This window comes from Sphingobacterium sp. UBA2610, from assembly GCF_002339225.1.
GTDB lineage: Bacteria > Bacteroidota > Bacteroidia > Sphingobacteriales > Sphingobacteriaceae > Sphingobacterium > Sphingobacterium multivorum.
On sequence record NZ_DDKA01000010.1, the window covers coordinates 1 to 57,671 of the forward strand.

The window sequence follows — 57,671 nt, forward strand, 5'->3', positions numbered from 1 at the left end:
TTTGAGACAGCTTCTTTTTTATTGATCTTGATTTTCAGGCTAGTTAAGTTACCCTGGATACTTGCCAGCATCTGGCTAAATCGATATTACGAATGGACTATTATGTTAAGAATTAAACTGTAATAAAAAAGTTATAGTGTCAAAGTGTAAAGTATACACCTTATTTTATATTTTAGTCTTTAATTACAAACCTAAATATGTTAAAAAGAATCTTTATTCCTGTTTTGTTATTTGCCGGCGTGCACGCTATGGCTCAGAAAGCTTTCGAACCTTATGAACAACCTATTGAAGGGACTAATCTGACGTTCAAAATGCTGGCAATCCCTGGCGGTAGTTTTAAAATGGGAACTACAAGTGGTGGGAAAGAGGATGAAAAACCTGCACACGAGGTGAAGTTGGATCCATTTTGGATGGGCCAGTATGAAGTAACCTGGGATCTTTTTGAGCCATTTCTGTATAAAGATTATGAGATCGCAAAGAGTAAGGACGGTAAAGTATCGAAAGAGATTGATGCCGTTACGCGACCGACCAAACCTTATTTGGATATGACTTTTGGTTTTGGAAAGGAAGGGCACCCGGCCCTAGCGATGACCCATTACAATGCTATTCAATTCTGTAAGTGGCTGTATGTCCGTACCGGTGTATTTTACCGTTTACCAACAGAGGCCGAGTGGGAATATGCAGCTCGAGCAGGTTCAAAGACGACTTATTTTTTCGGTGATAAAGCCACGCCATTAGCAGATTATGCCTGGTTTAAAGATAATGCTGAACAGAAAACACATATTGTAGGACAGAAGAAACCGAATCCTTGGGGCCTTTATGATATTTATGGCAATGTTGCCGAATGGACTTATGATCAATATAAGGCCGATAGTTACAATGAAGGTAAAGGCAAGGTATTGACTAATCCTGTAGTCGTTCCGACAACCCTGTATCCACATGTTGTACGTGGTGGTGCTTTTGACAGTGGTGCCGAGGACATGCGCTCTGCAGCGCGTGGTGCCTCAGATCCCGTATGGAAACAGTTGGATCCACAAATTCCAAAAAGTAACTGGTGGTTTCCAGAAGCCCCATTCGTGGGTATGAGACTAGTCAGACCCCTCAACCCACCTAGTCACGAAGAGATTATGGCTTATTACGATAAACAGCCAATCAAAGACTTTTAATATAAAATAATCAATATAAAACTGTTATGGAAAATCTAGAAAGAAGAGATTTTATTAAAACTTCTGCTGTAGTTGCTGGAGGCGCTGTGCTGAGCTCAATGCCTTTATCAGGTGCATATGCCGCTGGTTCGGATGTTATCAAAGTTGCCTTAGTGGGCTGTGGGGGCCGCGGAACTGGAGCTACATTTGATGCGCTAAGTTCGGGCATGAACATTAAAGTGGTGGCTCTTGCAGATGCTTTTAAAGATAATTTAGAGAGTACTTATAAAACGCTGAAGGAAAAATGGCAAGATAAGATCGATGTAAGTGACAATCACAAATTTGTGGGGTTCGATGCATATAAAGATGCAATTCAATTGGCCGATGTTGTTATTTTAGCGACTCCTCCAGGATTTAGACCAATGCATTTTGAGGAAGCGATCCGTCAAGGTAAACATGTTTTCATGGAGAAACCGGTCGCTGTTGATATCCCTGGTGTACAGCAGGTCTTACGTGTGGCTGCAGAAGCTAAACGTAAAAAATTGAATGTTGTAGTCGGTTTACAACGCCGTTATCAAACGAATTACCGTGAGGCGATCAAACGTATCCACGAGGGTGCAATCGGTGATGTTACTTCGGGACAAGTTTATTGGAACTCAGGTGGCGTATGGGTGCGTCCGCGTAAGCCAGAGCAAACTGAAATGGAGTACCAAATGCGTAACTGGTATTATTTCAACTGGTTGTGTGGCGATCATATCGTAGAGCAGCACGTACACAATATTGATATCGCCAATTGGGTGAAAGGTGCTTACCCGGTATCGATCCAAGGTACAGGTAGCAGGGCACACCGCACCGGCAAAGAGTATGGTGAAATCTATGATAATTTTGCATTAGAATTGACCTATGCCGACAACAGCGTTGTTTATAGTCAATGTAGACACTTCGAAGGTATACATAACCGTGTAGACGAGCAATTCCAGGCAACAAAAGGACGTGCTTATCTTTCTGCAGGTGGACAGGCTGTATTGTACGACTGGAAGGGAAAGGAAATCTATCGCCATGATGCGAAGGGTAATCCAAACCCGTATCAGCAAGAACATAAAGAACTATTTACGGCAATTTCGAAAGGCGAATATAAATTTGATAATGCAGAATATGGTGCTTACAGTACGTTAACAGGTATTATCGGACGTATCGCTTGTTATACCGGTAAGGTAATCAAGTGGGATGAAGCCTTGAAATCGACCATCAAATTGGGACCAGATGTACTTGCTTGGGATGCTAAACCAAAATTACTTCCGGATGCAGAAGGTTTTTACCCAGTAGCGATGCCTGGTCAAAACACCAACTTATATATTTAAGCAATTGGGCCGATGGGATTAAAGTGGAATTTGTGCCTTCTATTTTTTGCTACGATTTGTTGCATTGATGCACAGGCGCAGATACCGGCAACGAAACCCCATAAAATTCGGCTGGAGGGACCCGCGCAGGGTACCCAATTCCATATCACTTACTTCGCTTCCGACAGTCTTGTTAGGCGGTCGGAAGTTGACAGTATCTTAACGGCAATCGATTTGTCGATGTCAATTTACCGCAAAGACTCGAGGATATCCAAGTTCAATACAGATACGGTAATGTCTGTTGTGATGGATAGCCACATGGCTAAGGTGATAAATGCTTCCTTTAAATACCACAAATTATCGAAAGGTCAATTCGATATCACTATTGCCCCGTTGGTCAACCTATGGGGCTTTGGTGCTAATAAGAGCCCGGTGGCCCCGGATTCGGCGACGGTACGAAAAGCGAAGGAACTGGTGGGAATGCATTACCTGAAGGTCAGCGGCAACCGGCTGATTAAAAAGAAACAGGGGATTAAAATCGATGTTAATGGTATTGCACAGGGGTATACGGTAGACGTCTTGGCCGACTATCTCGAACGTAAGGGAATTGCCAATTATATGGTCGAGGTAGGTGGTGAAATCAGGGCTTTGGGAACTCCGCCAGGTGGGCAGGGCTTTTCCATTGGTATTGTTCAGCCCGATGGTGAAAGTGGGGAGGAATTGATGACTGCTGTTGCGCAGCTCAATGAAGGGGCGCTGACAACAGCCGGCAGTTTCGAAAAGTTTATTCAATACAAAGGGAAAAAATTGGGTCATCATATTGACCCTGTTTCGGGTTTCCCATACATGACCCATATATTGAGTGTCAGCGTCTATGCGAAGACTGCTATGGAAGCGGATGCACTGGATAATTATTTTATGGGCATGGAACCCGAACAAATTAAGACAAAGGCCAAAAAATTGAAAGGTGTGGCGGTTTTTGTCATTTTTAAAAATAAAAATCAGTCCATAGAAACGATTTATTCGGATGGATTTGGTAAATTATTTAAAAATTAATCAATTATAAATAAAATGAAGAGATCGGATTTTATTAAAGGTAGTCTTTTGGCCGCGGGGGCAGGACTAGCTGGACAGACTTTTGCGTCTACAACTCAAAATACAGCAAATACGATGGATAAAGGAAAGACATTCAATTTAAATTATGCTCCCCATCAGGGAATGTTCAAAAATCATGCAGGTGATAATTTCCTGGATGAAATTCGGTATATGTATGATTTGGGATTCCGTGGAATAGAAGATAATGGCTATTTGGGTAGAACATTGGACGAGCAGCAGAAGATCGGTGATTTATTAGCGAAGTTAGGCATGACCATGGGTGTATTTGTTGTGGATGGCGGACAAAACTGGATGCCTTCTTTAGCGACAGGAAAACAGGAGTATTTGGACAAGTTTGTCGAAACATGCAAGAAGTCTGTCGAAGCTGCCAAGCGTTGTAACGCAAAATGGCTGACTGTGGTACCGGGCTTTTATGAAAGAAAACTGCCTTGGGGTAATCAGTTCAGCAATATCCTTACTGCGATGCGTAAAGGTGCGGAGATCTTTGAACCACATGGTTTGGTGATGGTGTTGGAAACCTTAAGTGATACACCAGATTTGTTTTTGCAGCAAACGCATGAGACCTATGCTTTATGTAAGGCCGTGAATAGTCCATCCTGTAAAATTTTGTATGATATTTATCATATGCAGCGTACCGAAGGAGATTTAATTGCAAATATGAATCGTTGTTGGGATGAAATTGCGTATATTCAAATCGGCGATAATCCAGGTCGTAAAGAACCGACTACGGGCGAGATCAATTATAAAAACGTATTCAAACACATTCATAGTAAAGGATATAAGGGTATCATGGGGATGGAGCATGGTATTTCCAAGCCTGGTAAAGAGGGTGAGGATCGCTTGGTGGCGGCATATCGCGAGGTCGATAGCTTTTTGTAATATTTTAATAGTGTACTATTGACAATTAGATTTAATTTCTTAAATTGAGCAGGTAAAACCAATTAGTAGTATTGTAAAACACCATTTTTTTTATGATTTCATCAACAATAAAATTTAAACTATCCTTTATGATGTTCCTCGAATTTTTTATTTGGGGGGGATGGTTTGTCACATTAGGTACTTTCTTGAGCAAGAATTTGAATGCAACAGAATTTGAAAAGGCCAATGTATTTTCAACACAATCATTGGGAGCGATTATCGCGCCTTTTATTGTCGGAATGATTGCAGACCGTTATTTTAATGCGGAGCGTATTTTGGGTGTTTTACACTTGGTCGGTGCAGTATTAATGTATCAGATGTATAGTGCAACAGACATGTCGACATTTTATCCGTATGTTTTGGCTTATATGATACTTTACATGCCAACATTGGCTTTGACTAGTTCAGTTTCTTTTCGGCAATTGACCAATCCGGAAAAACAATTTTCAGGAATACGTATCTGGGGGACAATTGGTTGGATTGTTGCTGGTTTAGTTATTAGCTATTTTTGGGATGCAAAAGCATCTGAAGGAGCATTAAAAAATACCTTCCTATTATCGGGTGTTGCTTCTTTAGTATTGGGTATATTTTCTTTTGCATTACCTAAAACTCCACCGGTTAAACTGGACGAAAACGAAAAACCGTCCTTTGCATCAATCATTGGTCTGGATGCGATCAAATTGTTGAAAGACAAAAACTTCTTGATCTTTTTCATTTCTTCGGTATTGATCTGTATTCCATTGGCATTTTATTATTCAAATGCAAACCCTTTTCTTTCTGAGATAGGGCTGGAAAATGCTACTGGTAAAATGACAATTGGTCAGGGATCTGAGGTATTGTTCTTGTTGGCACTCCCAATTTTCTTTACAAGATTTGGCTTTAAGAAAACAATTTTGGTCGGTATGTTGGCTTGGGTAATCCGTTACCTGTTATTTGCTTATGGCAATGCAGGTGAATTGTCGTTCATGTTGTTGATCGGTATTGCATTGCACGGTATCTGTTATGACTTTTTCTTTGTTTCGGGACAAATTTATACGGACAGCAAAGCAGGTGTTAAATACAAATCTGCAGCACAGGGCTTGATCACGCTGGCAACATATGGTGTTGGACAGTTGATCGGTTTCTGGGTAGCGGGTTACGTCGGAGACAAATACAAAGCAATGAAAGCAACAGACCTAGCAGGATTCTGGAATCATACCTGGGTTGTACCTGCAATTATCGCAGCTGTTGTATTTTTTATCTTTTTAGCTTTATTTAAGGACGAAAAGATCGACAGTACAAATGCTGCACACTAAACAGAAAAAATAACTATTTAAAAACAAATAATTAGAAGAGAGATGGCAACAAATACTTATGACGCAATTGTAATCGGTTCGGGGATAAGTGGTGGATGGGCTGCGAAAGAATTGACAGAGAAAGGGCTGAAAACAATTATGCTGGAGCGTGGTCGTAACATTGAACACATTAAGGATTACACTGCGCCAAATAAAAATCCATGGGAATGGCCTCATGCTGGCGGTCGTACACAAAAAATGATCGAAGAATATCCGGTTTTGCGTAGAGATTATCCGTTGAATGAGAAGAACCTGGATTTTTGGGTAAATGAAAAGGAGAGTCCATATACAGAGGTAAAACGTTTTGACTGGTACCGTGGGTATCATGTTGGTGGACGTTCTTTAATGTGGGGGAGACAATCTTATCGTTTGGGCGATTTGGATTTTGAAGCTAACTTAAAAGATGGCCACGGTGTGGATTGGCCGATTCGTTATAAGGATATTGCCCCTTGGTATAGTTATGCTGAAAAATTTGCGGGTATCTCCGGAAATAGAGATGGTGTACCATCTTTGCCAGATGGAGATTACATGCCAGCAATGGCGATGAACATTGTTGAAAAAGACCTGGCTGAGCGTTTGAAAAAGCAATATGGTGGTCAACGTCATTTCATCATGGGTAGAACAGCCAACATTACTGTTCCGCATCATGATCGTGTAAATTGTCAATATCAAAATCAATGTTGGTTGGGTTGTAATTTTGGTGCTTATTTCAGTACGCAATCGGCAACTCTTCCTGCAGCACGTAAAACAAACAATCTAACTTTACGTCCTTTTTCTATCGTAACAAAGATTATCTACGATAAAAACACGAAAAAGGCAAAAGGTGTTGAAATTGTTGATGCTGAAACAAACCAAACGTATGAGTTTTTCGCTAAAGTAATTTTTGTTTGTGCATCTGCATTGAACTCGACTTGGGTGTTAATGAACTCAGCTACAGATGTTTGGGAAGGCGGTCTGGGTAGCAGCAGCGGTGAATTGGGCCACAATTTGATGGATCACCATTTCCGTTGTGGTGCCGGAGGTAAAATAGATGGATATTTGGATAGCTATGTATATGGTCGTAGACCAACAGGCTTGTATGTGCCACGTTTTGTAAATGTAGAAGGTGATACCAAAAAACGTGACTATGTACGTGGATTTGGTTACCAGGGTGCTGCAGGTCGTGGACGTTGGTCTGGTGCTGTTGCCGAGATGGAAGTTGGTGGTGCATGGAAAGATGCGATCTGTGAGCCAGGTGACTGGACTGTTGGTTTTACTGCTTTCGGAGAAACCTTGCCATATCACGAAAATAAAATTACACTTGACAAGAGCAAAAAAGATAAATGGGGCTTACCTGTATTATCATTTGACGCTGAGATCAAGGATAATGAATTGAAGATGCGTGGCGACATGCAAAATGAAATGAAGGAAATGTTGGAAAGCATTGGCGTAAAAGATACCTATACGTACGATAACGTATATGGTTTGGGCCAAGGTATCCACGAAATGGGAACTGCCCGCATGGGACGTGATCCAAAAACTTCGGTATTAAATGGTAACAACCAAGTTTGGGATGCATTGAATGTTTTCGTAACGGACGGTGCTTGTATGACTTCTGCAGGTTGTGTCAACCCTTCATTGACGTATATGGCACTTACTGCTCGTGCGGTTGATTTCGCAGTGAGCGAATTGAAAAAAGGTAACATCTAATAGCTAAAGATTGATAACAATGGAAAATAACTCAAATAAGACGAGTAGAAGAGGTTTTATAAAGAGCGCGGCAACAGCTGCTGCGGCTTTTATGATCGTCCCTCGCTATGTATTGGGCGGAAATGGCTTTACAGCTCCAAGTGACAAATTACAAGTAGCAGGTATTGGTGTAGGGGGTAAAGGTTTTAGTGACATCAATGCATTCCATGATTCAGGAAAAGCAGATCTTGCTTTCTTGTGTGATGTGGACGACCGTCGTGCAGCTGGTGCGTTGAAACGTTACCCGAAAGCAAAGTATTACAAAGACTACCGTGAGATGTTGGATAAGGAGCACAAACGTATAGAAGCCGTTTCTGTATCAACTCCAGATCATCAACATGCGATTCAGGCACTTGCAGCTATGCAATTGGGTAAACACGTGTACGTTCAAAAACCGTTGACTCACGATGTATGGGAAGCGAGAGCATTGACGCATGCAGCTAAAAAATATAAAGTGGTTACCCAGATGGGAAATCAAGGTGCATCGAATGATGGACCACGTTTTGTACGTGAGTGGTATGAAGCAGGTCTGATCGGTGATGTACATACGGTATATTGTTGGACAGATCGTCCGGTATGGCCTTCAGGTATTGCATGGCCTACAGGCAAGGCCGAAGTTCCAAAAGAATTGGATTGGGACCTTTGGTTAGGTACAGCGCCTTATAAAGAGTATGTGGATAAATTGGTGCCTTTCAACTGGCGCGGCTGGTGGGATTATGGTACTGGCGCATTGGGCGATATGGGCTGTCACTTGTTGGAAGTTCCTTTCAGTACCTTGGGATTGACATATGTACAGGATGTACAGGCAACTGTAGGATCGGTGTATGTGGATGAATTCAAACGTGGATATTTCCCTGAAAGCTGTCCTCCGTCGAGCCATGCGACATTAACATTCCCTAAAACACCACGTACCAATGGTCCGGTGACTTTACATTGGATGGATGGTGGTATTCAGCCTGCTCGCCCGGATGAATTAGGTCCAAACGAAATTTTTGGTGATGGTGGTAACGGTATCTTACTTGTAGGTACAAAAGGTAAAATCCTTGCGGATACCTACGGCCAGAATGCACGCTTGTTGCCGACTTCAAGAAAAGAGCAGGTGGCACAGAAATATGCCCGTGTACCAGGACAAGAAGGTGGACACTACGCACAATGGGTTGAAGCTTGTCAGGCTGGATACGGCAAGAAAGAAGTAAGTTCACCTTTTGAAATAGCAGGTCCGTTGACAGAAGCTTTATTAATGGCTAACCTGGCAATCAGAGGTGCTGATTTACGTATTGATGGTAAATACCCTGGACGTAACCTGAAATTGTTGTGGGATAACGATAACATGCGTGTCACCAACTTTGACAACGTCAATCAATATGTAAAACGTAATTACAGACAAGGTTGGGAAATGAAATATAATTTCTAAAATTAAGATATTTAGTAGTATGAATAGAAGAGAAGCATTACAACGAGTTGCCTTAATTTTAGGAGGTACCGTTATCGGCGCTAATTTATTTTTGGAAGGTTGTACACGCTCAGCAACCAAAGATGTGCAAGCATTATTTGAAGCGAAGACAACTGATTTATTAGGTGACTTGGCTGAAGCAATCTTACCAGCTACCGCAACTCCGGGTGCGAAAGAAGCAGGGGTAGGAAGTTTTATCCCAGTCATGGTTCGCGATTGTTATACGGAGAAGCAACAAAAGGCATTTTTAACTGGTTTTGCGAGCTTAGATGATAAGGCAAAAGAGGTGAAAGGAAAACCATTCCTGGAGCTTTCTGCGGAAGACAGAACGGCTGTTGCAGCTGCTTTGGATAAAGAAGCAAACGAGTTTAATAAAAAGCAAGCTGAAGATCAAAAGGATATTCTGGAGAAGAATAAAGAAAAACAAAATCAATTGTATAATTATGTTGAGAACGATCCACCACATTGGTTTACGATGTTCAAGCAATTGACATTGACCGGTTTCTTTAACTCGGAGCTGGGTTGTACAAAAGCATTACGTTTTGTGAAGATTCCGGGAAAATTTGATGGTAACCTTCCTTACAAAAAAGGCGATAAGGCATTTGCATAAACGATGCGCTATGTAAGATAAAAAGGGAGGCCCGTAGCCTCCCTTTTTTTATTGTTTCGCGTTCTTATCTTGTTTTCCCTTTTTATTTTGTTTCTATGGCTAGCGCAAAATGAATGCGCTGCTGTTTGGTCACTGTCATAAAGTAACCCTGATCTGTCGCATCACCATTAATCTCTACGGTATCATTATAGCGTAATTCGCGCAGGTAATTCATCTCTAATGATTTGATTTGATTGGTCAATACAAGCTCAATGGGCAACCTGTCCATACACCAGTCCAGGTATTTTACATTGTTGGCGTGATTGACAATATCCAGGTCCGAGAGCTTAACACAATATTCATCAAGATTTTTGACTGTCTGGGAAATATCCAATTTTGAAAATGGCCGTTGTGTTGCGGGACGATCCGGATAGGTGGTAAAATTTTCGGTGGAAATCGCGAGTGTTTCAGAGCTCCGCTTCACGGTATTGATGACAGCCCAATAACTGGTTGCCGTAACATAGATCTGTCCATTGACGGTAATTTCGAAATTCCGTGTTGAGCGTGCGCCCTCTAATTCCTGTATCCAAGTTTTAACCTTGACGATGTCCATCCATTTGGGCAATCGTGCAATCTCTATACGTATGCGGCTAAGTACCCAAGTTTGGTTATGTTTGGCCATTTCTTTAAAACCGAATCCCACAGCATTGGCGTGTTCTCCCGCGGTAAGCTGCAGAATATTGGATAAATCGGAGAAACGAATACGGCCATTAGAATAGCATTGCGTGAAATAAATTTCCCACTCTTTTTCAAAAACAGATTTTTCCATTTACATATTTTTTTGATCAAAAATAGGTAATATGAATGATTTGGGCTATAAATTCAAAATGAAATGACACTATATTTAGATATCTCGTTATAAATGCCTGTTGGACCTGCCGGTGACCCTCAAAGGGGAGTAGTGTGTCCAAAGTACAATCGTTTTTTTATTGTAAAATAAATGATAGTTTTCAAGGATTTAATTGATTTTTATCATGGGAATCGGTAGATTTAAATAAGCCAATGGCAGAAAGAGATAAAATAAGATTGGCTTTAAAGCGTTATAAGAGTAGCATAGCGCAAAACAATAATTTACACATTAAATGCTAGTATTATGGTTGGAGAACTAATAGCTAAAGAGGAAATTCCTCAATTTAAATTTATCCCGGCGAGTGAAGATAAGACAGCGACTTTTATGGATAAATTGAAAGGGGCACTTCGGTTGGGAAATGAGTTTAAATCCAAAACTGAAATCGCCTTTGAGACTGATTCCGGACCAAAGCGTATCGAGACCACCGTATGGTCGTTAACCGATAGATATATTCAGATTAAAAGTGGCGTGTTAATACCACTGAAATCTATTATAGCAATAGACTATTAAATAGACAAACGAAAGGCTCCTCATTTAGTTAAGGAGCCTTTCGCTTTTTAAGAATAGATGCTGCTGAAAAGCGCTTCAAAATCCTGTCCCTTCATGAAGAGGACCTCATGCTGAAAGAAATTTCTAGTATGTTTCGCCTGTCAATTCTTTTAGCCTTATTTCGGATACCTTTGCATCATATTGTGCTGTATAGCTCCGAGTCATTACATTGATGTAGTTTAACTGCGCTGTTCTTACTTCCAAAGTTGTGATGGTACCGATACGGAATTTATCCATGGTGATGTTTAAATTTTCTTTTGCCAGCTCCTCGTTTTTCCGTTCTACATGAGCCAGTTCCATATTGGTGATGTAGGTTTGGAACAGCGTTCTGACCTGTGCCTGAATATCTTGTTTTTGTTGTTGTATCTGCAGCTCAGAACCTTTAATCTGAAATTTAGCGATCCGTTCGTTTCTATTTTGAAGAAATCCATTGAAAATATTAAGGGAAGCCGATATACCGTAGGTAAGACCTCTATTTTTATTTTCTGTCGAGAAACCGAGGGAGGAGTGGGATTCGTTCCAGTTGTAACCACTGTTTAATCCAATTTTGGGATAACGTTCGGCCTTAACTGCTTTTAAGTTGAGTTCGGCCACCCGATTGTTGATGATGGCGAGCTGGATTTGTGGATTTTGGCGATCGGCAATTTCGATCAGATTACCAAGTTTAAGATCCGTATCAAGTTTCATTTCATCTTCAACCTGAAAATCTAGGCTCAAGTCGCGTGTCATCAGCTGATTGAGGTAAGTCTTGGTATTTTTGAAGCTTTCCTGCTGTCTGAGTAAGTTTGTCTGATCGGTATTTAAATCGACTTTCGCATTCAGGAGATCCAGCTTGGAGCCTTTTCCGATCTCCAGGCGATTTTCGGCCAGCGTGACGCGGTATCTCGATAAGGTAATGGTGGTATCCAGTGCGTTTATCAGGCGCTTTTGCTGCACCAGATTGTAATAGGTTGCCATGACTTCGCTGAGCTGGGTGATCACTTGATATTTGATCTCCGCTTCCCCTTGGCGTTGTATTTCTTTGAAGCGATCGCGACGGGCAAACATACCCAATCCATCGAATATCGTCCAGTTTAGGTTGACTCCATAAGACATGTTGTCGTTTTTTGCATTGGAGATCTGCTGTATTTGACCATCTGCTCTGACCTGTCTGGAGTTCTGGATGGAGTTGCTTCTGTTGAACGTTCCAGTTACTGCTGGAAGCATACCGGCGCTTCCTAAACTGGTATTCTCCATATCAATGTTATTGTCATTTTTAGCCAGGAGAATATTGAAGTTATTGCTCAACGTGGTTTTCAGTGCATCTTCCAAAGTCAGTACTTCTTGCGCCCGAGCTTGAAACATGATGGAGTAAAGTAATACTAATAGGATGAAATTTCTCTTCATGTCTTTATTATTCGTAGCTTTTAATGTTATCAAATTCAGGTCTATGCTTTTTTTGTCTTGACCACATGTAATAGATCGCCGGGATAATGAATAAGGTTAGGATAAGGGAGAATATTGTACCGCCAACGATCACAACCCCCATACCAATTCTGCTGGTCGAAGCAGCTCCAAGTGACATGGCGATCGGTAATGCACCCAAGGCGATGGCTAAACTTGTCATTAGGATCGGTCTGAGGCGTGATTCGGCAGAGTGCATAATTGCCTCAAATTTTTCCATCCCTTCTTCACGCATTTGGTTGGCAAACTCAACAATCAGGATACCATTTTTGGTCACGAGACCGATAAGCATAATTGTTCCAATTTGACTGAATATATTCCAGGTTTGATCAAATAGCCATAGACTTATTAGTGCACCGGCAACGGCCATAGGCACCGTAAGGATAATGATAAATGGGTCGAGGAAGCTCTCAAATTGGGCTGCCAAGATTAGATATATAAGCAATAAAGCAAGACCAAAAGCAAATAAGGTATTGGAGCTACTTTCAACGAAGTCACGTGATTCACCACTAAGGTCAGTGGTGAAGCTCTGGTCGAGTACCTTTTCTTTTATGCGATCCATTGCTGCAATTCCGTCGCTCATGCTCATGCCTGGCGCCAAGCCAGCTGAAACTGTAGCCGACATGTACCGGTTATTGTGGTAGAGTTGTGGTGGGCTGCTTTCTTCCCTGACGCTTACGACGTTATCTAACTGGATAAGCTGACCGATGTTATTACGTACATAAATTGAAGCAAGGTCTGTCGGCGTAGCTCTACGGTCGTTTTCAACTTGGCCAATGACCTGATATTGTTTGCCATCACGCATAAAATAGGCGAAACGTTGACCGCTTAACAACAATTGGAGGGACTGTGAAACGTCAAGTACGGAAACACCCAGACTAAGTGCTTTCAGACGATCAATTTCGACATGCAGTTCGGGCTTGTTGAACTTCAGGTTGATATCCGATGTCGAGAATGCTGGATCGCTGTTGACCTCATTCATAAATTCGGGAATCTTTTCCTGAAGTTTTTCAAAATTTTGTGCTTGGATAATGTACTGAACAGGTAATCCACCTCTTCGATTCATGGATATCGTTGGCGTTTGAGAAACATTTACGCGTACGGCATCGTATTGTTTTGTCCATTTAGTGAGCTCCTTGGCAATATCGTCCTGTGATTTTTTGCGCTCACCAGGATCAACCAAAGTCATCCGTATACGTCCGGAGTTGACTGAGCTCGCGCCGAAACCAGGAGAGGTAATGTTTAAACTGATTTTGTTTTCAGGAATGGAGTCGTAGACCAATTTGTCCAATTCCTGCATGTAGCGATCCATGTATTCATAGGTGGCACCTTCAGGACCTGTTACATTGACGGAGATGTTACTTCTGTCATCATAAGGCGCTGTTTCCTTTTTAATGGAGGAGAAAAGGATACCAATAATGATAAAACATAGGATCAGAATTGGAAAGCTTATCCATTTGAATTTCATAAATTTTTCCAGAGCCTTGGCATAACCTTTATTCATTTTGACAAACATGGGTTCTGTCCAATCGTAAAACTTCGTCTTTTTGTGGCCACCACCTTTGATCAGATAAGCGTTGAGCATCGGTGTAAGGGTGAGGGAAACAAATGCCGAAACCAATACGGCCGAGGCGATGACGACACCAAATTCCCGGAACAGCCTTCCCACAAAGCCCTGAAGAAATATAACCGGTAAAAATACCGCTGCAAGTGTAATTGAAATGGAAATAACAGCGAAGAATATTTCCTTAGACCCTTTTAGCGCGGCTTCAATTGGAGACATTCCTTCTTCAACTTTCTTGAAGATATTTTCGGTAACAACGATCCCGTCGTCGACGACAAGCCCCGTCGCGAGTACAATAGCGAGTAGCGTCAGTACATTGATGGAAAAACCAAAAATATACATAATAAAGAATGTCGCAATCAAGGATACCGGAATATCCAATAACGGACGTAACGCTATGCCCCAGTCTCGAAAGAAAAAATAAATAATTAGAGTGACCAGTATGATCGAAATCAGGAGTGTCTCGGCGACTTCTTCAACTGATTTTTTGATGAATGTCGTATTATCAGAAGCGATGTTGAGTATAATATCCTGCGGCAGATCTTCTTTGATCTGATCGAGCATTTTATAAAAATTGTTGGCAATATCAAGGTAATTTGTCCCCGGTTGCGGAATAATGGCAATACCGACCAGCTGTTTACCATTACTCACCATTTTTGTTTCGAGATTCTCAGCGTCTATTTCGGCCCGACCAATATCGGTAAACTTGACGATACGGCTGCTGTCGGCTTTTAGAATGATGTTGTTGAATTGATCGGGGGTAGACAGATTGCCTATAGTTTTTACGGTGAGCTCGGTTGTGTTTCCGACAATTTTTCCCGAAGGTAATTCAACATTCTGATTATTTAATGCTGTACGAATATCTGAAGCCGTGATACCATAGGCAGCCATACGGTCGGGATTGAGCCATAGCCGCATGGCGTAACGTTTTTGGCCATAGATCTGTGTGCTGCTGACGCCGGGGATGGTTTGTAACCTTTCAGAAATCACATTTTCGGCGTAGTCGCTCAGCGACAGTTTGTCGCGTGTCTCACTTTGCAATGTCAACGTAATAATGGGATCGGAATCCGCATCGGCTTTGGATACCACCGGTGGAGCATCAATATCCTGTGGTAGGCTTCGGACGGCTTGGGATACTTTATCCCGGACATCATTTGCGGCTTCCTCCAGGTTCTTTTTTAAATCAAACTCGATGGTAATATTGCTGGATCCCTGGTTACTCGAAGAAGAGATGTTACGAATACCATCGATCGAGTTTATGGCCTTCTCTAGTGGCTCGGTAATCTGAGATTCAATGATATCAGGATTGGCACCGGCATAATTTGTTCTGACAGAAACAATGGCGGGGTCAATGGAGGGGTATTCGCGTACGCCCAGAAAACTAAAACCAATATAGCCAAACAAGATGATGGTAATATTGACGACAATAGTTAAAACAGGGCGTTTAATAAAAACTGCAGATAAATTCATGTACAACTAGTTAGCTAATGATACCTTAACTTTTGCTCCATCTTTTAAAGACAGAACGCCCGTGGTTAAAACGGTGTCGCCGGCACTGATGCCAGATAGAATAACGATGTCCTTGTCGGTACGTGCACCTGTTTCAACCTTCACTTCCTTGGCGAGGCCGTGCTGTAGTACAAAGACCTTCTTTCCGTCCTGTACGGGAACAATAGCTTCTGTAGGAATGGATATCGCATCGTTTTCCACTTCGATCGGCACAATAACGTTAACAAAGGATCCGACTTTCAATTTGCCCTGATCGTTCGTCGCTCTGGCGCGGACAGTGAGTGTTCTGGTGTTAAGTGATACTTGTGGTTCAATAGCGTAAATGTTTGCTGTAATGATCGTTGGGTCGTTGGCTACACTGAACTCAATGGGCATATTTATTTTAACTATATTGCTGTATTTTTCGGGCACTGCAAAAGTAACTTTGACAAGATTGTCCTTCACTAAATTTGTAATCAGGGTACTGGATGAGACAATGGCACCTACGGAAATGTTCCGAAGTCCAATCATGCCACTAAAAGGGGCGCGGATGGTTGTTTTGGATATTTGTGCCTGAATCAACTGGATCTGTGCTAAGGAGGTTTTTAAGGCTGCACTGGCAATATCAAACTCTTCCTGACTGATTGCTCCTTTTTGCAACAGCAGTTTGGCCCGACGTTCATTTTCGGCATTCAGCTGATTTGTTGTTTGCGCTTGTCTTAATTGTGCCTGCAGCTCAATATCATCGATCTTGATCAAGGGCTCGCCCTGTTTGATGCGCTGTCCTTCAGAGAAATAGATTTTGGTGATTCGACCACTTACTTCACTTCTGATTTCAACCTGCTCTTCTGCGTCAATGCTTCCCGAGAGATTAATGGATCTATCGGCGACGGAAGATTTGGCAATGATAGCCTGTGCGGGGACGGGCATATCTTTTTTTCCATTGGGCTTATCAGCTTCTTTTTTATCTTTTTTAGCAGTTATCAGAAAGTATCCACCTCCAAACACAGCACAGGCCAAAAGGAGGTAAATGATCGATTTTTTATTCATACGATATAGTCTCTTATGTACTTTTTACATTTAACAGGTAAATATAGGTTTATTATTATGCCGATATCAGTTGTCAAAAGGATTTTACAATACCACGAAAACTTTGCAAATGGACAGCGAAATGGACGAGCGCGAATGGTTGGAAATAAAAAAAGCTAGAAATAACTTTCTAGCTTCCTGTTTACTATTTCTTTGATTTTGCTTTTGGTTGGACTTCTTTTGGAGCCTCTTGTTTTACTTCCGCCTTGATTGCAGTTTTCGATACATGTGGTCTTCTTTTTCCAAAAGAACCATTCGATATTTTTCCTCTTCTGGTCTTGATGTCACCTTTTCCCATAGTGTGAAATATTTTGGTTTTAACAAATTTTATTAATTACCTAAATATACCACATTCTTTTTAGATATTCAATTTGTTCATTTTTAAATGATTGGAAAAATACGTTTTTGAACAGTTATGGTGAAATTTTGGTTAATGGTGTCGAAAAATAAATTATTGACCGGCTTGTTTTCGGCGACCAAATAGGGGATCTCTACTATTTTGTTCTTTAACTTGAGACGGTAGTAGCCGTATAATAAACCTTTGGTCGTTTGAATTGATTCGATTTTCTGAACGGCTTCTATGTCCTTAAACATGTTAAAAGCATAATTTTCTCCTTTGAGCTGTTCAATAAAAACTTCATTGGTTTTGGCATTGTACCAGATTTGCTGGCTTTTGAGCTTGCTAAAGTGGTTGTTGAACAGAAAAAGATAACCTAGCAGGAAAAAGGCTATCGGAAGCAGGAACAGGACAATTTTTATCTTCATGAACAGCAAGACGGTGATCAAAATGAGGACAACCCCCATCATGGCGTTGGAAACGCTCTTCTTTAGATTTGCCTGGATGACCGGAGATGAAGCTTCAATCAACTGAAAACCTGATTTTAAATTTCTGGACATATCCTCGGTAAACCCAAATAGATTGAATTTTTTGCGTATCACCAGATAAGCAATAAGAATAATAAGTCCAATGATCAAAAACCGCATATTTTTCTAATATTGTTCGTCTTCGTTCGGATACTGTACCGCTTTTACTTCGGCCACATAATGAGCTACTGCAGTTGTGATCTGTTCGTGCAAATTAGCGAAATGACGCATAAATTTTGGTTTGAAATCAGCATTCATACCCAGCATATCGTTAACCACAAGGACTTGTCCATCGCAATCCGGTCCAGCTCCAATACCAACTGTTGGAATCACCAATTTTTCGGTAACTGTTTTAGCTAATTTTGCAGGTATCTTTTCCAAAACAATGGCAAAACAGCCCGCCTCCTGTAAAGCGAGGGCATCGTCTATTAATTTAGCGGCTTCTTGTTCTTCTTTCGCCCGCACACCAAAATTTCCAAATTTATTGATGGATTGGGGAGTCAAGCCCAGGTGTCCACATACAGGGATGCCTCCGGCAATGATTTTTTTGATGTTTTCGATGATTTCAAGACCTCCTTCTAGTTTCAATGCGTGCGCACCTGATTCTTTCATCATACGTACGGCGGCATTGTAAGCCTCATTGGCGGAGCCCTGATAAGATCCAAATGGCAAATCTGCCAACACCATGGCACGTTCGGTACCTCTAGCAACGGCAGCGGCATGGTAGATCATATTATCTAGGGTGATAGGCAAGGTAGTTTCGTAGCCAGCGAATACGTTAGCAGCAGAATCTCCAATTAAAATAACGTCAACACCGGCTTGATCGACCATTTTGGCCATGGAGTAATCATAGCTTGTAAGCATAGAAATCTTTTCCTGACGTTCTTTCATGGCTTGCAGCATTGCTGTGCTTACTCGTTTCATTTCTTTGTTTACAGACATCTTAACTTATATTGTGTGTTCAAAAGTAAGCTTTTTATCATACATTGACCAATATTCTGCCTTGTGTTTTGTATTTTTGCAGAATGATACAAAATGAGACTCGTCTATTTAAATTCCCCAAATTTTCAGAATTAATCATCCATGAGGATGAAAATTTGATCGTTATCAATAAACCGCCGTTTGTCGCTTCGTTAGATGAACGTGAGGGAGGGGAGGTCAATATTCTTCGTTTGGCGAAGAAATATCATCCTGATGCACAGGTGTGCCACCGCCTGGATAAAGAGACCTCGGGTATTTTACTAATTGCAAAAAATCCAGAAACATACCGTACAATCTCCATTGCATTTGAAAAAAGAAAAGTGAATAAGATTTATCATGCGGTCATAGGAGGTACACATACTTTTCAGGACTTGCTTGTCGATTTACCCATCTTGAACCAGGGCAATAAAAACGTATCTATTGACCGTGCAAACGGTAAACCGGCCGAGACCATCTTCAATTCGATCAAATACTATAAGAATTATACTTTGGTGGAATGTAAACCTATTACAGGACGTATGCACCAAATCCGTATTCACCTCGCCACACAACATGCCGCTATCGTGGGGGATGACATGTATCGCGGTAAACCTGTGTATTTGTCCCAAATTAAGAAAAGGGGATATACATTGTCGAAAGATGAAGAGGAGCAGCCTATTATGAAACGTTTTGCACTCCATTCAAAACAGGTTGAATTTGAGTTGAATGGAGTTAAGATGGCTTTTGAGGCACCTTATCCAAAGGATTTTGCGACCTTATTGAAGCTGTTGGATAAGTTCGATGCTTAATACCGGGATTGCCTAATGAGTCCAAAGACAAGAAACATCATCGGAAATGTTGTATTTGTACTGCTCATCGGTTTGTTGATCTGGCCAACAAGTAGAAGTTATTTTCAGCAATTTTTAATGAAATTGGGGTTTTTCAACCCTAAACTGGAGCTTGTTTCAACTACTAAAGAATCCGACAGGCGGGCTCCAGAGACTTCATTCAATCATGTCTCCTTTGTCAATTCGCGGGGAGAAACAATCAAGGTGGCGGATCTGAAGGGAAAAGTGGTCTTTATTAATTTTTGGGCAACCTGGTGTGCTCCCTGTCGTGCCGAAATGCCTTCGATCAATGTACTCTATGAGCGGTATAAAGATGACCCAAATATAGTGTTTTTAATTGTGGAGATTGAAGGCGACAGGGCTAAGGCAGAGGCTTTCATGAAAGAACAGCAGTTAATCCTACCAATTAGTTTTCCAAATAGCGATATTCCAAAAGAATGGCTCTCGGGACCGATTCCATCAACGGTGATATTGGACAAAGCGGGTAAGATCGCGACACGGCATGAAGGTATGGCGGATTATTCAAGTCCGGATGTAGGCAAATTTATGCAAGATTTAATCAATAAATAATTTTTAAGATCTCTAAATATAGTATGACAAGAGCAGAACTTATTCATCAAATAAAAGCGAAACGCTCATTTCTATGTGTCGGACTCGATACAGACCTCACCAAAATCCCGGAGCATCTTTTAGATGATGAGGATCCGATCTATAGCTTCAATAAGGCCATCATAGATGCAACAGCTGATTTATGTGTTGCCTATAAGCCTAATATTGCGTTTTATGAATGTTATGGTATTAAAGGCTGGCAGTCGCTTCAAAGAACCTGGGCAGCGTTGCCAAAGGATTGTTTCAGTATTGCTGACGCAAAAAGGGGCGATATCGGTAATACGTCGGGACGTTATGCGATGGCATTTTTTGATGAAAAGACGTCTGGACTTGGATTTGATAGTATTACTATCGCACCTTATATGGGGAAGGACTCGGTGACACCATTTTTGGATTTTAACGATAAATGGGCAATCGTACTTGCGTTGACATCGAATGAAGGTAGCCTGGACTTTCAAAATTTTGAAAACAAAGAAGGATTGCAATTGTTCGAACAGGTGATCGATAAAGTCAATACTTGGGGTACACCTGATAATTTGATGTATGTGGTCGGAGCAACACGTGGGGAGGGCTTTATTAAAATTAGAGAACATGCACCAGATCATTTTTTATTGGTTCCAGGAGTGGGGGCTCAAGGCGGCTCGCTTGAAGATGTTTGTAAATTTGGTATGAACAAAGATTGCGGGCTTTTAGTAAACAGCACAAGGGGAATTATCTATGCCTCAAACGGACGTGATTTCGCTGAAAGGGCACGGGAGGAAGCGCTGATTCTACAGAAAGAAATGGAAGTAGAACTGTTAAAAGCAGGCATTATTTCCTGATTTGACATTTAATAATTCATTCGTAATACTTACCTTTGCAGCATGCCAGAAAAAATTATAATTCTAGACTTCGGGTCTCAATACACACAGTTAATCGCTAGACGTGTCAGAGAACTAAATGTGTATTGTGAGATACACCCGTTCAATAAATTGCCAGATTTTGACGATACCGTAAAAGGTGTTATCTTTTCGGGAAGTCCTTATTCTGTTAGACAAGAAGACGCACCGCAAATTGATTTTGTTGCTATTCAGGATCGTTTCCCACTTTTAGGAGTTTGTTACGGAGCGCAATACATTGCTCAAAAATCAGGAGGTGAAGTGTTGCCATCTGAAATTCGTGAATATGGTCGTGCAAATCTGCAGTTTGTCAATAGCGAGAATGAATTATTGGCAGGAGTACCCATTCAATCGCAGGTATGGATGTCACATGGAGACACCATCAAAGAAGTTCCTGCAAATTTTGATATTATTGCAAGTACGGATAAAGTGCGCGTTGCAGCTTATCAAGTAAAAGGCACCCGTACCTATGGTATACAATTCCATCCGGAAGTAACACACAGTACAGATGGTGCTATCTTATTAAAAAACTTTGTTGTAAACATTTGTGGTTGTGCACAGGATTGGACACCAGACGCATTTGTTGAAACAACAGTATCCGCTTTGAAAGAACAATTGGGTGACGATCACGTTATCATGGCTTTGTCAGGGGGCGTAGATTCGACAGTAGCAGCGGTATTGTTGCACCAAGCAATTGGAAAAAATTTACATTGTATTTTCGTAGATCATGGTCTGCTTCGTAAAGATGAATACGAGCAGGTATTGGATTCTTACAAAAATATGGGGTTAAATATTAAAGGAATAAATGCCAAAGATTTATTTTATGGTAGATTAGCTGGGATCTCTGAACCAGAAGAGAAACGCAAAATCATTGGTAATTCATTTATTGATGTTTTTGATGAAGCTGCAAAAGAAATCCAAAAGGAATTACCTGAGGGAATTGAAGCGAAATGGTTGGGACAAGGCACAATTTACCCCGATATTATCGAGTCGGTTTCAGTGAAAGGACCTTCAGCAACAATCAAATCACACCATAACGTTGGTGGTTTACCTGATTTTATGAAATTGAAAGTCGTAGAACCACTTAAAACGTTGTTTAAAGATGAAGTAAGAAGAGTAGGAAAAGCTTTAGAAGTGGATCAGGCAATTTTAGGCAGACATCCCTTCCCTGGACCAGGTTTGGCAATTCGTATTTTAGGTGATATTACGCCTGAGCGTGTACGTATTGTACAAGAGGCTGATGCGATCTTTATCAATAACCTGAAGGAAGCTGGCTGGTACGATAAAGTATGGCAAGCTGGTACAATTTTCTTGCCAGTGCGTTCTGTAGGCGTGATGGGTGACGAGCGTACTTACGAGCATGTTGTTAGCTTACGTGCAGTTGGTTCTCTTGATGGAATGACTGCGGATTGGATACATTTACCATATGACCTGTTGGCAAAAATTTCAAATGAAATTATCAACCATGTGAAAGGAATAAACAGAGTTGTATATGATATCAGTTCAAAACCGCCCGCTACAATTGAGTGGGAATAAAATATGGGTTGCGGCACTTGTAGCATTATGCCTTGCAAGCTGTACAACCAAAAAAAGCACAGTATTGCGTTCGCCTTCCTCTGGTCAAGGCGAACAGCAAACTGCTGTGACTAAACCGGCCGTTGACAAAGAGACGACGATTGCCAAAGTGGGCGATGTGCAAAATGTCAATGGGCACGCCGTGAAGAATAATCGAATAGCACTACTATTGCCATTTGAGTTAAGTGGTATTGCCGGTACAATTACAAAAGAAGATGTGGAGCGTTCTTCCCTGGCACTTGATTTTTATCAGGGGTTTCAGTTGGGCCTTGACAAAATTGCCAAAGAGGGCGCTTTATTTGATTTACAAGTAATTGATTCTCGAGACAATGTTGCCTATAATGCGACCTTGGGGACAGCGGTCAATGTGAAGGATGCCGTACTTGTGGTGGGCCCGGTGTATCCACGTGAGATAAAAAGCTTTGGGCAAACATTTGCAAATAAGAATGTGCTGCAAGTTTCTCCCTTGGCGGCCACTATGGCTTCTGAATTTAGCTTACCTAATTTGGTTTCCATAACACCTTCTATTCGAACACATTCCGAGACATTGGCGAAATATGTTGCTGATCAATACTATACGGGTGATCAAATATTAGTATACGATGCCGGTGACGATGAAAGCAAACAGTTTCTAGTTAATTTTGTTAGCGAAATTTCAAAAGCCAATGCACAGGCAAAAGTGAAAACGGTTTATAATCTTGCTGAACTGGATAATAGTCTTGTCTTGACCGGTTCAAATCATATTGTAAGTGGTACAGCCAATAAGAATCTTGTTAAAGCTTTATTGGATAAGATGGACGAACGCTTTTTGAATCCAGGTAATCAATTTAAGTTGTATGGACATCCAAACATGGCTAAGCTTTCGTATGAGAATTTCGAAAATATGGATTTTTATGGACTTACTATTACTTCTTCCAACTTGGTGAATGAGAGTGATAGTGATACCCGTAAATTTATTGGAAATTATAAATCGGCTTATAAAGTGGACCCGTCTGAATTTTCTTATAAAGGTTATGACGCGGCGTTGTATTTCGGTCGATTGATCCACAAATATGGCGTAGATTATGTTAGCCGAATGACGCAGGATAAGTTTTCGGGATTGAATAGCGATTACAAATTTGAATTTTATCCAAAATGGGGCTATGCCAATAGAGCTTTGGGTATGATGGTTTATCACAACAAAAAATTTGAAAGAAAATAATCTTTGAATGGCGGAATTCAGTGAAAGACGTGTTCATCAGCAAATACGTAATTTTGAGCGGGCAATGGATGGTTTTGAAGCGGATCAACCCTTTTCGCGTTATTTGACTACTTTTTTTAAGCTGAATAAGCAAATGGGATCATCCGATCGCAAGGCTACTTCCCGTTTATGTTATAATTATTTTCGTCTGGGAACGGCAGCTTCGCAGCTGTCACAACAGCGTAGATTGGTGCTTGCGGAATTCCTGTGTGAACACGAAAGCCCCTTGGTGGCTCTTTTTGAGCCTTCGTACAGCGATAAGATCCATCTACCACTGAAGGACAAAATTGCATTTCTGGAATCAGAAGGCGTTTTTAACCTGAATGACCTCTTTCCATTTACGGATCATATTTCTGATGAGATCGACATGGTACAATTTTTAGAGAGCCAGTTGATACAGCCTTATTTATATATTCGGGTGAAACGCGGAAAGACAAAAGTCGTGTGTGCTATTTTGGATAACAATCAGATTCCTTATTCCATGATTGGCGATCAGACTATTGCCTTGAATAATGGAACATCCTTGCAGCGATTTGATACGCTGGATGGAATGATAGAAGTGCAGGATCTTTCTTCACAGCGCACGTTGGATTATATGGATCCAGCTGAAAAGGAATCCTGGTGGGATGCGTGCGCAGCTTCAGGTGGCAAATCTCTCTTATTGATGGACGCTTGTCCGACTGTCAATCTTTTGGTATCCGATGTTCGCATGAGTATTCTCCGAAATCTCGATGAACGTTTTGACCGTGCTGGAATCAAGCATTACCGAAAAAAAATACTTGATCTTACTAAGGATACCTTTGCGCTTCTTGGGAGCGAAAGATTTGATGGGGTGTTATTGGATGCGCCTTGTACAGGATCGGGGACTTGGGGGCGTACACCAGAAATGATTAGACAGTTTCGGGCTGCTAAGATTGGCGAATTCAATGCACTACAAAAAAATATTGCAAGTAATGTAGTAGGACATGTTAAAGTGGGCAAGCCTTTGATTTATATGACCTGCTCCATTTTTAAAGCGGAAAATGAAGATGTTGTCAATTACATTGTGGATAATTTTGGTTTTGAAATCGAACGCATGGACTATTTGAAAGGTTATGAAGAGAAAGCGGATAGTATGTTTGTGGCGCGATTGATTAAAAGGTAATTTTCAGAAGCAATAAAAGCAAAAGGCTATTTTTTCATTGGAAAAAATAGCCTTTTATATGTAGAAATCATTTAGTATCAGTCACATTTACTGGGAATAACGAGCACAGGGCAAGTTGATTTGCGAATGACTGACTCGGATACGGAACCAGAAATGAAATGGTCAAAGCCAGTCCGTCCATTGGTCCCCATAATAATAAGATCGGCGGACCACTCGTGGGATGCCGCCAGAATTTCTTCTTTAATGGATCCGATTCGATTAAAAAGATAAACTTCGCCTGCACCTGTAAACTCGCGGCTTATTTTCTCAAGGTATTTTTGTGCATTATCCTGTTCCATTTCCGATACTTCCGGAACAATGATAGGTTGCTGACCTAATAGTGGATCCGCGCCAAAGTTGGCCGGAGAAGTAGGGGGAACAACAGTGACAAGCGCTATGGAGGCTCCAAATACTGCGGCCATTTCTTTGGCATATAGTATCGCCTTCTCTGAGCATGGTTCGTCGTCGACAGCGACGAGTATCCTTTTGAATTTTGAGTTTGTATTGTCCATTTCTACTATAATTAATTTATCTTCGTCATATAATATATAATCACATTTTTGACGATTTTGTTTTGTTTAGCACATGAAATATGGTATTTGTACACTAGCTCTCGTTCCGTTACGTTCAGAACAGGCACACCGCAGTGAAATGGTTTCTCAGGTATTGTTTGGGGAACTTTTTGAGATCCTTGATGAACAGGCCGATTGGACCTCAATACGTCTATTGGAAACGGACTATTTGGGTTGGATTCAAAACGGACAGTTTCAGGAACTAAACGACTTGGATAGGCAACATTATCTGAGTGGAAAACCTACTATCGTTGGACGGGAGGGTGGAGTTCTTTTTACCGATACAACACAATTTCAGCTCTGTCATGGTACCAAGCTTTATCTAAATACAGGGAATACCGTCAATTTATCGCCATTGACATTAACGTATCAAGGTAGTATCAATACCTTTACCAGAGAGCAATTTGAAACCGAGGTGGTGCGATTGGCCTTAAGTTATAATGACGTTCCTTATCTATGGGGTGGACGTTCACAATGGGGAATTGATTGCTCCGGTTTCTCCCAATTGATTTATCGTTGCTTTGACCTTTCCTTACCTCGCGATGCTTACCAGCAGGCGGAGATGGGGCAGACAGTGGATTTTGTTTCGGAAATACGGGTAGGGGATTTGGCTTTTTTCGATAACGCCGAAGGAAGGATTACCCATGTAGGGATTATGCTGGATCGCGATACGATTATCCACGCTTCAGCGAAAGTGCGTGTCGATCGGATGGATGCGGAGGGCATTTTTAATACTGAACAGAACCGTTACACACACAAACTCCGGATTGTTAAACGGTATACATGATCGCGAAGGACATAAAAAAAGGCTATAAGTAATTATAGCCTTTCCTATTGTTAAATTCCGTACTGACTAGAAGTGGAATTGTACACCTAAAGTTGGCGCTAATGAGTTAACATTCAGACCAAATGTATTTACTGCAACGTCATTCGTTTTATCTTTATTGTAGTTGTAATATAAACCTCTGACTTTTAGTTCGATACCGATTTTGCTTGTCGGGAAGTAAGCTAAACCTGGTGCTAGTTCCACACCATATGATTCGAATTTATTTTTTGTCTCTACGTTATTTACTTCAGTTGTGGTTGTACCCCACGCCATTGGAACTGACAATTGAGCAAAGAATCTTACAGGGCCATTTGCAGAATACTTTCTAGCGAAAGGTGATACCTGAAAAGCATCGTTTTTAACGCTATTATCTTTACTTGTTTCAGTTTTTCCCCAGTTGTAACCAATTCCAGTACCAATTGCCAAGTTGTCGCTTACAAAGTAACCAACTGTTGGGTTGATTGAGAATGAATTATTTTTATGATCAGTATCTTTCACTTTTGATGTTTCGAAGCCAAGTTGACCACCAACCATAATTTTTCCTTGTTCAGTTTGCGCTTGTGCTGCTATTGTTAAACCTGCAATGGCAGTCAATGTTAGTAAAACTTTTTTCATGTCTTTTTTATTTAAAATAGTTTGTTCTAATAAGCCAGTAAATACTTCCTGACTTTTTAAATTTGTTAGTCAAATATCGAAATCTTATTTTAATTTTTTGTCACTAGATTGTCTAGATGTTTTGCCATTATGGTAATTGATAGTGGTTCAGCGCGTTAAAATTTAGTGTATTTTTATTTTTATCGTTTCTATTTAACGATAATGATATTGTCCTGACTTTTTGTTTTTAATTGTCAATTTCAAGTAAGAAGATAAAAAAAAGCCATTTGTCAACAGCGGACAAATGGCTTTTTTTTGTATTTGAAAGACCGATTTTAATCGAAATATTCTTTGATTCGCTCGAAGAATGATTTTTCACTTTTACCTGGTTGAGGTTTAAAGTTTGGTGATTCTTTCAGTTTGTTCAATAATTCTTTTTCTTCGTTAGACACAGCTTTTGGTGTCCAGATATTAACGTATACAAGTTGGTCCCCTTTGTGATAAGAGTTGACTTCGGGAATACCTTTTCCTTTTAACCGTAAAATTTTACCGCCTTGTGTACCGGGCTCAATTTTGATCTTCGCTTTTCCATCTATTGTAGGAACTTCCACGCTAGTACCTAAGGTCGCATCTACGAAATTAATGTATAGATCATAGATTACATTTAGTCCATCGCGTTTTAGACTTTCGTGTGGTACTTCTTCGATCAGGATAATTAAATCTCCTGGGACGCCGCCACGCGGAGCAGCATTTCCTTTTCCACTCATGGAAAGTTGCATGCCTTCACTTACACCCGCAGGAATATTGATCGCAATTGTTTCCTCACCGCGTTCGAGTCCTTCACCTCTACAAGTTGTACATTTTGCTGTGATTTCAACACCTTCACCATTACACGTAGGGCAAGTGCTTGTTGTTTGCATTTGTCCTAAGATGGTATTTGTTACTCTTCGAACTGATCCTGATCCGCCACAGGTTTTACAGGTATGGAACGAAGATTTATCTTTAGCACCAGATCCGTCACAAGAATGACAGACCACTTGTTTGTTGACCTTTACCTTTTTCTCGACGCCTTTGGCAATTTCTTCGAGTGTTAATTTAACTTTTATGCGTAAGTTGCTTCCGCGAGCTACCCGACGGCCGCCACGCTGGCCACCGCCACCGCCAAAGAAACTTTCAAATGGATGTCCTCCACCAAAGATATCACCAAATTGGCTGAATATGTCTTCCATATTCATACCGCCGCCACCGCCAAAACCACCACTTGCAGAATTACCGGCATGGCCAAATTGGTCATAACGTTGACGTTTTTGTGGATTGCTCAAGATATCGTATGCCTCAGCAGCTTCCTTAAACTGTTCTTCAGCTTCATGATCACCAGGATTTTTATCCGGATGGTATTTTATCGCTAATTTGCGATATGCTGATTTAATCTCCTTCTCGTCCGCTGATCGCGAGACACCAAGTATATCGTAATAATCTCTTTTTGACATCGTCTTAATATTATTGACCTATAACTACCTTTGCGTGACGGATCACTTTGTCACCTAAGTAGTACCCCTTTTCGATCACGTCAACTACTTTATTCTTTAATTCTGCTGTGGGTGCAGGAATTGCTGTGATAGCTTCTTGTAATTCAGGATCGAAGGCTTGGCCTGTGGTATCCATTTCCTTTAACCCCAATTGCGACAACGTTTGTCTGAATTTGTTGTTAACAATATCCATTCCTGTTTTTACAGATTCAACATCTGTCGCTGTTTCCATGGCTGTTAACGCTCTGTCAAAATCATCTAGTGTAGGTAATAGCTTACTGATGACATCTTTTCCTGCTGATTGAATCAATTCAACACGTTCTTTGCTTGTACGTTTTCTATAATTGTCAAATTCAGCAGAAAGACGAATGTATTTATCCTTTGCCTCTGCCAATTCTGCAGCCAATTTCTCTTCAGTAGACAGTTCTTCTGCTATATTATCAGCAGGCTGTTCCTGTTGTTCAGAAGAATTTGTTTCTACTGGATCTTGACCTTCATCGTAATAATTATCTTGCTCATTCATATCTTCAATGCTAAAATTAGATTCAAAAATTTACTCTATGCTTCGTTTGTCAAAGTTTTTGCCAAACAATAAAATTCCGACAGCTTGTCAGATTTTATTAAAAAAGCCTAACAATTTGTCGGAATCTTATTTTTATATGTCAGTTTTCTGTCTAGATACTGACATTGTCCTGTAATACCCCATCAGTAGTTTTGATGATGCGGGATGGCATATTACGGATAATGGTATAATCGTGTGTTGCCATTAAAATAGCCGTTCCCGAATTGGCAATGTCACGCAATAATAAGACGATTTCTTCTGATGTCGCAGGATCTAAGTTACCGGTCGGCTCATCTGCCAGAATAATTTCAGGATTATTTAGTAATGCGCGGGCAATTACAATGCGTTGTTGCTCACCACCAGAAAGCTCATGTGGCATTTTCTTAAGTTTGGAACGAAGCCCAACTTTTTCCAATACATCCAATATCCGGCTATCGATCATTTTCTTATCTTTCCAGCCTGTTGCTTTCAGTGCAAATTCGAGGTTTTTCTCGATGCTTCTATCGGATAAAAGATGGAAGTCCTGGAATACAATACCCAATTTTCTACGCAGGTAGGGAACATCATTTTCGTGCAGCTTTTTAAGATCAAAGCCCGCAATCATTCCCTCACCATTGCCGATGTATAAATCGCCGTAAATGATTTTTAGTAAACTACTTTTTCCACTGCCGGACTGGCCGATAAGATAAATAAACTCTCCTTTACCAATGTTTAAATTGACATTGGACAATACCAAATGTTTTTGTTGGAAGATATCAACGTTTTTTAATGTAATGACTTTATTTTCAATCATGGAAGCTAAAATTCTAATTTTTTAATTTGCCCAAAAGGCATTTCTTTAACCAGTTGCATGATATATTCTGCCTTTTCTCCTAATCCAATCTTATCAAGTGATTTATCTGGGCGGTCGACTCTAAAATATGCCAGCAAGGTGAAGGCATCATCTCTTAATTGAACATAATCAGGGATTTTGGCGACACCTTTTACTTTAATGATATACATAATTTCAAAGTTAGTATTTTTAATGCAATTTATTTACTATGAATTTAAAGGAAGCTTATTGGTTTGCGAATAAAAAATCCAATGTATTCACGCCGTCAGCAAAATCATCCAAAGCAGGGCATTGGCTCTCTCCAAAACGAAATACTGGCGAGGGCACATTTAAAGCTATTTCTGATACAACACATTGGATATTTTCTTGCGCTAATTGGAGTTTATTTTCAACTTCAGCCAGTGTTTCGTATGTTTCATAATAAACTACAGCAAGGGGAGAAGCTGTGCGCTCATCCTCCTTTAGCAATAAAAATCCATTATCAAAATGCTTGTCGCCGTTGATCAGATAGATGGATTTGTTGTAGTCGTAATTGTTATTATATTTAAAATGTTCCGTCACGTTGTTAAACGCAGCGATACCTTCGAAGAAGTGTGCTATTGGATAATCTTTTGGAATGAATAACTTTGATACAGAGCGACAGCCTAACCCAAAATAATCAAAGATGTCGGGTCCCAGTGATTCAAGCTGGTCGGGAGATTCTTGTCCACCGATGATGGCAACACTATTTCTATTGCGACGAATAATATGTGGTTTGGTTCCAAAATAATAGTCAAAATAACGCGAGCTATTGTTGGAACCTGTTGCTATAACCAGATCGAAATCTTTTAGTTTGTCAACAATTTCAAAGGCATCGGTAAAGGACGGGTCAATTTGTTTAAGGAGGCGGAGCACATAACTTGTCAATCCTGCGTCGTCCGATGAGACTTTGATTTTGGCTCTAAAGCCACTGATCAGTACCGATAGCATATCATGGAAGCCAACCAAGGGGATGTTGCCGGCCAGAATTAATCCTACAATTTTCGTTGAATTTAGATCTGGATAAGGAGCCAACCAGTGATTCAGCTTTTCTATTGTCAAATTGGCAGCAATGGCTTGAATGGCACGTTCAACATTTTGAGGCGTATACCAGGGGTTTTTATGTTGGGCGAATTGAATGATTTGAATCAAATCATCAGGTCGCTCTTGCAGCCGCTCGCCTAATTTTACAAATGCATTTATTCGTTGTTGCTTTGTCAAAATATTAAAATTTTAAAAGATGAATACACAAATTTGTATTATATTTGTGCTGTTAACATTAATCAACGTGAATCAACTAGCCTTATTGTTCAATCAGACTTTGTTTCATATTGATAATGCAAAAATAGTTTATTTATCATAATTGTGAGGTTATAAATGGCGATTAAAATTACAGACGAATGCATTAACTGTGGTGCTTGCGAACCGGAATGCCCAAATAATGCAATATACGATGCTGGTGTAACTTGGAAATTCTCAGATGGGACGGCTTTGGATGGGGTTATTGATTTTGGCGATGGTGTTACACTGGATGCCAACGAGTCTCAAGAAGCGATCTCTAATGAAGTCTATTATATTGTTTCAGATAAATGTACGGAATGTGTAGGTTTCCACGATGAGCCTCAATGTGCAGCGGTTTGCCCTGTAGATTGTTGTGTGGATGACGAAGATGTACGTGAATCGAACGATGAGCTATTAGCGAAAAAAGCTTGGTTACACGCGGAATAAATTTAGTGTTCCGTTAAAATATAAGGCAGGATAAGAAATTTTCCTGCCTTTTTTGTGCCTTTCTATTTTGGCGAAATCGATATTTTGTTGTGAATCTTGGCTATTTGGAATAATAATATTTGCAAAAGCATAGTATTTTTTTATTTTTGTTCTTTTGACCATTAAAATCTTTTAAATGTTAAAAACCAAAATAGGGTTGATAACCCTAATCACAGTTACATTAGCTTGTATCATTGCTGTATTATACGAATTTGATGTTGTAGGCTTTTCGCATGAATTTCTAATGGCTGTCCGTTGGATAGTTGCTACCGTTTTGGTTGTAAATGCGCTCTTTAAGAAAAATTTGACCACTTGGATTTTGACCTGTATGATTATGGGGATATTTGTCGGGTTGGATTTTCCAAATCTAGCGATTTCCCTGCAACCTTTGAGTAAAGGTTTTATCAAGTTAGTCAAGACGATTGTGGGACCGATTCTCTTTGCTACGCTTGTATATGGAATTGCAGGGCATTCTGATTTGAAACAGGTGGGACGTATGGCATGGAAATCGATGCTTTATTTCTTTTGCGCAACGACATGTGCTATTTTTATTGGTTTAGGTGCTATAAACCTGACTCGAGCAGGAGTGGGCGTTGATGTTGCACATATGCCACATGAAGAACTCCCTGCGCCGAAGGAAAGTATGGATGAGCATATCCTCAAAACCCTTCCGGACCATGTGCATCCTGTATACAAGTTCACTTCTTTTATACGCGACTTGTTTCCTGAAAATATTGTCAAATCTGTAGCGGATAACCAAGTTTTACAGATTGTTGTATTTTCAATTTTGTTCGGGATTGGCCTGGCAATGGTCGATGAGAAAAAGCGTAAACCCTTGGTTGATTTTACCGAGAGTATGTCTGAAACGATGTTTAAGTTTACGAACATGATTATGTACTTTGCGCCTATCGGGGTTGGTGCTGCCATGGCCTATACTGTGGGGCATCTCGGTGTCGATATCCTTAAGAATCTTTTCATGCTTTTAGCGACGCTGTATTTTGCTTTAGTATGCTTTTTATGCTTGGTATTGCTTCCTGTAGCTTTGTATTTAAAGATACCTGTGAAACGTTTTATAAATGCGATTAAGGAACCTGTTTCCATTGCATTTGCCACTACAAGTTCAGATGCGGCATTACCGAAAGCAATGAGCGCAATGGAGAAATTTGGTGTGCCACGTAAGATTGTTTCGTTTGTCATTCCGACAGGATATAGTTTTAACTTGGATGGTACTTCACTCTATTTATCATTGGCTGCCATCTTTGTCGCTCAGGCGGCTGGTATCCATTTGTCGTTTGGACATCAATTGATGATTGCATTTACATTGATGATTACCTCCAAAGGTGTTGCTGCTGTCCCAAGAGCTTCATTAATTATTTTGATTGCGACAGCGGATCAGTTTGGTTTACCAACATTTGTCATTGCTGCCATTTTAGGTATCGATGAACTCATGGATATGGCGCGTACCTCTGTAAATGTGATCGGAAATTGTTTGGCAACCGTTGTTGTTGCTAAATGGGAGGGTGAGTTTGATGAAGAAGCTCCTTATCGCGAAGATACTGAACAGGCGATCTAATAGAAATAACTAACGAATATTCGTTGCAGAAAAGCAGTCTTGACATCCCCGTTGAGACTGCTTTTTTATGAGCAAAAATAAGGACTTAGTTGAAACCACATTTTATTTCATAGAAGAGAATTTTTATGGAACGGAAAGCTGCTTGCAAGCTGTTGTTGATAGTCTGGTATGCTTTCCAATGGCTTGCAAGCAAACTATTTATATCAGCGCCCGTCAACGTAGTACCATAAATCACCTTGTTTTTTGAAGGTAGACTTTTCATGGTGAATATGAACTTCCATCTGTGGATCCAGATAATGTGCTTCAAACTCGACCGTATGGAGTGTAGATTTCAGGATCGCGAGTTGCATCCATTTATTGTCCCGCGCCCATTGCCCAATGGCCTGTTTATTTTGGAACCGTCGTGTTGAGGGGTGAAATGTATCGTATAGGAAATCGATCTGTTGTGTCACAAAAGCACTATAACGTGCACGCATCAATTCCTCTGCTGTGGTTGCTTTGGCATGGAAACGATGAATTTGTTGGCAGCATTCTCCAAAGGTATTGCCAGAGCCACAGGGGCATAATTGATCTGATGCTATCACTTGTATTTTAAAAATTTTACCAGCCTTTAATGGCGCCATTCTTGAAGACTTTTTTTGCGGTAGCTTCCACTTCAGGTGACTGATACGCTTGAATAAACTGCTGCACCTTTTCATCGTTTTTATTATCCGAACGGGCAACAATCAGATTAACGTAAGGTGATTCTTTGTCTTCTGTGAATAAGCCTTGTTTTTCGGGATCCAACCCAGCCTGAGCGGCGAAACTATTGTTGATGATGGCAATTGTAACCTGAGGATCATCCAGAACGCGCGGCAACTGTGGTGCCTCCATCTCAATGATTTTAACCTGCTTAGGGTTGCTTACTATATCTGTTACTTTAGGCTGTATGCCTACATTTTCTTTTAAGCCGATAATGCCCTCGCGTTGGAGAAGTAAAAGTGAGCGGCCACCATTGGTAGGATCATTGGGGATGGCAATACTGGCGCCAGGCTGTAACTCGGTGATGCTTTTTATTTTTTTAGAATAGGCAACGATCGGAAATACAAATGTGTTTCCGACGATGGTTAACTTTGTAAAACCGCGTTGTTTGGATTGTTCCTGTAAATAAGGCTGATGCTGAAATACATTTACATCGATATCTCCTTGATTTAGGGCTTCATTGGGCACAACATAGTCGTTGAAAGCTACCAACTCCACATCAAGATTGAACTTTTCTTTTGCAACCTTCTTAGCCGTTTCTGCAAGCTCCTTTTCTGGTCCGGATACCACACCGACTTTAAGGGTATTCTCTTTCTTTTCGCTGTTGTTGCATGCCACAATCGATACGAGACTGAAGGCTAAGATCGCAAATGCATAGTTCAATTTTTTCATATGATATAATTTATGTTAACGATGGTTTACTTTTTTTGAGATGTAGTCTCCTGTATACTGTAACAGGAATACGATTAAAATTAATAAAATTAGAACAGAATTCATGATAAAAGTATCATATCCGACATAACCATACTGATAACCAATCTGTCCAAGTCCACCGGCACCTACAGCGCCACCCATCGCGGAGTATCCAACAAGTGTGATCAACGTAATTGTTGCATTGTTTACCAGCGAGGGGAGAGCCTCAGGAAGTAAAACTTTGAAAATTACCTGTTGGGCATTTGCTCCCATTGCTCTTGAGGCCTCAATCAGGCCATTTGGAATTTCTAGAAGACTATTTTCCACAAGTCTTGCAATAAAGGGAGCTGCACCTATACTCAAGGGAACCAATGCTGCGGCCATACCAATAGATGTTCCGACAAGGTTGCGTGTAAACGGAATCATCCATACGATAAGTATAATAAAGGGGATAGACCTAAACACATTCACTAGCAATGAAACAAGTTGGTGCATGGCTTTGTTTTCAAGCAGTTGATGTTTGCGGGTCAAGAACAGGTAAATCCCGAGTGGAAGACCCAGTACAAAACCAAAGAAACCTGATAAGAAAGTCATGGTTAGGGTTTCTAAAGTACCCGATAGCAGAAGATTAAATACCTGATCAGACATAGCCTAAGATTTTAGTTTGTGAATGCTTTTCTTTTAAGAAAGATAGACTATGCATAACATTTTCTTTTTCACCCGATAGTTCGGCTAATATAACACCAAATTTCATTTCGCCAATATAATCTATTTGAGCGGTGATGATATTTGTCTTGACTTGAAATTGTTGTTCCAAATGTTGTATAAATGGGATGGATTCTTCATTTGAAGTTAGATAGATTTCTACGAGTGGGTTTCCAGCGCTTTTCAAGCGTTCCTGAAAACTTAGTGGAATTTCAACTTCAAGTGAAGACTGAATAAAGTTTTTGGTTGTTGTTTCCTGAGGATTGGCGAATATTGATTCTACCGGACCAGTTTCAATCAATTTTCCGTGGTCTAATACGGCAACCTGATCGCAAATACTTTTTATGACATCCATCTCGTGCGTAATCAATAATATCGTAAGATCAAGCTGCTTATTGATTTTTTTTAGCAGTTTGAGGATAGATTTTGTGGTTGCTGGGTCTAAGGCACTTGTAGCCTCATCGCAAAGTAGAATGTAAGGATCATTGGCTAATGCACGCGCGATGGCAACGCGTTGTTTTTGGCCTCCTGAAAGATTTGCAGGGTACACGTCGGCTTTGTCTTCCAACCCAACCAAACGTAATAGCTCCAACACTTTTCCGCTGATAAATTCTTTAGATTTGCCCTCAAGTTCGAGCGGGAAGGATATGTTTCCATAAACTGTTCGTGATGATAGCAAATTGAAGTGTTGGAAAATCATACCAATTTTCCTTCTTTTTAACATAAGATCACTGGCAGGCAGCGACATCAAGTCGTTGTTTTCTATAATTACCTGACCACTGTCTGGCCTTTCCAAAAGGTTGACGCAACGAATCAAAGTACTTTTACCCGCTCCGGAAGCGCCTATTACACCAAAAATTTCACCTTTTGCAATAGACAGTGAGACGTCTTTTAAAGCATCAATACGTGTCGCTTTTACCGCAAAAGATTTGGATATGTTGTTTAGTTGAATCATTGACCCTGTAGGGATTTAGCAATTTTAGTTGGACAAATGGATGATGTTGATATAAATGTACACAAATGCCGGGGATAAAATAAAATCAAGTGAAAGAAAATGGGCTCTTTCAGACTGAAAAAGAATGAAAGAACCCAGATATCTATTTTTTATAAACCTTGATAAGCTGAAATCACTTGTTTTGCCGATCCAAGTCCATCAATACCATATTCGATGACATCGCCATCTTTCAGGAATCTTTGTGGAGATTTGCCCATGCCAGATCCTGCAGGCGATCCTGTGGAAATGATATCGCCAGGAAGTAAGCTCATAAAGTGACTTAAATAAGAGATCAATTTGGGCACACGATAGATAAAATCACTTGTATTGCCGTCTTGCATGATTTCACCATTAAGTTTAAGCCATATTCTTAAGTTATCGATATCTGTGATTTCATCTTTGGTTGCTATAAACGGACCAATAGGGGCGAACGTGTCACATCCTTTACCTTTGTCCCAGGTTCCGCCACGCTCGATTTGAAATTCACGCTCTGTCACATCGTTGTGTAGCACGTAGCCAAACACATGGTCCAAAGCTTCTTCTTCAGTAACATAAGAAGCTTTTTTTCCAATTACAATGGCAAATTCGGTTTCCCAATCAGATTTTACAGAGAACTTCGGAAGGGTAATTCCATCAAAAGGGCCATTGAATGCAGATACAGATTTCATAAATACAATAGGCTCGGAAGCTTGTTGTAATTTGGTCTCTTTGACGTGATCATCGAAATTAAGTCCTACACAAAGTATTTTGGAAGGAGCTTCCAATGGTGTACCAATACGCTCGTCGTCGGCTATCTCTTTAAGCTTGTCGCCTTTTTCAATTATATATGCTTGAAGTTTTTCCAAATTTGCAATATCCGCAAAGAAATCGCGGTCATATTGAAAATTTCCTTCCGAAACATCATATTTCTTTTCGTTTAAAATGACTCCCGCTTTTTCGGAGCCCTTTGCGCCATATCTAAAAATCTTCATAAGCCGCAAATATACGGATTTTGTCCCAAAAAGGGCGGAAATTAACGCGAATTAACAATTAATCGATATGTAAATTATCTATACAATTATTGTCCAAAAGGGGATATTTAAAAGGGAATTTCTCCTGAACAATCTTTTTGTTGCTCACCCATGTCCCATTGAGTACCATTTCCTCTCCTTTTTTTCCGAGCATCAGCTTAATCATCAGTGATGGGACTGGGAGGGGTATGTAGAATGGACCGTATTGACGTTTCGCTATTCTTTTGGTAAACTCGGCAAGCGGAAGCGGTTCGGACGAGCAGGCATTATAAATCCCGGCTATGGTATTATTTTGTATACCAAATAACAGCATGCGGCAGAGATCATCCATATGGATCCAGCTGAGCATCTGTTTGCCAGAACCCAATATCGGAACTGAACGGAAGGGTAGGAAGCGTCCGATTTCTTTTAGCATTCCCTGATCCTTACTGATAACGACTCCAAAACGGAAGACAACGAGTCTTTTTCCCAGTGTTTCAATAGGTTTTACGCTTCCTTCCCAGAGGTTGCAAACCCAGGATAGAAAATTGCCCCCTTGTGGGTCTCCTTCTGTAAAAGGTCTTTTTTGGTAGGGATCGTCAGTTCCATACCAGCCTATAGCGGAGGCAGATATAACTGCTTTTACCTGATTAGGTAGTTGTTTAAGACTTTGGTAGAGCAGTTTCCCACTTTCGACCCGGCTGGCGATAATTTCTTGCTGATATGTTTTTGTCCAGCGTTTGGCATTGAGGTTTGCGCCTGCCAGGTTGATGATATAATCGGCCTCCTGAATTGATTTGGCATCTATCTCTTGCTTATAGGGATCCCATTGTACGTATCTGACATTCGGCTGTGCGGGATGGGATTTCGGATTTCTAGTAAAAATAATAACTTCATAGAAATTGGCAACCAATAGTTTTGTTAAATGAAGACCTATAGCTCCGGCACCACCTGTAATAATTACTTTTTCCATGAATCGAACCTTGTTTTATAATATACGCATATTGTCATTTAAGCGAACCTATTTCTGCTGATATTAAATATACTATTTTGGTTTATAAAAAATCGATCATTGCGGCAGCAATTACAAAAAAAGGTTTATCTCCCGACGAGATAAACCTTTTAAGAGTCGATTAACTGACGTTATTTGTTAAAGCGTTTGAATTGTGCTACCACAGGTTAGCATCTTTGCGCCATAGTAAGGATTTTTGATTTCTTTATGACGGCTTAACCAAGTGGCACCTTTACCTTTATTGAACATCGGGCACTTTTGATAATAAACAGCAGAAGATGGTTTTGAGTTTTTGGACAAACTATAGATATCTTCTGACAAAATTGCGAAGGATTCTCGTTGTTTGCTGATATCCTTGGCCTGTTGTAGGCTCTTTACAATGGCTTTGAGTGATGCTGTTTTGGTTTTCCAGACGTCCTGTTCCGCTTGCGTTAGATCAGCAGTTTTGACCTTGGCGATAGCATCGGCAAGATCGTTTGCGAGGCCTGCAGCTCGTTTACCATCCGCTGCTACAAGCGCATCTTTAAGCAGAAAATATTGGTCATAGATCTTTTGAAAATTGCTTGCGTTGCTGATGTTATCTACTGAAGCTACCGCTGCAATGGTTGCATCTTGGGGGGCGTCTGAAGCTGGAGGAGCTAAATTCCTTTCGTATTGACAGCAAGTGTGTAGCTTAGCATAGGTGTCTTCGGCAGCAAGGTATTTTTCATTGTCGTAGCCTGCTCCAGCGATACTTTTCAATACAGCATCTAAGGACGTTTTCTTTGCATCATAGGCTATTGTCGCTGTTTGGTTGTCTTCATTCCATTCAACTTTCGCCTGAGCGGCGGCTCCTGCATTTTCTATTGTTTTTTTACACATACCGCAGTTCCCGGCAATTTTAACATTGTTGTTCACGGTGTTGTTGTCTTGTGCATAGTTTGTCAAAGAGGATAGCACTAAAGCCCCTGTTATGATATAGTGTTGGATTTTCATATGATTAGATAAAAGAATATATAAAAATAAGTAATCAAAAATGATTGATAAATGATCAATACGAGAATTAACTTATTTTTGGTGGAACCCAGGGACAGAAATATCCTTCAGAAATAAATGTTGGCGCTATGGGTTTATAATTTTTTTTGATGGCTATACCGCAAAGTTCATGACCTTTTTCAAGAGGGTTGGAAATTGCCAAAATCGTACAACTATAAGCACATTGACAATTACAATTTTTACAGGCTTTATGATGTTTACAGAAAGCCTTTTTTTTGGAAGATTTAAATTTTGCACAACAATGGTCCTTTTTGTCAGTGGTAGCATCATCTTGGGTGTGACTGCTGTGTGCATTCATTTTATGGCAGGCAAAAGCGCCGGGTGCACTTAACAGAAAACCTAAGGTTAAAAAAAGTAGTATAAGTCGCTTAATTGCCATGTCAGTTCAAATATAGTCGTTTTGGGCAGAATCTGCTTCCTTTTTAACTTTTTTTGGCATTAAGGACTTTTTTATTCGCTCCATGTTATTTGGGTTCTGAGGGCCGAATAACATGGAGCGACGTTTGGAATTCTTTCTTTTTTTAAGCAAAAGAAGTACTTAAAATTTAAAACCAGAGAAGAAGCCTGGCTTTTTCCAGGTACATTTATATTCATCAGCCAGAGGAGAGTGATCCGAATAGGAAAGCACTTCATCAAGTAAGCTGTGTGCTTTTTTCAGATTCCCAGTTTTATAGTTCACATGTGCTTCTGCTAATTTAACCGATTCGACGTCATCGTCATAACCCCAATCGTGTTGGGCATAAATACCGTTGAAAACTTTGACGTATTTATCTACTTCGTTTATAGCTCCGTTTTCGGCCAAAAGTTCAATGCCGAATTTTAACCAAAGAACATAGTCATTAGGCTCCATGATCGATTGGACCCAGTTATCATGCTTTTGGAATGTTTCCTTACCTGCACTAAATTCCATAAGGTAATAATGGCTTTTAATGATGAGATAGAGTGTTTTTGCCTTGTCGAAATTGTCGATAATAAATTCCGGTTTATTTTTAAGATATTTCTGCGCAGCGATGTTCATGGCTTTGTAGTTGCTCTTTTCATTATATAGCTGCATCAACACATATTGAGGCTGAGCCTCGTGTGGATATTGTTTAGCCATTTGTTCGTAATAAGAGATGCGTTGCGCTAAATTATCCTGTTCGGTTATCTGATAGATAATATGCTCGATCCCATTCTTTGACGCTTCAAAGTCACGGTAGTGATATTCGTCTAAATTGGGATGATCAATATAGAATTTGTAAATAAACTCCAGAAGCTGTTGCGCCCGGGATTGAATGTCCGCTGTACGACCCAGTTGATATTCGACGTCGATTTGATGCATAAGCATGCGGTAACAAGGAGGAAATATGGCAGACTCCGTTTCTTCGTCCTCTTCGTCTTCTTCTGAAGTAAATTCTTGCTGCGCAAGAGTGGCTTCCAACGAGATCTGATAGGTGTCAAAGTACTGTTGAAGTACTTGCTCGAGACGTACGTAATCTTCCAAGGCTGACAAGGTATCGGCTCGGGTGAAATGAAGTTCTTCAAAGTCGGAATAGCTTAATCCTTCGGTTGCGATAGCGTAACAGGTTTCCAATTCACCGGCTTCTTTATAAGCTAAAGCTAGATTATTGCAATTCATGGCCCTATTGTGACTGCCTCCAAAATAGTCACTTTCGTATTTATTTTGTTCAAAATAGTCCTTGAAGGCATCGTAGGCTTGACGGTAAAGTCCGAGGACGAGCAATTGTAGTGCAGACTGATCGACTGCGGTTAAGTTGTCCAGGGAGTGAATGAAATCAGATAGCATAACAGCTTCATTGTAACATTCACGGGGAAGGTCATTGAAAGTAGGGACCTGATCGTAAACTGTTCCATTGGCTTTAAAAGTGCATTCAACTAGACGTCGCCAGGATGTTGCGTTCCATTTCCGTTCGCCTACCATAGTCAGATATGGAATAGCAGCAGCATACTGTCCCTCGTCATAGAGATAGGCTGCCGCAAAATGGTAACCGACGTAAGAGTCAGGATAGGCGTCGATCAATTTGAGTGCATGGAGATAATAATAGTCAAGGGGGATTCCGATTTCTTCCGAGTAATTACGCTCAATGATAAGCTGATAGTAGAAGACCTCAGGGTGCTCATACCCCTCGGCAATCAATTCTTCAAATCGAGTATGCCATTTAACCAGCTCCTGATGGATATGCACGGCTGAGTTTTCCCCTTTGATGAGCTTAAGTAAAATCTGCAATGCTAGGTCGATTGCTTTGTTTTCGTAAGCAATTTCAGCAAGATCCACATAATTCATTTCGTTGCTGCTGATGAAATGCTTAAAATCTGCTTCCATTAAAGCTAAAATATTGGATGTGTTGATCTGTTTTGTACGGTCGAGCAGATATATTTTCTTTATCCAAAAGAGGGAAAAATTATGATCAGAGGTTTCTCGTTCATCCTTGAATGTTTCTTTAACGAAATCAATACTCGCCTCCAAAGCTGGGAGCAACGCTGTATCATCCTGGAGCCCTTCGTAGATATTGGTTAAATAATTGTGACCATATCCGGACATATTCGGGGAAGCGATTAATTTTTTTGCATATTCGATAAATAAACCTTTATTGTCTTCGGTAATATGGGATTTTGGCCGACCAATTTGCGCTAGTGTTGCTTGATTGTCTAAAACATAATTCAGTATATGATATAGAGTCGTTTCATTATTAGGTTCGATGGCCAATGCTTTTTGAAAATAGGGAATCATTTTTTCCTGAATCACATCGAAAATAGCTTCGTGGCCCTCATAAAATAGCTGATCGTGGTAGGCGATGGCGAGGTGTGTCCAAAGCGTCACATCTTGATCGTTTTGTCGTAGTTGATTTTCTCCTTCAATAATAAAGAGGTCTAGTTGTCCGCTGTAGAACAAATCATATATATTCTTTTCTTCCATTTATTAATTCTTGTATGTATTCAGTATATTGAAATCTGTTTAAAATACTATTTAGCTTTCGAAAGCTTTTCAAAGCCAATGCCGTTCCATAGAAATTCTTCACTCTTTTTTGTGACCCTAAAATTTGGATTTTCCGCATTATCGTCGATAACTTCTCCCTCTTCAATGTATTTATAGATAATCTGATTATTTTTTCCGTGTTCGGAAGGGAAAAGAATCTTTTCATCGTAATAGAACACACCAGCATCACTAACCGAATATCGGCTAGGAAGATCAACCAGCTGCCGTCCCGTCCAGGCCACATAGTTATATTCAGAGGGTATGCCACAAGCTTCGCCCAGAAATTCAATGCGGATGATGTGTTTGACATTTTGCAGCCCCATTGCTGGCAGCAATTTACTTTGGGAGAAGGTTTGTTTTGAATAGGCGAAAGGGAAGGTGTGTTCAGCTAGAAAATTTCCATTTGCGTCGATAAGCTTTACCCCGGTTGAGAAATGATCCTGTTCCTGTTCGTTGATACCTTTGGTGAAACGTTCAAAACCGTAAATATATTGCGAGCCGTCTGATGCGGTCTGTTTTCCGAGCGCTAATAGTCCAAGCCAAATAAATCCATTCTTTTTGCTGTTACCGTCGGAATAACTTATCTCATACCAAGGAGCATAAAAATTTTTTAGTGTATTTCCTTTGATGGGATTACTATTGATCGTAACGACATTTCCGACGGATAAAGAATCTACGATTGCTGCCTTTAGACTGGGTTGAGCACGGACGTAAGCTTTGGCTGCAAAAACAGTTGCTGACTGGCCCTTCTGTATGTTCCAAACGTTGAAATTATCGTCAAACTTTAAATTTTCCTGCGCTTTTAAGCAAAGTGGTCCGATGCTTAAAATAATAAAATAGCATCCAATTAACTTTTTCATTTTTCACTCTTCTTTCCTACAAAAATAGCTGAATTGGCCCATACCCCTTATCACTGGTTTCAGGTATTTTTTTGTATAGTGCCAGAAACGATATTTTATAATCCTTGAGTCATTTGCTACAAAAAATTGGATATGATGAAAAACAAAAATTATGAAAGAGAGCATTTTGAATATTTCAGGAATTGAAGGAGATTATTTATCTGCTGTGTGTCTTTTGGAAAAGACATTTTAGTTAATGCTGTTTTTAGGAATCCACTCCAATTCTTTACCGTTGTTTTTTCTACCAATGAAGCCTATCCCCGGCCAAGGCATATGAGATGTGAGCACAAGTGTCTGTTGTTGATAACAGCGATCAAGTATTTTTATCCGTGTATCCACAGCACGATCGAAGTCAATATCCCATTGAGTTCCCCAATGAGGCTGGGAAACTAGGATCGGTGAATGTATCAGATCAACAAGATTTGTAATTGCTCTATTGTCGGATTTTATTGTATAGATGATATGTCCTGGGGTATGCCCAGCTGCTGATTCTGTATGAATGCAGGTAAATAGTTGATCGCCCGGTTCAAATAGCTGTAATTTGACCTCAATAGCAACGAGTGTTTTTCGTATTAAATCGATGCTAGCTTGAGCAATTTCTGGATTTTCGCTTTTCGAAAAATCAGGACGATCTGACATCCAGAACTCAAATTCGGGTTTAGCCATGTAGTATGTTGCGTTTGGATAATTGGGTGAACCATCGGAATCCAATATGCCACCGATATGGTCGCGATGTGCGTGCGTAATGAGAATATCTGTTATCTTATTACAGTCAATATTCGCTAAAAGCAGACTTTCCATTAAATTTCCGGCTTTGTCGGTGTCATAATGTCCCTCACCAGTATCAATGAGTATGTATCGATTCTGTTGTTTAATCAGCATGATGATGATGGGTGCTTGGTAGATCTTTGTTGAAAGTGAAAGCCTTTGCAGTTCCATTTCGACTAGTTGAGACGGTATTTTTGGGGCAAGGGTAGGCTGTAATGTTTCTAATGTAAAATAACCATCTGTCAGGAGCACAAGTTCGAGCGTACCGAAGGGAATTTGTAGATGACCTGTTCTTTTAAGCTGTTTCATATTGCCAAAGTTGAACAAATTGCTTTTAACAATCTAATAGCGTTATGAAAATCAAACACAATGTAATAAATTGATAAAATATTTGCAATACTTATTGGGGCCTAAAGACTATACAACGATGTTCAGGAATGTAACTTGCCTTTTGTTCGTACCTGCTTCGTACCTTATTCGGATGCGATACAGATATTGTACAAATGCTGACCTGATTCCGACCAGACTCTGTACAGGAATTATCTGGTCGGAATTAGGTCAATAATTGTCGCCAGATTGTTCATCTCCGAAGGTGGTACGAACACAATACGAACACAACCCGAGGACGTCAGCCCTGGTGTTCTTGAACTGTCTTGTTCTCATGAACCGCTTTCTGCTGGGTTTTAAACAAGGTGCTGTTTTTGGTGCTGCCTTGGCGCCAGAAACAAAAAAAGCGCTTTCTGATTTCTCTGAAAGCGCTGTTGTCTGCGGAAGAGGCGGGATTCGAACCCGCGGTACCGTTTCCAGTACGACAGTTTAGCAAACTGTTCCTTTCGGCCACTCAGGCACCCTTCCTCGTTTTGACATTGCAAACATAAGGCAATTATTTGATTCTGCAAAGTCTAAATAATAAAAAAAATGCAAAAAAAATGTAACGTTGCAATAAGCGTTTGAAATTCAATTTGTTGTTTGACAATTAAAACTACATTGTTTTTTTGCTTAAATCGTAATCTACCCGAACATGGTAGATGCTTTTGAGCATTGCCTTAAAAATAACTGCCGATTCGGTGATATCTTTTAGCGTAATGTTACTATTATTGAACTGTCCCCGCATCAATTTATGTTCAATAATCTTATCGACAAGATTATTGATAGATTCTTCCGATGGTTCTTTTAACGCACGGGATGCGGCTTCGACCGAATCTGCCATCATGAGTACGGCTGTTTCCTTTGAAAAAGGAATAGGGCCGGGGTAGGTAAATAAAGACTCATCCACCAGTTTGTCGGGATTGTTCTTGACAAAAACGTTATAAAAATAGTCAACACGCGTCGTTCCGTGGTGTGTGCGGATAAAATCAAGGATCACGTCGGGCAATTGATGTTTTTTGGCAATATCGATCCCTTTGATGACATGTGATATAATAATCTGCGCACTTTGTTCCGGTGAAAGCTCGTCATGCGGATTTTTTTCTGTCTTCTGATTCTCGATGAAAAATTGAGGGTTTGTCAATTTTCCGATATCGTGGTATAGGGCTCCGGCGCGGACCAACAGTGGATTCCCGCCGATTTTGTAGATAGCGGCTTCCGCTAGATTAGCCACCTGTAGGGAGTGCTGAAAGGTTCCCGGAGCTTTAAAAGAAAGTTCCCGCAATAATTTGGAATTACTATTGGTAAGTTCCATGAGTGTGAGATCAGAGACAATGCCAAACAACTTTTCGAATGCATAGATCATCGGATAAGCCAATAAGGTGATCATGACGCTTACGAAAAAGGGAAGAAGGTCAGACCAGTAAATGGTGTCTATTGATCCGTTTCTGGTGACGACCAAGCCGATATAAGCAATCCAATAGGTGCCGAGGATGATAGCCGAGGAAATGAACAGCTGCTCCCGTTTGACCAATGTTTTAATACTATAGATCGCAACGATGCCCGCCATAAATTGCAGGAAGACAAACTCAAAACTATTTGGTACAAAAAGACCCGCCAGCAGCACCATCAACAGATGGATATTTAGCGCCACACGCGTATCAAATAGAATACGAATAATAATGGGGACGGCACAAAACGGCATATAATAGAGATTCGGTATCTTGATTTTAATGGCCCAGGATAGGACGCCGAGCATACCTATAATGACAATCATGATAATGACCAGCAATCTGTTGTTGAAATAGATGTCTTTGCGGAAAAGAAAAAGGAAAACCATTAGAATTGAAAGGGCGAGCGAGATGATTAGAAATTGCCCTAATGTCACATAATTTTGATTACCACTGATCTTGCCTTCATCTTCGTATACCTTCCGGAGCGATTCGAGTTTCTGGTAAGTTTCATTGGAAATTATTTTTTCTTTTTCGGCGATCAGTTCGCCTTTTTGGACTACACCCCGTGTCGCTGAAATATTAGCAATGGCATTCTGTTCCAAGGCTTCCGTCTGCTGGTCGTTATAAATATAGTTAATGGTAATATAGTTTTTTAAAGTCTCCTCGAGCCAGCTCTTTTGTTTTATTTTGGTCAATTTGGGCATGATCTCATCCATATACCCATAAGAGCTTTCGATGGTGTAACAGTCAGCCGTGTTTTTTTGACTGGCAACTTTGTCCTGGATCAGTGTGAAATTGTAATGCTTGGAAGCTGGAGATTTGTCATTGCTGCGGTTCTGAAACCGATTGTTCAATGAAAGGATGCCTTTGCCATAGAGATGGCTTAAGATGGCATTGCCGGCATTTCTATAATCCGCAATATTCTCATGTGTTGTATCCAGCTTGCTGCTTTGCCATTTTTCGGCCAGATCGGTATTGAACTGATCAATTTGCTCTTTGCTTGTCGTCGTATTGGCATTATAAATCGGTTGAATCGTGTTCAAGATACTTTTCTTGTCCGCATTCAATTCTTCCTGCGTTTTTAATATGGCAAAATTATAAGGTGATATCAGATTCTCATGATTCCATACTTTTCCCTTTTGGAATTCATAGCGAAAACGAGGCTGTTTGGGAAGGAATATACAGATCAGAATAATAGTGATAAGTATTAATCCAATTTTTCGGACGAGGTTCTCCGTTGTATTTAATTCTCTTTTGTACTTTATTTTTAGTCTTCCCACTGTGAGCTATATTTTTAATATAATGTTAATATACAAATGTAGTTATAATTTATTTTCTGCAGCTTCTGCCAATTGTCGTTTGTAGGTATTAAATCGGGTAAATGCTGTGATGAACAAAAAATACTTGTTATCTTTGCAAAAAAAATACAACATGTCAACAAAATCACATCTAATTGCACCATCCGTTCTTGCTGCAGACTTTGCAAAATTATACGATGATATCATCATGGTAAACAACAGTGAGGCAGATTGGTTTCATATTGATATTATGGACGGGGTTTTCGTTCCAAATATCTCTTTTGGATTTCCAGTTATGCAGGCTATTGCAAAACATGCTGCTAAACCTTTGGATGTACATTTGATGATTGTTGACCCCGATCGTTATCTGCAAGTATGTAAAGATTCGGGTGCTGAGATCATTACAGTGCATTACGAAGCATGTACACATTTGCATCGTACAATAGCTGCTATAAAAGAATTGGGATGTAAAGCTGGTGTCGCATTGAATCCACATACACCGGTTGCTCTATTAAAAGATGTTCTTGCAGATTTAGACTTGGTGTGTATTATGTCTGTTAATCCAGGGTTCGGTGGTCAGAAATTTATTCCGAATACCTACGCCAAGGTGCAGGAACTAAGGACGATGGCACAAGGCGTGAATGATGGACTGCTGATTGAAATCGATGGGGGAGTAACGACTGCGAATGCAGCACAGTTATTGAAAGCGGGAGCAGATGTTTTGGTGGCAGGTTCATTTGTCTTCAACGCGACAGATCCTTTGGAAACTGTGAAAGCATTAAAAGACATTGATATAACTGTAGAAAGTATATAAAAGGAAAAGGTGATTTGATAATATAAATCACCTTTTTTTTTGAAAGAAATAAATGCAAAATAGTGGATTGCAAAGAAAGATAGCGGGATTGCATAAGTTCTGTTTAGAACAATTCCAAATTGATTTAAATAAATGGAATGCATGCGTTTAAAGTTGGATTTTCACTATTTTTGTAATTAGTCATACAAGTTGATTTACGACAAATGAATCAACTTCAAAACATGAAGTGGAAGGGTTAATTTGTGATTTGTTAGGGGGACCCGATAGATGGCGTATTAGCTTAATTATATAACAGACATGGTGGCGTAGAAAGATAATGTGTTTTTATGCTGCCCATAAAATAGAAAGATAGATATCTATGAGTATTTACAACGATTACGTACAAGAGGTTGTAGAACGAGAAGGCCAAGGATTACATCCTAAGCCTATTGATGGAGCAGAATTACTAAGTGAGGTAATTGCTCAGATTAAAGATTTAAACAATGAAAATAGAGCTGAATCTTTAAGATTGTTTATTTACAACACGTTGCCGGGTACTACGCCTGCAGCGGGTGTTAAAGCACAATTTCTGAAGGAAATTATTTTGGGTCAATCAGTTGTTGCTGAAATTACACCTGATTTTGCTTTTGAATTGTTGTCACATATGAAGGGTGGTCCTTCGATCAGGGTCTTATTGGACCTGGCTTTGGGCACAGACCTAGCTATTGCAAAACAGGCGGCTGAGGTTCTTAAAACACAAGTTTTCTTATACGACGCAGATACTGCTCGTTTGAAAGAAGCTTTTGAGCAAGGCAATGAAGTTGCGAAAGATATTTTAGAAAGCTATGCAAAAGCAGAGTTTTTTACGAAACTGCCTGAGGTTGCTGAGGAAATTCAAGTGGTTACTTTTATCGCTGGTGAAGGTGATATCTCGACAGATTTATTGTCGCCAGGTAACCAGGCACACTCGCGTTCAGATCGTGAATTACATGGAAAATGTATGATCACACCTGAAGCACAGCAACAGATCGTTGAATTACAGGCGCAACACCCTGGTAAAAGCGTTATGTTAATCGCTGAGAAAGGAACAATGGGAGTGGGGTCATCTCGTATGTCGGGTGTAAACAACGTTGCACTATGGACCGGTAAACAAGCGAGCCCTTACGTTCCTTTTGTCAACATTGCACCAATTGTTGGTGGTACGAATGGTATCTCACCAATTTTCTTGACAACAGTGGACGTGACCGGAGGTATCGGTATAGACCTTAAAAACTGGGTGAAGAAAGTGGATGAAAATGGTAACGTAATCCGTAATGAGAAAAACGAGCCAATTCTTGAAGAAGCTTATTCTGTTGCTACAGGTACTGTCTTAACAATTAATACCAAGACTAAAAAATTATATAACGGCGAGCAGGAGCTAATCGATATTTCGAAAGCTTTGACTCCTCAAAAAATGGAATTTATTAAAGCAGGTGGTTCTTATGCTATTGTCTTTGGTAAAAAGATCCAAACTTTTGCAGCGGAAACTTTAGGTATTCAAGCGCCAGCAGTATTTGCCCCTTCAAAAGAAATTACAATTGAAGGCCAGGGTCTAACGGCAGTGGAGAAAATCTTCAATAAAAATGCGGTAGGTGTAACGCCAGGTAAGGTATTACATGCTGGTTCTGACGTGCGTGTGAAGGTGAATATCGTTGGCTCGCAAGATACGACAGGTTTGATGACTGCGCAGGAATTAGAAGCGATGGCTGCTACAGTAATTTCGCCTACAGTAGATGGGGCTTATCAATCAGGTTGTCATACTGCATCGGTATGGGATAAAAAAGCACAAGCCAATATTCCTAAATTGATGAAATTTATGAATGATTTTGGATTGATCACTGCACGCGACCCTCAAGGGGTGTACCATTCGATGACAGACGTTATTCATAAGGTATTAAATGATATTACCATCGATGAGTGGGCAATCATTATCGGAGGTGATTCACATACCCGTATGTCTAAAGGTGTTGCTTTTGGTGCTGACTCCGGTACGGTGGCGCTAGCTTTAGCGACAGGTGAAGCTTCTATGCCAATTCCTGAATCGGTCAAAGTTACGTTTAAAGGCAGTATGAAAGAACACATGGATTTCCGTGATGTGGTTCATGCGACACAAGCGCAGATGTTGCAACAGTTTGCCGGTGAAAATGTGTTCCAAGGTCGAATTATTGAGGTTCATATCGGTACGCTTTTAGCGGATCAGGCATTTACTTTTACAGACTGGACTGCAGAAATGAAAGCGAAAGCTTCTATTTGTATTTCACAGGATAATACGCTGATCGAATCATTGGAAATCGCTAAAAACCGTATCCAGATTATGATCGATAAAGGCATGGAAAACAAAAACAATGTTTTGCAGGGCTTAATTGACAAAGCGAACAAACGTATTGAGGAAATTAAATCTGGTGCTAAGCCTGCTTTAACTCCAGACACCAATGCGAAGTATTACGCTGAAGTTGTTATTGATCTGGATATTATCGAAGAACCGATGATCGCCGACCCGGATGTGAATAATGCAGATGTTTCGAAACGTTATACACACGATACAATTCGCGATCTTTCTTACTATGGTGGAAACAAAAAGGTGGATTTAGGTTTCGTCGGTTCTTGTATGGTTCACAAAGACGATTTGAAGATCGTATCGAAGATGTTGAAAAACATTGAACAGCAAAAAGGTGTTGTTACGTTTGAAGCGCCTTTGGTCGTTGCAGCGCCAACATACAATATCATTGATGAGCTAAAAGCGGAAGGCGATTGGGAATTCTTACAAAAGTACTCTGGATTTGAATTTAGCGATGCTTTACCAAAAAGTACTGCGCGTACTGAATACGAGAATATTATGTATTTGGAGCGTCCTGGTTGTAACCTTTGTATGGGTAACCAGGAGAAAGCAGCTAAAGGTGACACGGTAATGGCTACGTCAACCCGTTTATTCCAAGGACGTGTCGTTGAAGACAGAGATGGTAAAAAAGGGGAGTCTTTATTAGCATCAACTCCGGTTGTTGTTCTTTCAGCGATTTTGGGCCGGATTCCGAATATTGAAGAATATAAAGCTGCTGTGGAAGGCATTAACTTAACGAAGTTTGCGCCTATTCCAACAAAATAATTAGTGATAGGGTTTAGTAACTTAATTAAACAACATAAATTAGAGAGATATGGCTTTTGATATAGATATGATTAAAAAGGTCTATAGCCAATATGATGAGCGCATTTCTGCTGCTCGTCAGGTGGTTAACAAACCTTTGACTTTATCTGAGAAAATTTTGTATGCCCACCTTTGGGATGGCAATGCTACTGAGGATTACAAACGTGGCGTTTCTTACGTTGATTTTGCTCCAGATCGCGTTGCTATGCAGGATGCAACTGCACAGATGGCATTATTGCAATTTATGCAAGCTGGGCGTCCAAAGGTAGCGGTTCCTTCTACTGTACACTGTGATCACCTGATTCAGGCGAAAGAGGGTGCGGATAAAGATTTGGCTCGTGCTAAAAGCGAAAGTTCTGAAGTATTCAACTTTTTGAGTTCTGTATCCAATAAATATGGTATCGGTTTTTGGAAACCCGGAGCTGGTATTATTCACCAAGTCGTTTTGGAAAACTATGCGTTTCCAGGCGGTATGATGATCGGTACAGACTCGCATACGGTGAATGCCGGTGGTTTAGGTATGGTTGCGATCGGTGTGGGTGGTGCTGATGCGTGTGATGTGATGGCAGGTTTACCTTGGGAACTTAAATTCCCGAAACTGATCGGTGTAAAATTAACGGGTAAGTTGAGTGGATGGGCGGCAGCAAAAGATGTGATCCTCAAAGTCGCGGGTATTTTGACTGTAAAGGGTGGAACTGGTGCCATTGTCGAGTATTTTGGCGAAGGTGCGGAGTCGCTATCGTGTACAGGTAAGGGAACCATCTGTAACATGGGTGCTGAAATTGGTGCAACAACCTCAACTTTCGGTTATGACGAATCGATGGAACGTTATCTGCGCGCTACGGGTCGTGCCGAAGTAGCTGATGCGGCCAATGCTATAAAACAGCATTTGACTGCGGATGCTGAGGTCTATGCTGACCCAGAACAATATTTTGATCAGTTAATTGAAATCAATCTGTCTGAATTAGAGCCTTCTCTAAACGGTCCTTTTACGCCAGATTTGTATACTCCGGTTTCACGCATGCGTGAAGAAGCAACGAAAAATGGCTGGCCTCTGCAAGTTGAATGGGGATTGATCGGTTCATGTACAAACTCTTCCTATGAAGACTTGTCACGTGCGGCTTCTATTGCAAGACAGGCTGTTGATAAAGGGCTTATCACAAAAGCTGAATTCGGTATTAATCCAGGGTCAGAGCAAGTGCGTTTTACGGCTGATCGCGATGGTTTGCTGAAAACTTTTGAAGATCTCAATGCGACAATTTTTACAAATGCATGTGGTCCATGTATCGGTATGTGGGATCGTGTAGGGGCCGATAAACAAGAGAAAAATACAATCGTTCATTCTTTCAATCGTAACTTTGCAAAACGTGCAGATGGTAATCCAAATACCTATGCATTTGTTGCATCGCCAGAATTGGTAGCTGCAATTGCAATTTCTGGTGATTTGGGTTTCAATCCGGTAACTGATACCTTGATAAACAACAAGGGTGAACAAGTGAAGCTGGATCCACCTGTGGGGGATGAGTTGCCAACAAAGGGATTTGCGGTAGATGACCCAGGGTACCAAGCGCCAGCTGCTGATGGTAGTTCGGTGGTGGTTGATGTAGCACCTACTTCTGATCGTCTTCAATTGTTGGAGCCTTTTGCTCCATGGGAAGGTACAGATTTGAAAGGGTTGAAACTATTGATTAAGGCGAAAGGTAAATGTACTACTGACCATATTTCTATGGCTGGTCCTTGGTTGAAATACCGTGGTCACTTGGATAATATCTCAAATAACATGTTGATTGGCGCCTTGAATTTCTTCAATGAGAAGACTGATAGCGTTAAAAATCAACTTACAGGCGAATATGGTCCTGTTCCTGCAACACAGCGGGACTATAAAGCACACGGTATTGGTTCAATTGTGGTCGGTGATGAAAACTACGGTGAAGGTTCTTCCCGCGAGCATGCTGCGATGGAACCTCGTCATTTAGGTGTTCGTGCTGTTTTAGTTAAGTCTTTTGCCCGTATTCACGAAACAAACCTGAAAAAACAAGGTATGTTGGGATTAACGTTTGCAAATAAAGACGATTATAACAAGATTCAGGAGAATGATACCATTGATATTATCGGTCTGACAGAATTTGCTCCAGGTAAACCATTAACGCTTGTGTTACATCATGCTGATGGTACTTCGGAAGAGATTTTGGCGAATCATACCTACAATGCGCAACAAATCGAGTGGTTTAAAGCCGGTGGAGCTTTGAATATCATCCGCAAAAATCAAGGATAATAATTCTTTAGAAATAAAATGAAAAGCTGCTTTCCTGGAAATGGGAAGCAGCTTTTTTTTGAAAGTGTCTGATGTTATTCGACAGAAAGAACTTGCTAGTTTGCTTTAACTGCTCTCGGTGCTTGAGAAGTCAAGAAGGTTTGTTTTTTAAATCGAATGACATTTCTGTGATCTTCGTCATATTTTACCAATTTCCACTGTTTTTATTTGCTTATAAAATAGAATGCCGGTACTTTTGCCCAACGTTTTTAGCACCGATATGAGAAAAATATTTTTAACGATTGGAGCACTTGCACTAAGTGTTTCTGCCTTATTTGCCCAAGAAAATCCTGAGATAGGAAAAAGCATTTTCAAACCGAAAAATTTGAGAACAGAGAGTAACAAGGGCAAATTCTTCTTCTTTTGGGGGTACAACTTCTCTTCTTACGCGAAATCAGATATTCATTTTACGGGACCTAATTATGATTTTATTCTGCATGATGTAAAAGCGGGTGACAGGCCAACTAAATTTGGTTCAACGTATTTTGATCCAAGCAGACTGACTATTCCGCAATTTAATCTGCACTTTGGTTATTATATCAAGGATAATTATTCCATTTCATTGGGATGGGACCATATGAAATATGTGGTCGATATTCCGCAACAGGTGAAAATTTCGGGTTTTATCGGTGAAGAGATTTCTAACCCTGGTATTCCGACAGGAAATCGCGCTGGTCAATATAACGGTGAATTGATTACTGTAGACTCCGCCATGCTGACATTTGAACACACCGATGGCTATAACTTTGCCTCAGTAGGGCTAGAGCGTTATGACGACATCATCAATAACCGCAAGGGTCAACAGGTATTGACGATGGAATCGGGTGTGGATGTAGGCTTATTGATTCCTCGTTCCGACGTACATCTTTTTGGTGAAGGAGCCAACCATTTTTGGAACATTGCAGGGTATGGCGCTTCGGCAAAAGTTGGTTTGCACTACCGTTTTTATAAAGGACTCTATCTTCAGGGGAATTTCAAAACGGGCTGGACTGATTTAACAAACATTCGTACAACTGGAAGAAGAGGCGTAGATAAAGCCTCTCAACAAATATGGTTTTTTGAAAATTACTGGGCTTTGGGCTTTAGGTTTTAAAATATATTCGATACAAAAAAGGCTACTTTAAAGTAGCCTTTTTTGTATATTCTTTTTATATCCTATTTCATCTTCTATAAACGTCTCAGCTAAATGTCGCTCAGTTTGAAAATATCCTTTACCCGAATACCTTTTTCAGTACGCTGAAGTGTACAGCATTCATGTATCGGATCGTGTTCGAAAAATAAGATGTATTCATTATCGACGATCTCATTCCAATAGCTGTTGCGTTCCTCCATGGTCACGAGAGGTCTAACATCATAGCTCATAACATAAGGAATGGGGATATGTCCCACCGATGGCAATAGATCCGCCATATAGAGGATCGTTTTGCCTTTATACAGTATCTGAGGCAGCATCATCGCTTCTGTATGACCGTGTGCATAACGGATAGCAATATTGCTTCCGAAAGGATTTTGGTGATCTTCGACAAATTTTAATTGCCCACTCTCTTGTATTGGTAAAATGTTCTCTTTTAAGAAAGAAGCTTTTTCGCGTGGATTAGGATCGGTAGCCCAAGACCAATGGTCGCTATTGCTCCAAAAATGAGCATTTTTAAAAGCCGGAACGAGTTGTTCACCTTGGCGGGCGATAGCGCCACCACAATGATCGAAATGCAGGTGTGTAAGGATGACATCGGTGATATCACTTCTGTCAAACCCACTATTTTTTAATGATTTATCCAGCGTTGCATCGCCATGAAGATAATAATAGCTGAAGAATTTTTCATTTTGTTTGTCTCCCAATCCTGTATCGACCAGCATTAAACGATTACTGTCCTCGATGAGGAGCAGGCGGTTTCCCCAGGTACACATATTGTTTGAGTCGGCCGGGTTTGTTTTGTTCCAGATACTCTTGGGGACAACGCCAAACATTGCACCGCCATCAAGTTTGAAAAATCCCGTTTCTATGGCATGTAATTTCATTCGCAGATGATATGTCTTTTAATGATCTGTTTTTACCTTATTAATATTTGTAAAGCTTGGAACAATTTACGAAAAATATGTGATATTTTTTGATGGTGATAAATTGATGTGCTAAAAAAATATGCTAAAAAGTTTAATTTTTTTTACCTCTATAAGTTGCTGTTAATGAGTGTTTTGTTTTTGTGTTTTTTGTACAATAAGCTTGATTTTTAGGTAATTAAGTTTTGTTTTTAGCGAAAAATGCCTTTAAATTTGGGCACATTTTAAAACAAACAAAAAATATGAAAAAGGGTAACATTGGAAACGCGCCTGATTTGAAATATTTAAAAATTGATAGTACAAAAAATGTATTTTATCAATTGCCTGTTTCTGAATTGGTCGAACATGCCTTAGCAAATCACGAAGGTCGACTTTCTGATACGGGAGCGCTAGCTGCTGATACAGGGAAATTTACTGGAAGATCGCCAAAAGATCGGTTTCTGGTCGAAGATTCTTTAACTAAAGATAGCGTTTGGTGGGGAGAGATCAATCAACGAATGTCTCCGGCTAATTTCGAAGCACTACTCTCGAAAGTAGCGGCTCACTTAAGTGATCAAATCATCTATGTAAGAGATTGTGCTGCAGGGGCTGATCCAGCTTATCAAATAGATTTACGTGTTGTTACGGAAACAGCTTATCAAAGTATATTTGCCAATAACCTGTTTCTACGGCCGGAGCCAAATCCAGATGCCCAGCCAGCCTGGTCGATTTTAGCCGCTCCGACGCTGCTTATCGATGAGCCGCATCAATATGGCATTATCAACGAAAATTTTGTCGCGATTGACTTTACAAAAAAGATAGTACTGATTGCAGGGACCGGTTACACGGGGGAGATTAAAAAGAGCATTTTTTCAATATTGAACTTTATTTTGCCATTCCAGCATAATGTGCTTTCTATGCACTGCTCGGCGAACACTTCGAAGGAAGGGGAGACAGCGTTATTTTTCGGACTTTCAGGTACAGGGAAAACGACCCTGTCGGCTGATAGAAACAGAAAGTTGATTGGTGATGATGAGCATGGATGGAGCGAAAGGGGAATATTCAATTTCGAAGGCGGCTGCTACGCCAAATGTGTAGGGTTGTCAGAAGACAAAGAACCTGAGATCTTTCACGCAATTCGTTTTGGGGCTCTCCTTGAAAATGTTGTGTTGGATGAATTTGATCGACCTGATTATAACGATATTAGCAAGACAGAGAATACGAGGGTATCCTATCCCATCGATTTTATGGAAAATGCCGAAATAAATGGAATTGGCAATGAACCAGAAAATATTTTTTTCCTTACAGCAGATGCTTTTGGTGTACTTCCTCCCATTTCATTGTTGACCACCGATCAGGCGGTATATCATTTTGTCAGTGGTTATACAGCAAAGGTTGCCGGTACAGAGGTCGGGATAAAGGAGCCTACAGCAGCATTTTCAACCTGTTTTGGACAGGCATTTTTACCGCTCCATCCTTCAAAATATGCGGCCTTGCTGCGTTCGAAACTAGAGCAAAATCGTAACATCAAAGTTTGGCTAGTGAATACAGGCTGGATTGCTGGTCCTTACGGAATAGGTAGACGTATTAAGCTGAATTATACACGATCGCTAATTCGCGCGGCCATGGACGGTTCACTACTGGAATCTCAGTTTAATAAGCATGATATTTTTGGATTGGAATATCCAACGAGCTGTGGAGAGCATGTTCCTGCACAAATTTTAGATGCACGCGGTTTATGGAACAATGATGAGGCTTATGACATGCAAGCAAAACGCTTGGCGAAGCTGTTCATTTCGAATTTTGAAAAATTCAATAATGAAATGCCGGACTCCGTGCTGGCCGCAGGACCTAAAATCGAAACTACGATACTTGTATCTTAATTCGTTTTAATATTATAAAAAAACAGGAGGAAATACTTTTCCTCCTGTTTTTTTATAATGATACCTTACCAGACCGACAGTCATTTAGTCGTGTTTTGTAACGAAAGAATCTATTTTTTCCTGCTCACTTCCAACAAGCGCATTGATAATCAGTTTGAAGGACGCTAAGCGGGCCTTTTTCTTGTTATCTTTGGTAATTTCTAACCAAGGCGATTTTTTGGTGCTTGTCTTTTTAAATAAATCTTCAATATAACCCGTATAAACATCCCATTTCTCCTGCGCCTGCTCGTCCAGCACACCGATTTTCCATTGTTTTAGGATATCTTCTTTTCGCTCTTTTAATCTTTCGGCCTGCTCTTCTTTGCTGATATTCAGGAATAATTTGATAAGGATGATGCCATCGTCGATTAACTGCTTCTCAAATTCAGGAACTTGG

General features: G+C 40.4%; 51 protein-coding genes and 1 tRNA gene (1 of these 52 running past the window's edge). 23 read left to right on the top strand and 29 right to left on the bottom strand.

The window, feature by feature from the left end; translation table 11 throughout:
* The first annotated feature begins 197 nt into the window (after nt 1-197).
* The 8 genes from B4Z47_RS06965 (at nt 198) to B4Z47_RS07000 (ending at nt 9,644) form a co-directional block, all read left to right on the top strand.
* On the top strand, nt 198-1,166 hold the full coding sequence (locus B4Z47_RS06965) for a formylglycine-generating enzyme family protein (RefSeq protein WP_286727074.1): 969 nt from the start codon (nt 198-200) through the stop codon (nt 1,164-1,166).
* 26 nt (nt 1,167-1,192) lie between these two features.
* Nucleotides 1,193-2,506, top strand: coding sequence for a Gfo/Idh/MocA family oxidoreductase (locus tag B4Z47_RS06970; RefSeq protein ID WP_046672915.1), 1,314 nt, complete (start codon nt 1,193-1,195; stop codon nt 2,504-2,506).
* A gap of 12 nt (nt 2,507-2,518) precedes the next feature.
* Nucleotides 2,519-3,541: an FAD:protein FMN transferase gene (locus B4Z47_RS06975; RefSeq protein WP_070561138.1), complete on the top strand. Its 1,023-nt coding sequence runs from the start codon at nt 2,519-2,521 to the stop codon at nt 3,539-3,541.
* A 15-nt stretch (nt 3,542-3,556) separates the two neighbouring features.
* Nucleotides 3,557-4,480, top strand: a complete 924-nt coding sequence (locus B4Z47_RS06980) for a hydroxypyruvate isomerase family protein (RefSeq protein ID WP_070561137.1) — start codon at nt 3,557-3,559, stop codon at nt 4,478-4,480.
* 95 nt (nt 4,481-4,575) lie between these two features.
* The gene (locus B4Z47_RS06985; RefSeq protein WP_070561211.1) at nt 4,576-5,814 is read left to right on the top strand and encodes a nucleoside permease; all 1,239 of its coding nucleotides are present in this window, start codon (nt 4,576-4,578) and stop codon (nt 5,812-5,814) included.
* 42 nt (nt 5,815-5,856) lie between these two features.
* Complete coding sequence (locus tag B4Z47_RS06990) at nt 5,857-7,542, top strand: GMC oxidoreductase (RefSeq protein WP_070561136.1); 1,686 nt, start codon at nt 5,857-5,859, stop codon at nt 7,540-7,542.
* A gap of 19 nt (nt 7,543-7,561) precedes the next feature.
* Entirely contained in the window at nt 7,562-8,995 is a 1,434-nt protein-coding gene (locus B4Z47_RS06995; RefSeq protein WP_286727077.1) for a Gfo/Idh/MocA family protein, read from the top strand.
* Nucleotides 8,996-9,014: 19 nt separating this feature from the next.
* Nucleotides 9,015-9,644 carry a gluconate 2-dehydrogenase subunit 3 family protein gene (locus tag B4Z47_RS07000; protein ID WP_070561134.1) on the top strand — a complete coding sequence of 210 codons (630 nt, stop codon included), beginning with the start codon at nt 9,015-9,017 and terminating at the stop codon, nt 9,642-9,644.
* An 82-nt stretch (nt 9,645-9,726) separates the two neighbouring features.
* On the opposite strand, the gene B4Z47_RS07005 is transcribed toward B4Z47_RS07000, so the two are convergent.
* Nucleotides 9,727-10,452 (bottom strand): acyl-[acyl-carrier-protein] thioesterase, encoded by a 726-nt coding sequence (locus tag B4Z47_RS07005; protein WP_070561133.1) that lies wholly within the window; start codon nt 10,450-10,452, stop codon nt 9,727-9,729.
* A 324-nt stretch (nt 10,453-10,776) separates the two neighbouring features.
* Between B4Z47_RS07005 and B4Z47_RS07010 the strand changes: the two genes are divergently transcribed.
* Entirely contained in the window at nt 10,777-11,043 is a 267-nt protein-coding gene (locus tag B4Z47_RS07010) for a hypothetical protein (RefSeq protein ID WP_172462508.1), read from the top strand.
* 123 nt (nt 11,044-11,166) lie between these two features.
* Here the strand turns inward: B4Z47_RS07010 and B4Z47_RS07015 are convergent, their stop codons facing one another.
* The 6 genes from B4Z47_RS07015 to panB all read right to left on the bottom strand — a co-directional run bounded on the left by B4Z47_RS07015 (nt 11,167) and on the right by panB (nt 18,472).
* The gene (locus B4Z47_RS07015; protein ID WP_070561132.1) at nt 11,167-12,468 is read right to left on the bottom strand and encodes a TolC family protein; all 1,302 of its coding nucleotides are present in this window, start codon (nt 12,466-12,468) and stop codon (nt 11,167-11,169) included.
* Between the two features lie 7 nt (nt 12,469-12,475).
* On the bottom strand, nt 12,476-15,559 hold the full coding sequence (locus B4Z47_RS07020) for an efflux RND transporter permease subunit (RefSeq protein ID WP_286727079.1): 3,084 nt from the start codon (nt 15,557-15,559) through the stop codon (nt 12,476-12,478).
* A gap of 6 nt (nt 15,560-15,565) precedes the next feature.
* On the bottom strand, nt 15,566-16,627 hold the full coding sequence (locus B4Z47_RS07025) for an efflux RND transporter periplasmic adaptor subunit (RefSeq protein ID WP_070561130.1): 1,062 nt from the start codon (nt 16,625-16,627) through the stop codon (nt 15,566-15,568).
* A 184-nt stretch (nt 16,628-16,811) separates the two neighbouring features.
* Nucleotides 16,812-16,964, bottom strand: coding sequence for a 30S ribosomal protein THX (locus tag B4Z47_RS07030; RefSeq protein WP_070561129.1), 153 nt, complete (start codon nt 16,962-16,964; stop codon nt 16,812-16,814).
* A gap of 83 nt (nt 16,965-17,047) precedes the next feature.
* Complete coding sequence (locus B4Z47_RS07035; RefSeq protein ID WP_070561128.1) at nt 17,048-17,650, bottom strand: hypothetical protein; 603 nt, start codon at nt 17,648-17,650, stop codon at nt 17,048-17,050.
* A 6-nt stretch (nt 17,651-17,656) separates the two neighbouring features.
* Nucleotides 17,657-18,472, bottom strand: a complete 816-nt coding sequence (panB, locus tag B4Z47_RS07040) for a 3-methyl-2-oxobutanoate hydroxymethyltransferase (protein WP_070561127.1) — start codon at nt 18,470-18,472, stop codon at nt 17,657-17,659.
* Between the two features lie 83 nt (nt 18,473-18,555).
* Here panB and B4Z47_RS07045 point away from each other — a divergent pair, with 83 nt between their 5' ends.
* From B4Z47_RS07045 to B4Z47_RS07070, 6 genes are read left to right on the top strand one after another with little or no spacing between them, the layout of a single operon-like run.
* Complete coding sequence (locus B4Z47_RS07045; protein ID WP_046672902.1) at nt 18,556-19,299, top strand: RluA family pseudouridine synthase; 744 nt, start codon at nt 18,556-18,558, stop codon at nt 19,297-19,299.
* A 15-nt stretch (nt 19,300-19,314) separates the two neighbouring features.
* On the top strand, nt 19,315-19,908 hold the full coding sequence (locus B4Z47_RS07050) for a TlpA family protein disulfide reductase (RefSeq protein WP_070561125.1): 594 nt from the start codon (nt 19,315-19,317) through the stop codon (nt 19,906-19,908).
* A gap of 23 nt (nt 19,909-19,931) precedes the next feature.
* A complete protein-coding gene (pyrF, locus tag B4Z47_RS07055; protein ID WP_070561124.1) occupies nt 19,932-20,768 on the top strand; it encodes an orotidine-5'-phosphate decarboxylase in 837 nt (278 codons plus the stop codon).
* 42 nt (nt 20,769-20,810) lie between these two features.
* Nucleotides 20,811-22,361 (top strand): glutamine-hydrolyzing GMP synthase, encoded by a 1,551-nt coding sequence (gene guaA / locus B4Z47_RS07060; RefSeq protein ID WP_046672899.1) that lies wholly within the window; start codon nt 20,811-20,813, stop codon nt 22,359-22,361.
* Nucleotides 22,318-23,601 (top strand): ABC transporter substrate-binding protein, encoded by a 1,284-nt coding sequence (locus B4Z47_RS07065; RefSeq protein WP_083295756.1) that lies wholly within the window; start codon nt 22,318-22,320, stop codon nt 23,599-23,601. The genes guaA and B4Z47_RS07065 overlap by 44 nt, the downstream gene beginning before the upstream one ends.
* A gap of 7 nt (nt 23,602-23,608) precedes the next feature.
* Nucleotides 23,609-24,784 (top strand): RsmB/NOP family class I SAM-dependent RNA methyltransferase, encoded by a 1,176-nt coding sequence (locus B4Z47_RS07070; RefSeq protein WP_286727083.1) that lies wholly within the window; start codon nt 23,609-23,611, stop codon nt 24,782-24,784.
* 77 nt (nt 24,785-24,861) lie between these two features.
* Here B4Z47_RS07070 and B4Z47_RS07075 read toward each other — a convergent pair whose 3' ends face one another.
* Nucleotides 24,862-25,335, bottom strand: a complete 474-nt coding sequence (locus B4Z47_RS07075) for a universal stress protein (RefSeq protein WP_046672897.1) — start codon at nt 25,333-25,335, stop codon at nt 24,862-24,864.
* 73 nt (nt 25,336-25,408) lie between these two features.
* Between B4Z47_RS07075 and B4Z47_RS07080 the strand changes: the two genes are divergently transcribed.
* The gene (locus B4Z47_RS07080) at nt 25,409-26,182 is read left to right on the top strand and encodes a C40 family peptidase (RefSeq protein ID WP_070561122.1); all 774 of its coding nucleotides are present in this window, start codon (nt 25,409-25,411) and stop codon (nt 26,180-26,182) included.
* Between the two features lie 66 nt (nt 26,183-26,248).
* Here B4Z47_RS07080 and B4Z47_RS07085 read toward each other — a convergent pair whose 3' ends face one another.
* The 6 genes from B4Z47_RS07085 to B4Z47_RS07110 form a co-directional block, all read right to left on the bottom strand.
* A complete protein-coding gene (locus tag B4Z47_RS07085; RefSeq protein ID WP_046672895.1) occupies nt 26,249-26,836 on the bottom strand; it encodes a porin family protein in 588 nt (195 codons plus the stop codon).
* A 314-nt stretch (nt 26,837-27,150) separates the two neighbouring features.
* On the bottom strand, nt 27,151-28,305 hold the full coding sequence (gene dnaJ, locus B4Z47_RS07090) for a molecular chaperone DnaJ (RefSeq protein ID WP_046672894.1): 1,155 nt from the start codon (nt 28,303-28,305) through the stop codon (nt 27,151-27,153).
* A 10-nt stretch (nt 28,306-28,315) separates the two neighbouring features.
* The gene (locus B4Z47_RS07095) at nt 28,316-28,867 is read right to left on the bottom strand and encodes a nucleotide exchange factor GrpE (protein ID WP_070561121.1); all 552 of its coding nucleotides are present in this window, start codon (nt 28,865-28,867) and stop codon (nt 28,316-28,318) included.
* Nucleotides 28,868-29,018: 151 nt separating this feature from the next.
* On the bottom strand, nt 29,019-29,699 hold the full coding sequence (locus B4Z47_RS07100) for a cell division ATP-binding protein FtsE (protein ID WP_070561120.1): 681 nt from the start codon (nt 29,697-29,699) through the stop codon (nt 29,019-29,021).
* Between the two features lie 5 nt (nt 29,700-29,704).
* Nucleotides 29,705-29,908, bottom strand: coding sequence for a fructose-6-phosphate aldolase (locus B4Z47_RS07105; protein ID WP_070561119.1), 204 nt, complete (start codon nt 29,906-29,908; stop codon nt 29,705-29,707).
* A 55-nt stretch (nt 29,909-29,963) separates the two neighbouring features.
* Nucleotides 29,964-30,977, bottom strand: coding sequence for an acyl-CoA reductase (locus B4Z47_RS07110; protein WP_070561118.1), 1,014 nt, complete (start codon nt 30,975-30,977; stop codon nt 29,964-29,966).
* A 156-nt stretch (nt 30,978-31,133) separates the two neighbouring features.
* On the opposite strand from B4Z47_RS07110, the gene B4Z47_RS07115 reads away from it, so the two are divergent.
* Complete coding sequence (locus tag B4Z47_RS07115; protein ID WP_046672889.1) at nt 31,134-31,484, top strand: 4Fe-4S dicluster domain-containing protein; 351 nt, start codon at nt 31,134-31,136, stop codon at nt 31,482-31,484.
* Between the two features lie 175 nt (nt 31,485-31,659).
* Nucleotides 31,660-33,096, top strand: coding sequence for a dicarboxylate/amino acid:cation symporter (locus B4Z47_RS07120; RefSeq protein WP_070561117.1), 1,437 nt, complete (start codon nt 31,660-31,662; stop codon nt 33,094-33,096).
* Nucleotides 33,097-33,299: 203 nt separating this feature from the next.
* Here the strand turns inward: B4Z47_RS07120 and B4Z47_RS07125 are convergent, their stop codons facing one another.
* From B4Z47_RS07125 to B4Z47_RS07185, 13 genes are all read right to left on the bottom strand, one after another.
* Complete coding sequence (locus tag B4Z47_RS07125) at nt 33,300-33,719, bottom strand: YchJ family protein (protein ID WP_286727085.1); 420 nt, start codon at nt 33,717-33,719, stop codon at nt 33,300-33,302.
* On the bottom strand, nt 33,697-34,509 hold the full coding sequence (gene metQ / locus B4Z47_RS07130; protein ID WP_070561115.1) for a methionine ABC transporter substrate-binding lipoprotein MetQ: 813 nt from the start codon (nt 34,507-34,509) through the stop codon (nt 33,697-33,699). Before metQ ends, B4Z47_RS07125 begins: the two co-directional genes overlap by 23 nt.
* A gap of 15 nt (nt 34,510-34,524) precedes the next feature.
* Nucleotides 34,525-35,178: a methionine ABC transporter permease MetI gene (metI, locus tag B4Z47_RS07135; protein WP_046672885.1), complete on the bottom strand. Its 654-nt coding sequence runs from the start codon at nt 35,176-35,178 to the stop codon at nt 34,525-34,527.
* Nucleotides 35,171-36,190, bottom strand: coding sequence for a methionine ABC transporter ATP-binding protein (locus B4Z47_RS07140; RefSeq protein ID WP_112376361.1), 1,020 nt, complete (start codon nt 36,188-36,190; stop codon nt 35,171-35,173). Before B4Z47_RS07140 ends, metI begins: the two co-directional genes overlap by 8 nt.
* 149 nt (nt 36,191-36,339) lie before the next feature.
* Complete coding sequence (locus tag B4Z47_RS07145; protein ID WP_286727086.1) at nt 36,340-37,200, bottom strand: fumarylacetoacetate hydrolase family protein; 861 nt, start codon at nt 37,198-37,200, stop codon at nt 36,340-36,342.
* 58 nt (nt 37,201-37,258) lie between these two features.
* Nucleotides 37,259-38,191, bottom strand: a complete 933-nt coding sequence (locus B4Z47_RS07150; protein WP_070561112.1) for a TIGR01777 family oxidoreductase — start codon at nt 38,189-38,191, stop codon at nt 37,259-37,261.
* A gap of 177 nt (nt 38,192-38,368) precedes the next feature.
* Nucleotides 38,369-39,205 carry a DUF3347 domain-containing protein gene (locus B4Z47_RS07155; protein ID WP_070561111.1) on the bottom strand — a complete coding sequence of 279 codons (837 nt, stop codon included), beginning with the start codon at nt 39,203-39,205 and terminating at the stop codon, nt 38,369-38,371.
* 67 nt (nt 39,206-39,272) lie between these two features.
* Nucleotides 39,273-39,644 (bottom strand): hypothetical protein, encoded by a 372-nt coding sequence (locus B4Z47_RS07160; RefSeq protein WP_112376367.1) that lies wholly within the window; start codon nt 39,642-39,644, stop codon nt 39,273-39,275.
* 159 nt (nt 39,645-39,803) lie between these two features.
* A complete protein-coding gene (locus B4Z47_RS07165; protein ID WP_070561109.1) occupies nt 39,804-42,182 on the bottom strand; it encodes a hypothetical protein in 2,379 nt (792 codons plus the stop codon).
* Nucleotides 42,183-42,229: 47 nt separating this feature from the next.
* The gene (locus B4Z47_RS07170; RefSeq protein WP_286727087.1) at nt 42,230-43,102 is read right to left on the bottom strand and encodes an SH3 domain-containing protein; all 873 of its coding nucleotides are present in this window, start codon (nt 43,100-43,102) and stop codon (nt 42,230-42,232) included.
* A 228-nt stretch (nt 43,103-43,330) separates the two neighbouring features.
* Nucleotides 43,331-44,218, bottom strand: a complete 888-nt coding sequence (locus B4Z47_RS07175) for an MBL fold metallo-hydrolase (RefSeq protein WP_115048996.1) — start codon at nt 44,216-44,218, stop codon at nt 43,331-43,333.
* Between the two features lie 459 nt (nt 44,219-44,677).
* Nucleotides 44,678-44,764 (bottom strand) — tRNA-Ser (locus tag B4Z47_RS07180).
* A gap of 127 nt (nt 44,765-44,891) precedes the next feature.
* Nucleotides 44,892-47,009: an HD family phosphohydrolase gene (locus B4Z47_RS07185; protein ID WP_115048835.1), complete on the bottom strand. Its 2,118-nt coding sequence runs from the start codon at nt 47,007-47,009 to the stop codon at nt 44,892-44,894.
* 151 nt (nt 47,010-47,160) lie between these two features.
* On the opposite strand from B4Z47_RS07185, the gene rpe reads away from it, so the two are divergent.
* The 4 genes from rpe (at nt 47,161) to B4Z47_RS07205 (ending at nt 54,408) form a co-directional block, all read left to right on the top strand.
* Nucleotides 47,161-47,841, top strand: a complete 681-nt coding sequence (gene rpe / locus B4Z47_RS07190) for a ribulose-phosphate 3-epimerase (RefSeq protein ID WP_070561105.1) — start codon at nt 47,161-47,163, stop codon at nt 47,839-47,841.
* A 358-nt stretch (nt 47,842-48,199) separates the two neighbouring features.
* Nucleotides 48,200-50,962: a bifunctional aconitate hydratase 2/2-methylisocitrate dehydratase gene (locus tag B4Z47_RS07195; RefSeq protein ID WP_070561104.1), complete on the top strand. Its 2,763-nt coding sequence runs from the start codon at nt 48,200-48,202 to the stop codon at nt 50,960-50,962.
* 49 nt (nt 50,963-51,011) lie between these two features.
* Nucleotides 51,012-53,276, top strand: coding sequence for an aconitate hydratase (locus tag B4Z47_RS07200; protein WP_070561103.1), 2,265 nt, complete (start codon nt 51,012-51,014; stop codon nt 53,274-53,276).
* 259 nt (nt 53,277-53,535) lie between these two features.
* The gene (locus tag B4Z47_RS07205) at nt 53,536-54,408 is read left to right on the top strand and encodes a hypothetical protein (RefSeq protein ID WP_046672928.1); all 873 of its coding nucleotides are present in this window, start codon (nt 53,536-53,538) and stop codon (nt 54,406-54,408) included.
* An 89-nt stretch (nt 54,409-54,497) separates the two neighbouring features.
* Here the strand turns inward: B4Z47_RS07205 and B4Z47_RS07210 are convergent, their stop codons facing one another.
* On the bottom strand, nt 54,498-55,334 hold the full coding sequence (locus tag B4Z47_RS07210; RefSeq protein WP_112376373.1) for an MBL fold metallo-hydrolase: 837 nt from the start codon (nt 55,332-55,334) through the stop codon (nt 54,498-54,500).
* A gap of 281 nt (nt 55,335-55,615) precedes the next feature.
* Between B4Z47_RS07210 and pckA the strand changes: the two genes are divergently transcribed.
* Nucleotides 55,616-57,235 (top strand): phosphoenolpyruvate carboxykinase (ATP), encoded by a 1,620-nt coding sequence (gene pckA / locus B4Z47_RS07215; RefSeq protein WP_070561208.1) that lies wholly within the window; start codon nt 55,616-55,618, stop codon nt 57,233-57,235.
* 84 nt (nt 57,236-57,319) lie between these two features.
* Here the strand turns inward: pckA and ppk2 are convergent, their stop codons facing one another.
* A protein-coding gene (gene ppk2, locus B4Z47_RS07220) for a polyphosphate kinase 2 (RefSeq protein ID WP_046672869.1) crosses the window boundary here: on the bottom strand, nt 57,320-57,671 show its final stretch. It continues 458 nt past the right edge of the window; only the last 352 of its 810 coding nucleotides appear in the window; its start codon lies beyond the right edge, outside the window — the gene reads right to left on this strand; it ends in the stop codon at nt 57,320-57,322.

Excerpts from the sequence above, each read along its gene's own strand:
- B4Z47_RS07160 (WP_112376367.1), bottom strand. The coding sequence starts at position 39,644 with ATGGCAATTAAGCGACTTATACTACTTTTTTTAACCTTAGGTTTTCTG.
- B4Z47_RS07045 (WP_046672902.1), top strand. The coding sequence starts at position 18,556 with ATGATACAAAATGAGACTCGTCTATTTAAATTCCCCAAATTTTCAGAA.
- B4Z47_RS07195 (WP_070561104.1), top strand. The coding sequence starts at position 48,200 with ATGAGTATTTACAACGATTACGTACAAGAGGTTGTAGAACGAGAAGGC.
- B4Z47_RS07015 (WP_070561132.1), bottom strand. The coding sequence starts at position 12,468 with ATGAAGAGAAATTTCATCCTATTAGTATTACTTTACTCCATCATGTTT.
- B4Z47_RS07115 (WP_046672889.1), top strand. The coding sequence starts at position 31,134 with ATGGCGATTAAAATTACAGACGAATGCATTAACTGTGGTGCTTGCGAA.
- B4Z47_RS06980 (WP_070561137.1), top strand. The coding sequence starts at position 3,557 with ATGAAGAGATCGGATTTTATTAAAGGTAGTCTTTTGGCCGCGGGGGCA.
- pyrF (WP_070561124.1), top strand. The coding sequence starts at position 19,932 with ATGACAAGAGCAGAACTTATTCATCAAATAAAAGCGAAACGCTCATTT.
- B4Z47_RS07085 (WP_046672895.1), bottom strand. The coding sequence starts at position 26,836 with ATGAAAAAAGTTTTACTAACATTGACTGCCATTGCAGGTTTAACAATA.
- B4Z47_RS07010 (WP_172462508.1), top strand. The coding sequence starts at position 10,777 with ATGGTTGGAGAACTAATAGCTAAAGAGGAAATTCCTCAATTTAAATTT.
- dnaJ (WP_046672894.1), bottom strand. The coding sequence starts at position 28,305 with ATGTCAAAAAGAGATTATTACGATATACTTGGTGTCTCGCGATCAGCG.
- panB (WP_070561127.1), bottom strand. The coding sequence starts at position 18,472 with ATGTCTGTAAACAAAGAAATGAAACGAGTAAGCACAGCAATGCTGCAA.
- B4Z47_RS07155 (WP_070561111.1), bottom strand. The coding sequence starts at position 39,205 with ATGAAAATCCAACACTATATCATAACAGGGGCTTTAGTGCTATCCTCT.
- B4Z47_RS07070 (WP_286727083.1), top strand. The coding sequence starts at position 23,609 with ATGGCGGAATTCAGTGAAAGACGTGTTCATCAGCAAATACGTAATTTT.
- B4Z47_RS06975 (WP_070561138.1), top strand. The coding sequence starts at position 2,519 with ATGGGATTAAAGTGGAATTTGTGCCTTCTATTTTTTGCTACGATTTGT.
- B4Z47_RS07080 (WP_070561122.1), top strand. The coding sequence starts at position 25,409 with ATGAAATATGGTATTTGTACACTAGCTCTCGTTCCGTTACGTTCAGAA.
- B4Z47_RS07030 (WP_070561129.1), bottom strand. The coding sequence starts at position 16,964 with ATGGGAAAAGGTGACATCAAGACCAGAAGAGGAAAAATATCGAATGGT.
- B4Z47_RS07100 (WP_070561120.1), bottom strand. The coding sequence starts at position 29,699 with ATGATTGAAAATAAAGTCATTACATTAAAAAACGTTGATATCTTCCAA.
- B4Z47_RS06995 (WP_286727077.1), top strand. The coding sequence starts at position 7,562 with ATGGAAAATAACTCAAATAAGACGAGTAGAAGAGGTTTTATAAAGAGC.
- B4Z47_RS07020 (WP_286727079.1), bottom strand. The coding sequence starts at position 15,559 with ATGAATTTATCTGCAGTTTTTATTAAACGCCCTGTTTTAACTATTGTC.
- B4Z47_RS07075 (WP_046672897.1), bottom strand. The coding sequence starts at position 25,335 with ATGGACAATACAAACTCAAAATTCAAAAGGATACTCGTCGCTGTCGAC.
- B4Z47_RS06970 (WP_046672915.1), top strand. The coding sequence starts at position 1,193 with ATGGAAAATCTAGAAAGAAGAGATTTTATTAAAACTTCTGCTGTAGTT.
- B4Z47_RS07150 (WP_070561112.1), bottom strand. The coding sequence starts at position 38,191 with ATGGAAAAAGTAATTATTACAGGTGGTGCCGGAGCTATAGGTCTTCAT.
- metI (WP_046672885.1), bottom strand. The coding sequence starts at position 35,178 with ATGTCTGATCAGGTATTTAATCTTCTGCTATCGGGTACTTTAGAAACC.
- B4Z47_RS07145 (WP_286727086.1), bottom strand. The coding sequence starts at position 37,200 with ATGAAGATTTTTAGATATGGCGCAAAGGGCTCCGAAAAAGCGGGAGTC.
- B4Z47_RS07170 (WP_286727087.1), bottom strand. The coding sequence starts at position 43,102 with ATGAAAAAGTTAATTGGATGCTATTTTATTATTTTAAGCATCGGACCA.
- B4Z47_RS07095 (WP_070561121.1), bottom strand. The coding sequence starts at position 28,867 with ATGAATGAGCAAGATAATTATTACGATGAAGGTCAAGATCCAGTAGAA.
- B4Z47_RS07165 (WP_070561109.1), bottom strand. The coding sequence starts at position 42,182 with ATGGAAGAAAAGAATATATATGATTTGTTCTACAGCGGACAACTAGAC.
- B4Z47_RS07205 (WP_046672928.1), top strand. The coding sequence starts at position 53,536 with ATGAGAAAAATATTTTTAACGATTGGAGCACTTGCACTAAGTGTTTCT.
- pckA (WP_070561208.1), top strand. The coding sequence starts at position 55,616 with ATGAAAAAGGGTAACATTGGAAACGCGCCTGATTTGAAATATTTAAAA.
- B4Z47_RS07035 (WP_070561128.1), bottom strand. The coding sequence starts at position 17,650 with ATGCGGTTTTTGATCATTGGACTTATTATTCTTATTGCTTATCTGGTG.
- rpe (WP_070561105.1), top strand. The coding sequence starts at position 47,161 with ATGTCAACAAAATCACATCTAATTGCACCATCCGTTCTTGCTGCAGAC.
- B4Z47_RS06965 (WP_286727074.1), top strand. The coding sequence starts at position 198 with ATGTTAAAAAGAATCTTTATTCCTGTTTTGTTATTTGCCGGCGTGCAC.
- B4Z47_RS06990 (WP_070561136.1), top strand. The coding sequence starts at position 5,857 with ATGGCAACAAATACTTATGACGCAATTGTAATCGGTTCGGGGATAAGT.
- guaA (WP_046672899.1), top strand. The coding sequence starts at position 20,811 with ATGCCAGAAAAAATTATAATTCTAGACTTCGGGTCTCAATACACACAG.
- B4Z47_RS07125 (WP_286727085.1), bottom strand. The coding sequence starts at position 33,719 with ATGGCGCCATTAAAGGCTGGTAAAATTTTTAAAATACAAGTGATAGCA.
- B4Z47_RS07200 (WP_070561103.1), top strand. The coding sequence starts at position 51,012 with ATGGCTTTTGATATAGATATGATTAAAAAGGTCTATAGCCAATATGAT.
- B4Z47_RS07050 (WP_070561125.1), top strand. The coding sequence starts at position 19,315 with ATGAGTCCAAAGACAAGAAACATCATCGGAAATGTTGTATTTGTACTG.
- B4Z47_RS07210 (WP_112376373.1), bottom strand. The coding sequence starts at position 55,334 with ATGAAATTACATGCCATAGAAACGGGATTTTTCAAACTTGATGGCGGT.
- B4Z47_RS07005 (WP_070561133.1), bottom strand. The coding sequence starts at position 10,452 with ATGGAAAAATCTGTTTTTGAAAAAGAGTGGGAAATTTATTTCACGCAA.
- B4Z47_RS07175 (WP_115048996.1), bottom strand. The coding sequence starts at position 44,218 with ATGAAACAGCTTAAAAGAACAGGTCATCTACAAATTCCCTTCGGTACG.
- B4Z47_RS07065 (WP_083295756.1), top strand. The coding sequence starts at position 22,318 with ATGATATCAGTTCAAAACCGCCCGCTACAATTGAGTGGGAATAAAATA.
- metQ (WP_070561115.1), bottom strand. The coding sequence starts at position 34,509 with ATGAAAAAATTGAACTATGCATTTGCGATCTTAGCCTTCAGTCTCGTA.
- B4Z47_RS07140 (WP_112376361.1), bottom strand. The coding sequence starts at position 36,190 with ATGATTCAACTAAACAACATATCCAAATCTTTTGCGGTAAAAGCGACA.
- B4Z47_RS07025 (WP_070561130.1), bottom strand. The coding sequence starts at position 16,627 with ATGAATAAAAAATCGATCATTTACCTCCTTTTGGCCTGTGCTGTGTTT.
- B4Z47_RS07120 (WP_070561117.1), top strand. The coding sequence starts at position 31,660 with ATGTTAAAAACCAAAATAGGGTTGATAACCCTAATCACAGTTACATTA.
- B4Z47_RS07105 (WP_070561119.1), bottom strand. The coding sequence starts at position 29,908 with ATGTATATCATTAAAGTAAAAGGTGTCGCCAAAATCCCTGATTATGTT.
- B4Z47_RS07000 (WP_070561134.1), top strand. The coding sequence starts at position 9,015 with ATGAATAGAAGAGAAGCATTACAACGAGTTGCCTTAATTTTAGGAGGT.